Below are 54,548 nucleotides of genomic sequence, written 5' to 3'. Positions count from 1 at the left end.
GGCTGAATTTATCCGAAGTCTCCGGAAAGACGAAGATCTCTGATTTAGCACTGTACTGAATTTGGGCCAGGGTCAGAAAGACGAAGATCTCTGATTTAGCACTGTACTGAATTTGGGCCAGGGTCAATCAGCATTAGCTTGGCCATTGGCTTTTGTATGGTTTGTTCAAAAATATGGTAATGATGTTAAAGAGCTAATTCTCCGGTTATCTAAAGTAAAATTTGGAAATGCTGAAGCTGAATTTACTTTAGGGTTAAAAGCCGCGGAAGATTTAGCTAATGAAGCTCCCTTGATTGAAGTCTCAAAAGATCTGCCTGAGGAAGGTATCGAGTTTTCTAAACGTATGTCGCAGTTAGAGCGCATTGCGGACGTATCGCCTAGGGCCGCAATTATGGAGTCATGGTTACTAATTGAAGAAGCGGCAGGAAAAGCAGGTTTTGTCCAGGGGGCATCAATTCCAAGAATTAATCCTTTATTATTTATTGAATGGTTAGTAAGAGAAGGGAAAATTGATAAATCAACCGCTATCTTGGTAGATAGGATGAGAAAGCTACGAAATGAAGCGAGTCATCTGAGAGATTTCGAACTCACAAAAGATGAAGCTGAACGATATCTAAAAATAGCCGTTCAAATCTCTCTTCTTATCATCGAACCGGAGTCATCTGTAGTGTTAGAAAATGAGTAACAGTATGTATTAGATGCCTATATTCAAAGTTATTAACCTATTAAGGTTGCTTTTGCTTACAACTTACACGACTGAATGGGGCGTGTGATGACATCACGCAAATTTAAAGGAACTCTAGAAAATGCATCAATTCAATGAGCTTGCATATAGATGTACATATTTTTCATTGAGGGTGATAAACGAGGCCTATGATGAAACGATGAATGAATTATCAGAAACTGGCTCAACTCCTCTTGTTAAAATTTTACAGGCTCTGAAACTACAAAAGATGATACATATAGTTGGATTGTTTTCAATTTTTGAAGCACACCTGCAACAAGGACTTGCATGTCGAAATGGTTTCAAAGAGGCAGCGTTGATTCTAGAACAAGCGGGTGAGTATGCTTTAAAAGAAGACTTTCATAATTTTTATCTTGCAATCAATGCACTAAAGCATGGAGACGGGACAAGTTACAAGAGTCTTATTAGTAAAATTAGTACTCTTAACTTCGTGGTGGAAAGCTCAAACACACCAACCTTTGAAGAAGGGGATGTTTCCGGTATTTTTGGACTAGTAAAAGTCGATGATGGTTTTATTGAAAACTGCCTAGAAATAATTGAAAAAGTTTCTAAGTGCATTAAAACACACCGACCTGACTTCATATCTTGATTGTGATTTTTAGGTAACCTTCCTCCCTATAGGGTGAGTATTATCACAAAATAAACCACTTAGGCTCTTCGCTCTTAGCCGACTATCTGGCGGAGTATTAATAACAAGATTCACAAATTTATCGAAGGTAGAAAAAACCGTTATTTCTTATCTAATCGCTCATGTGGCGTTTTCCATTTCAGTAATCGCTCAACTGCCGTATCCTCTAACAAGAACTGGCGCGCTAATTGCAGACGTTCCATTACCTGAACCTTCTGCTGCTCATCAAGACTCGCCGCATCCAACTCTGCTTCACGGAAAAACTGCTCCATCCGTTTATCTTCCGCCCACTGACTCATAATGGATTTCAGCTCGGTACGGCTGGCGTTGTACGCCTCTTCTTCCTGACGTATCCGCTCCTTTTCCAGATAGATAGCGTGTTCTCGCTCCCGCTGAATCCGCCATTCCTCAGCTCTGATTCTGGCCTCTTCTAATTGCTTTGCAATCAGCGGAACTGCTTCCTGCAATACCGAAATCATCTTCGGGATCTGGCTAATCAAACCACATTGTTTTGTCTGTCGGAACTGCACTCGCCAGTCAGCGGACTCATAAGGCGAATAGAGTTGCAAAAGAAACCGTCCGGTAGGCAGCGTATGCTTAGAAACATGAAGAAAAGGCTCGCTATTTTTACCCCGTATCCACCGCACCATCTGTTCATCCCGAACATAGCGATTTTTGATTTTTTTCGCAGGAACATATTCCGTCATTTCGGCAAGATTGAACGCAAAATGCATATCGCCAATGCATATGATGCTTGGCGTATAAGGCCGCCATAAATTGTCCCAGCGATATCCACCCTCTTTTGGATCTTCCTTAATATCAATATCCGCACGGTGCATTCTTTCGCCAGGAACATCCAGCGTTACCCGATATCCCTGTTTCCCCAGCGCATCAAAGAATCGGCTCAGGAACTCTATTGCACTATCAAACCCCGTATCCGAAACATTGAGATCCAGGAGCTTCTTTTTCGCAGGCTTGTAGTAACCGTCTTCAGTCACACTGGATTTCGGGAGATACGTTTTGAGATCATTGATTAACGCATAGCCGTTCCCTGTAATCGTGGTTTGCTTTCTCGTCGCTCGAGGTAGTGGTAGCTGTGGTAATGCGACTGTAGGTGACGACACGGTTACGCCAGCTTCCTTCGAGATTTTTGCCGTTTTGCCTTTTTTCAAAGCAGGTAGAGGTGGCACCGCCGGTGCAGTCCCTTTCGCCAGCGCTTTCCAGTAACCCGCGAGCGGTCTCGGTATCCGTAATTCAACGCATCGTTTTGTCAGTTGCTCTTTGCTGATGTTATAGAGAGAGGCGATTCTCTCCGCGGGCTCGCGCCAGACCAAGTGGTACAGCGCTTCCCGATCTTGAGGTAAACCTTGGGTGATACTGGATTGCAGGTTCTCTAACATGACATTCTCCCTTTAGGAAAACATTATCAGAGAATCTGGGTGACAGGTGATTGAACGAAATCACTTTTTGGCAGTATGACATCGAAAGAAAAGTAAAAACAAAATAATCTATAAAATCAATTAACTAAATTCAAAAAGCTTACTAATTTCAACCTCTAGCCCTGCCGCAAGGACACTGATCACTTCAAGGGTAGGATTTCTGACCCCTCTTTCAATCCCACTCACATACGTACGATCGAGGCCACACTTGTCAGCAAATGCTTCCTGAGATAAGCCTGATTGTAACCTGAGCTTTTTAAGGTGTGCGCCAAAAAGAGCCTGAATACTGGATGAATTTTTCATCCAAGAAAGATGACGTGTTGACGTCTATCAGACCACGGACTATGAGTCACAAAGCGTGGTTTCTATTTCTTCTTTGGTATTTGTTTCGAACATAAACAAATGACTAAGATCTAAATCCAGACCACCAGATATTGCCCACAAAATTTCAAGTGTAGGGTTCCGTACTCCGCGCTCAATGCCACTCATGTATGAGCGATCAATACCGCATTTGTCGGCAAAGTCTTCCTGAGACAGCCCCGTCTCCCGACGAAGTTGCCTGATTCGGTTGCCTAGCAGCTTTTTGATTGATCCGGTCTTTTCCATAAGACCAGCATCAATCTTTGTTGCCTATTGTTCCACGGACTATAAGTCACATAAAAAGCGTGCTAGCATACTCTAATGTGACTTATAGTCCACAAATGAGGTAACAGGAATGACTAAACAAGACTGGCACCCAGCCGACATCATCGCCGCCCTGCACAAGCGCGGCACCAGTATGGCTGCGGTTTCGCGGGAAGCAGGGCTGGCCTCCTCCACGCTGGCGAATGCGCTTTCACGCCCCTGGCCGAAAGGCGAATGGCTGATTGCTCGCGCACTCAACCTTCACCCCGCAGAAATCTGGCCTAGCCGCTATGAGGAAGAAGGCGAACTACGGCAACCGAAAAATCCGCTCCCCGCCAGGTGTCGGTTATGATTATTTCAGACGTCAGCTTCCATAACACTCCCTCTGCTGTCCAAGTTCAGCAGGCTGCCATTCCACCGCCAGCGGAAATGCCGTTTCTCACCGCACCAACTCGCAATCACGCCACTTTCCACTACACCCACTTTTCCCGCCACACCCTGCTGCGCCCTATCACCCGTGAAGCAGGAAGCAAAATCTATCTACAGGAAGAACCCATCTGCGGTTTCTGGTACCTCAACCATGGCGTCGTCGGTTTACATCACACGCTGGAAAACGGCAAAGAGATGTTGGTCCGCGCCTGCCAACAGGGCGACTGGTTTGGCTATCTGGGGTTATTTGGTTCAGAATTCTATCACTGCCACGCCTGCGTTTTGCAGACTGCATCGCTGTGCCACGTCATCCCTCACTCCAACAGCGATTTCCTGCGTCATCACCCGCAGTTCGCCCAGTTTCTGTTAAATCAGGTAGTGGCAAGTCTGTCAGATGCAGAGCATCGCATGACCTGGATCGCTCGTTATCGCACCCGTCACCGGGTACTGAGCAGCCTCTGGTATCTGACGAGTTATTTTCCCGGGTATGACTGGACGTGGCGTGAAGTAGCTGAATTTGCAGGATGTGAGACAGAAACTGCTTTGCGATTCAGTAAGGAATTAAGACTGGCCGGGATACTGGACGATTCGCAGCGCCGTCTGCATATATGTCATCCAGAGCGACTGGCAACACTATTGGCTGGCTCTCATAATTAGTACGCCTGTTGAACCCATATACTGATCAAATATCCAGAACAAATCGTTTCATCTGGGTCAAATGAGTGATATATTTTCACCCATAAACCCCGAGGAGGCGTTATGTCTGAATTCGATTTATTTGCGCAGGAACTGCTCGAAAAAGCAGAAGCTGAAGAAAAACAACAACAAGAGCGCGACAGGAAGCTGATTGATCGGGTACTTGAAATTTACGACCAGAAGTATGTCGCAGAACTGCTAAGAAAAATAGGTAAAAATGAGTGGAGCCGCGAAACCCTTAACCGCTGGATAAATGGCAAGTGCGAGCCAAAATCGCTCACTATGGCTGAAGAAGCGCTGTTACGGAAAATGCTGCCGGAGCAACCCGCTCATCATCCTGACTATGATTTCCGCTTTATTGACCTGTTTGCCGGTATTGGTGGTATCCGTAAAGGATTCGAAGCCATCGGCGGGCAATGCGTTTTTACCAGCGAATGGAATAAAGAAGCGGTACGTACCTACAAAGCAAACTGGTACAACGATGAAGACGCACACACATTCAATCTGGATATCAGGGAAGTCACGCTAAGCGGAGAAGAAGGCATCTCTGAAGAGAAGGCCTACGCTCATATCGATCAACAAATCCCGGATCATGACGTCCTGCTGGCCGGTTTTCCCTGCCAGCCATTCAGTCTAGCTGGGGTGAGTAAGAAAAACTCGCTCGGACGCGCACATGGGTTCGAATGTGAAGCGCAAGGGACTCTATTTTTCGATGTTGCCCGCATAATCAAGGCTAAGCAGCCAGCCATTTTTGTGCTGGAAAACGTTAAGAACCTTAAGAGTCATGATAAGGGTAAAACGTTTAAAGTCATTATGGATACCCTTGATGAATTGGGCTATGAAGTTGCTGATGCCAGTATCACAGGGAAAGATGATCCTAAAATTATTGATGGTAAAAATTTCCTGCCACAACATCGTGAGCGTATTGTTCTGGTCGGATTCCGCCGTGACCTTAATATCCATCAGGGATTCACATTAAAGAATATTCATAAATTCTACCCTGAGAAAAGACCAACATTTGGTCAGCTTCTGGATCCTGCGGTTGACAGTAAATATATCCTGAGTCCTAAGTTATGGGAATATCTCTATAACTATGCTAAAAAGCATGCTGCCAAAGGTAATGGGTTCGGTTTTGGTCTGGTTGATCCGAATAATGAAAACAGCGTCGCGAGAACATTATCCGCTCGTTATCATAAAGATGGTTCTGAAATTCTCATCGACAGAGGATGGGATAAAGAACTCGGCGAAATCGATTTCTCTAATCCAGAGAATCAGGAACAAAGGCCAAGAAGACTGACGCCTCATGAATGCGCCAGACTGATGGGTTTTGAGCAACCAGGTGGCAAACCATTCCGGATCCCCGTTTCCGATACCCAGGCCTATCGCCAGTTCGGGAACTCAGTGGTCGTTCCCGTTTTTGAAGCCGTGGCGAAACTGCTTCAGCCTTATATTATGAAAGCCGCAGCAAACAAGGCAGCCAAAAAATAATATAAACAGATCCCCCGGAATTCATCCGGGGGATAACAGAATGAAATTATTTAATCGACATACAATGTTTTAGTTTCATCGATAAACGTTTCTAACGAAATAAGATATTCCCGGATAGTTTTCGGGTACTTATCATGAAGACTAGTGGGCACAACCAACCTGACCCTTTCCTGCTGCATCTCCTGAAATTGCGCAACGGAAACACCTTCCTGAAGAGTAAAGAGGTAAATGTCCTGAATTCTGTCGGCTTCATTTAATATCTGCCGCCAGCGATCTTTACAGGTCGTTTTTACTGCCAACATACGAAGCTTCTGCTCAGGAAACGTTTCATCGTGATAAGCTTGTGCAGAGGGGAATAAAAAATCTGGCTTCTTATTTCCTTCCGTGACGGCCTGAGTCTCAAAGGTTGTCAGTCCATGCTCATTAAAAAGCTGTTCAAGATGCAGCTCCAGTGATTTACCGGCCCGTGATTTTCGTCTGTTACTCACGGAGTTCGCCAGTGCAATAAATTCATTTACTGAACCAAACCCGGACTGAACCATACCCAGAACGTGCATTTCTTCCACCAGCAGGAAAATTTCATACTCAATACGACGCCGTTCAATCAGTTGCTTATCCGGGCCAACGACATTTGGGGAATAATGAGCTGCTGCATACTGGATAATCTCCTTACCAGAAGGGAAATTCGTTCTCCACTCTTCCGGAAGATGATACCCACTGGAGACCGGTTCTTTTAAAGCCAGGCCGCCCAGAATCTCATTTGCGGGGCCATAGACTAGCGAACCGGGAACAACCTCTCCGAGTGAAGACTCAACAATATCTTCTTCTTCAGCGTCATAACACACCCAGATATCGACAAAATGACTATCTGCCCCCTGCCGATGGTCAAACGCCAGTAACGCCAGTGCACCCGTGTTCTCAGGGTCTTGCAGAGGATTTTTTCCTCCGCCCCATCGAGTAATACGCTTTTCATTTCTGGTCTTACCAAAGAAACGACCATTGTAATAAACGGCCCTGGCCTCGGTGTCCGGGCAAATGTGCGAGGAGGTATGCGCATTCAACGTCACAGACGGGTTAAGATCCCTTGTATGATTAATGGAAGGGAAAAGATGCTCAACAATGCCAGAAGGTATGTAAATGCCAACCTGATGCCCACCCGTCGCACCGGTATCGTTGGCTGACAGGCGCTTGATGAACATATAGGTGTCACTGGTTGACTTATCTAAAAGCCATGAATGTAGCCCCGACATCATCACTTCCTCGCTGTAAAAATATCGCCGATTTATACAGGGTTATCCTGCCACAGCTCCGCCTCTCTGAATATGCAGTTTTATGTTAAAAAATAAGATATTACTGCTTCAGACTATCCACCACCGACATCACCTCTGCCGGAGATTGCTGCATACGAATCTGCTGCGCCATATAGGCCATGTATGGATCCATATGGCTGAAGATCATGCGATATCCGGCACAAAGATGATTCAGCCGCTCGTGTAGTCGATGCTTCGGACAGCCGCCCTGGCAGGCAAAGCGCCACGGACAACGCTGGCAATCATCCGGTAACTGCGCTTTCTGCTGGCCGAACCGTCGTTGTGCTTTACCCACAACCAGCTTTTCCAGCGGCTGCTGTAGCAGATTGCCTAACCGATGTTCCACATCCACATAGTGATCGCAACTGTAAACATCGCCGTTCTGCTCAACTACCATCCCACGCCCACAAGTGGGCTGCATCACGCACAGCGCCGGGCGTTCGCCCAGCCACGCCGCTAGTGCGTTATCAAAAAGCTGAACGAATACCCGCCCAACATCACGGCGCACCCACTCATCAAAGATGGCGATCATAAACCGCCCGTAATCCTCTCCCGTCACGGACCAGGGCAACAACCCGCTCTGCACATCATGCTCTACTACCGGAATGAACTGGAGAAATTCAGCCCCCACCTCACGCGTCAGAAAGCGGTAAATGTCCAGCGGGGCCTGCGCCGTCACGTTGTTCACTACGGTCAGGATATTGAAGTCCACACCCTGACGCGTCAGGGTGTTCAGCGCCGCCATCACCTGCTTAAACACGGGCTTACCACTGCCTGTCTTGCGGTAATGGTTATGCAGATGCGCCGGACCATCCAGCGATATCCCCACCAGAAAACGATGCTGAGCCAGAAATGCCGCCCATTCGTCGTTAATCAGTACGCCGTTGGTCTGGAGGCTGTTGGTAATACGTTTATCCCCGGCATAGCGCTGCTGAAGCGCCACGGCCCGGCGATAAAAATCCAGTCCGGCCAGCGTCGGTTCGCCGCCCTGCCAGGTAAAGTTCACCTCCGGGCCAGGTGATGCAGCGATGTACTGACGAACATACGCTTCCTGCACCTTATCGGACATATGTCGCTGCCCACAGGTATCACGCAGCACACCCTGCCCTTTTGCCAGGTAAAAACAGTAATCACAGGCCAGATTACAGCGCCAACCCGCAGGCTTCGCCATCAGATGAAAAGCGTGTTTCATAGCGTCACCAGTATCAACGTGGCAATCATCAGCAATACCCCGGAGAAAACGCGCTGTAGCCAGCATTCCGGCAGCAGAGTACGCAGCCTCATGCTGACAGGCTGGAACACCAGCGTGCAGAGAAAGATCACGGCCACAATAGCCATATTGACGTAACCAAACTGCATAGCCGGTGGCAATGCGCCGATATCCGGTGCAGTGCGATACAGATAGCAGACAACCGTTCCGGCGCTGCCGAACAGCATCATCCAGTTGCAGTACACAGCGATGTGCTGGCGCGGGATCCCGGAGAGCTGCGACATCAGCGGCGCGAGCACGGAACCGCCTCCCAGCCCGGTTAACCCGGCCACGGCACCACCAGCAGTACACAGCAGCATCCCAGTACTGCGCGTTCGGCTATCTGGCTGTACGTTTTCCTGAGTTGTCGGGCGCAAACCTCCACAGCGCAACGCCAGCCCCACGAGAACCAGCGCAAACAGCATCAGCAGCACCTTATCCGACAGCAAAAAGCTGGCGTACACGCCCGCCTGCATTCCCGTTGCCATCCCCAGCGACCAGAGCATCAGCAGCTTCGTATTCAACCGAATCCCCTGCCGCCAGAAAGCGAAGACGTTAATCAATGCGCTCAGCATCACTACCGTCAGGGACGTCGCGGCCAGCACCTGCACAGCGCATTGTGGAAATAACAGATGCAGCACCGGCACGAGCAGGATACTGCCCCCGACGCCAAACAGCGCCGAGAGCAGGCTGGTTGCCAGACCACAGCCGCAGAGTGCGGCAATCATCCATGCAGTCATCACTTACTCCACCGGAACAATAACGGGCAGGTCTTCACCAATTGCCGTCATTTTGCGGCCAATATCCTGACGTAATTTCTCGCGGATCCGTGCATGTTCCGGGCTGGCAATCAGATTCTGGCGTTCCCATGGATCATTCAGCAGATCGTAAAGCTGGCTCTCTACATAGATCTCTGCGGCTGCCTCATTCCACGGATCGCTGCCGGGTGCGACAATTTCATATTTCCAGCGCGGTGTGCGCAGCGCCCGCCCGACTTCCGACTCACTAATTTGGATCAGCACCTCTTCGTCCCAGTACTCAGCATCCAGTGCGGTTTGCAGATCACGCCCCATCATGGCATCCGGCACCGTAATACCTGCGGCGCTCAGCATCGTGGGCGGGAGATCCAGCAACGTCACCAGATGCTCTACCGTCCTGCCGCCGCTGAACGGCCCACCCCGCGCCACGCAGGGAATACGAATGCTGGACTCATGGCACGAGCGTTTGTATTCATCATTGCGGGTGCGGAAGTGGCAGCCGTGATCGCTGAAGAACAGGATGATGGTGTTGTCGTATTCGCCGCTGGCCTTCAGATAATCAACGATACGCCCAAGGTTTTCGTCCAGGTTCTGACACATGCCGTAATAATCAGGGAGGTTCTGCGGCCAGTCGCCGGGGCGGTTAATCAGATCCGGCGGCACCGATGCGGTCTGGAAGCGTTCGGCGTAGCCATGCGGGGCGACAAAACGCGCCATATCGTTCTGGAAGTGCGGTTCCAGGTAAGAGAGAAACAGCAGGAACGGATTATCCCGTGGGCGTTGTTTCAGGTAATCGAGCGCGAATGTGGTCTGGTCATCCACCCGGTAGCCATCGAAATGCACTGGCTGGTTATCATTATCAAAAAAGTGACCACCATAAGGGTGCGACGTATGTTCCAGCGCATCTGCCGCCAGCCAGTATCGCCAGCCGCCGCGCAGTTCTTCCGGCACCGGTTTTTCATCCAGATCTGCCAGGTGCCACTTTCCAATATAGGCAGTGTCATATCCCGCCTGATTGAACAGCTTCGCCAGCGTCACTTCATCCTGTCGCATAGCGATATTATTGCGATAACAGCCGTTCTGCGTCGGGTAACGCCCGGTTTGCAGGCAGGAACGCGCCGGGCCGCAGACCGGCTGGACGGTAAAGGCGTTTTCAAACTTCACGCCCTCGCGGGCAAGCTGGTCCAGCACCGGGGTGGTACTGACGGCAGGGTTGTAGCAGCCCACCGTGTCCCAGCGCTGTTGATCGGTGAAAAAGACCAGAATATTCGGTTGCATAAGGTTCTCTCCATTAGAGTGTGGCGGGTGTGCGGACGTCCGCCGTTTTCTGGCGTGGGGTTGAAGTCAACAGGAAAGCGGACAGCAGAGTGAACGCGGCAGTGATACTGCCGAGGATCAGATAGGCGCTATGGAATCCGATGGTGTCATAGAGATGACCCGCGACGGTCGATAAAATAATAGCGGCGGACTGCTTGATAAACATCACGCCCACCAGATAGATGGTCCCGGACAGACGTGTATCAAAAACGTCAGCAATATATTTGAAAATACCAATTAGCAGGAAAGGCACTTCAAAATTATGCAGCATACGTAAGAAGAGCACTTCAATCGGTCCGGTAGCAAAGGAGGAACCGACGATCCGAATAGTCATAATGGTGCCGGTAATTAATAACGCATTCTTACTGCCAATATATTTATTAATCAGCAGTGGAATAAAAAACATCACCGCAGCATCGCCAAGATTTCCTACTGTAGTGATATAACCGAATGCTCTAGCCGCCTGTTCCTGATGGTCAAAAAAACGGGTAAAGAAATTAATAAACTGCTGGTCGAAGACATCATAAATACAGGCAACACCTAATACATATAATGTGAAATACCAGAACTGGCGAAGTTTGAATAGCTCCAGCACGCTCACCTTTTGCTGGCGGACCTGCTCTGCCTCAATACCCGGCAGCGGCTCAGAGCGGGCAACCAGCAGGATCACCACCAGCAGCAAAGCCAGCGCCGAACCAATCCAGTAAATCCATGTCGGATCGAAACCATACAGAATACCGGAGATAGTCGCGCAGGCCGCCGACCCAAAGCAGCCAAACAGCCGTGGACGTCCGTACTCAAAGCCCCGATTACGGCTGACCTTCTCGACAAAGGCTTCCACCGCGCCATAGCCCGCGTGGAAGATAAATCCCAGATACAGCCCGCCCACCACCAGCCCAATCGCAAAATGGCTTTGCAGCAGAGGGGTATACACGTAAATAAAGAACGGCGCGAAGAGCACCATCAGGATAACGATCAGCCACAGCAGGTGTTTTTTCGGCCCCAGCTTATCCGTTACCCAGCCCAGCAGCGGTTGCAGGCAGATAGCAGCAACGGCGAAGGAAGAAAACACCATACCAATATGCGTTTTATCCAGCCCCACCATCCGGGTTAGCCACATGGGTAAAAACAAGAAGCAGGAAGACCAGTTGTAGTAATAGAACAGGAAAAAGAATCCCCAGAGGATCACATTCCATCGGGTGTCATGTGTTTTAATCATTGCCGCCACCTTAATAAGTATCATCAAACAGAGGCACTGTTTTCCGACGACAACGACGCAGAACAGTGTGCGGGAATGGTAAAAAACAAAGGGCCAGAATGCTTATAACAACTGTCATATCAAAATTAATAATTTCGTGACCCTTACCACATTCGTGAGCAGAAACGTCGTTTCATACCCGGTATTTACCGTCTGTATCAAACCGTAAGCAAATGGCACCGCGTGGCCTGGTTAGCAATATCCTTTTCTTAATTCTGTTAATGATTAACAGCCAGTTTTATTACCCCGATTCATTCAGAAATGAGGCTAATATCATGACAACTTATCTATCTAAGAATATCAGCCGGTATAAGGGGAGTAATCTGCGGTACAGGTTATTCTTTACGGCACTCACGCTGTTATTTTCTTTTTCCCTCCACGCACAGTCACTTTATATAGATTGCTCCGCTACCGTTGACGGTGACGGCACCGCCAGCAATCCTATTAATTCGATCAGTACGCTTAACAACCATGAGTTGCATCCGGGAGACAGCATACTGTTTCGCCGTGGAACCACCTGTAATGGCGAAGTGGTCGCCGCAACTTCTGGCTCAGAGAATGCCCCAGTTATCTATGATGCCTGGGGCGAAGGAACGGCGTTACCTCGCATAGAAGCAAACGGCAACGAAGCGGCTTTCCACATGACAGATGTCAGTTGGGTAACAGTACAGAATCTGGAACTTTCGGCCAGCGGTGATGGAAAATCCCCCCGCCGGGGATTATGGGTTAGCGCCACCGACAGTGGAGAACATCAGGGGATCCGCCTTCAGCACCTGAATATTCATGATGTCCGTGGAGAAATGCCAGCCACAAAAAATCCTTCGGACAGCAGCATAGGCAAATATGCCCATGCTTCCGGCGGCATTGTGGTGGAGGCGCTCGGTAACACCACTCCCACCTCGTTTAGCGGTCTGGATATCAGCGATAATATTATTCACGCCGTCGATCGCGAGGGTATCTACACCTGGTCCAACTGGTGTCAGCGCCCGGAACTGGTCGAGTTCTGGTACAGCTTATGTACTGCGAAGTGGCAGCCATTCAACAATACCCATATCAGCCACAATATGCTTTCTGATATTGGTGGCGATGGCATCGCGCCCATGACCAGTACGGATAGCACGGTGGAATACAACATACTGAACGGTTTTAATATGCGCTCCGGCTCGCCAAATGCCGGAATGTGGTCGGCCAACAGCGACAATATCGTTTACCAGTACAATTTCGCTTCAGGCGGCCATACCACACAGGATGGTATGTCTTACGATGTTGATCACTCAACGAATGGCATTATCTATCAGTACAATATTTCCGCGGGCAACGAAGGCGGCTTTTTCCTGCTTTGTCCGTATGGGGACGATGTACCCGGCAAATCGCGCAACTTCGTGATCCGCTATAACCTGTCCGTAGCGGACAAAACCCGCACCTTCCAGGTATGCAGCGGCGGCGTGATTAACGGACAAATCTATAACAACACCATTCTGCTGCCGCCAGACACAACCAGCGCCCATCTCATTCTGACAGAAGGAGCAACCAACGATGGCGCAGTTGAGCTTAAGCTGACTAACAACATCCTGATGGGCGATGGCTCTGGCGTTACTCCAGTCTGGGACTACAACGACTCCGCCATTACTGGCGACCACAATCTCTACAACAATGTTCCGGTAATGCCCTCTGACAGTTATGCGTTAATCGACGATCCGCTACTGGCTAAGCCCGGTCCGGAGAATGTGCTCTGGCGGGACTATTTACCGCAACCCGGTTCACCAGCCATTAATGCGGGGATCGCTGTTACTGGCGCTCCTGCACACGATGCTTTAAATCAGGCTATCGGAACACCACCAACAATCGGCGCACTGGAACCGGAAAGTAGCTCCCGGCGATAACCACAGCAGTATATCTTTCCAGGCAGTATTGAATTTCTTACTGCGCTAAATGCTTCCTCCGCGTACACCATTTTGTATTCATCGTGTCGCGGAGGAAGCATGTTCAGGCGTAAATTGTTTTTCATACCGCTACTGTGCCTGTCCAATCTCGCGCAGGCCATCACCACGCCAGAAATCGCCGCCTCCGCGCTGTCGCCGGAATGCGTGCATTACCAGATCGTGGGCGTCTGCTACTGGTTGTTCTGCTCACCCTTTGGCTGCTCGGTGCGTACATCGGTGAAGGTACGCCATTTCCGCCCGGACCTGGTGGTATCAGCCTACAGCGTGACCGGGCAAAACCCGTGGGCTGAGATGTCGCCGCTCAGCTCGCCGCTGCCCGGTATCGCAGAAGCCGGTGGCGATACCAACCCCCGCGCAGTCGGCCAGCACAGTAAAGTCCGCTTCAAGAACGCAGATGCAATAGGCTTTCCTGCCGGAGATGCGTTGGCAAAATTCTTCTCTCAGTTTGGCTACGTCTGCGCCCCGTCGTCACAGCCTTTCCTCCCCTATTTTCTCAGCACTCTGGATGCACTCGCCTGGCGCAGCGGCGTACCTGAGATGTTCTACCCGGAAGCATTAACGCCAGGACTGCGCGAAGTTAGCAAAGGTGGCGATATGTGGGGCAATATCTACCCACGAGCCGGGGCACTCAGCCAGACGCATGACTATAAGGCCGGGGCGGTCATCGCCCAACGCGCTGCCGATCTGGTAACACGCAGCGGTCAGTCACATGTTTATATTCCGCTAACTGCCACTTCACACGACGGTTACTGGCCTCCAGATCCGGTTAAGGAAGGCGACAGCAATAACCACCAGTGGCAGATGCTGGTTCCTAAAAAATCCACCTCCTGCACCATCTTCCCGGATGGCTCCGCCACCGACTCTTACGCCGAAAAACTGGCGGAGGATGGCGCATATGCCTGGACGCTGTGGCGACCCTATAAATGCTGCCCACGCCGTGGGCAGACCTTTCTTGGCAGTAGCGGAGGCTAATCATGCGCCCGGTATTCTGTCTTTTATTCGTCGCCTTTCTCGCCCCGGCGGCTGATAAATACCAGTATCAGCAACAGGGGGCGATCAGCGACTGGATGTATTATCGCATCGGCGGCGGTGCAGCCATTCCCCCCTCAGCAACCCGGCGTAACACCTTCCCGCTGACGGCAGGCGTAAGCTGGAACAGCGACATGATGTGCGGCAATTTCGATATCGATACCACAGTGCGCAATCAGCTCAACGGCGTGACGGACGGCTTCCAGCAGCTAATGGGCGAGGTTATCGAGAGCGCGACCAGCGCGGTCGCCAGCCTGCCCGCAATGGTGATCCAACGTGCCAATCCCCAGCTCTACGATCTGCTAACCAACGGCGTTCTTCAGGGACGGCTCGACTTCGATAAGTCGCTGCTAAGCTGTCAGAAAATGGCGGGCAAGATGACCGATTACGCGCTCGGCCCGGCCTGGACGCAGAGCGCACAGGCAGAGAACTATCAGGGTATTGCGGCCAGCGAGAAAGACGCCGTTCGCGCCGACCAGAGAGCTGCCGAAGAAGCGGCGGAGAAAGGCAAACGCTGGGTTGGTGGCGAACATCGCGGCGGCAAAGGCCAGCCGCCCATCAAACTGGTACGTGATACAACGGTCGCAGGCTACAACATCCTCAATAATCGCAGCGCGACCAGCACCAGTTCGGTATCCAGCAACGACTGTCAGGGTGAGCTGTGTCAGGTATGGAGCAAGCCCGATGATGCCGCACAATGGCTGACGCGGGTAGTGGGCGAACAGACCATTAACGTCGCCCCGGATAACGATCAGTCCGGCGACACTGACCAGCAAAGTGGCGCACAATCCGGCGTCGGGCTGACGCCGCTGATTCAGGAAGAGCAGGATAAGATCCAGCCGCTGATTATCGATATGGTGAATCGCAGCCAGCCCGTTAACGATGACACGCTGGCGCAGGCCAGCGGTGGCGAGCTGCATCTGACGCGTGGCGTTATCGAGGCACTGCGTGACGATCCCGATGCGGCTGTACTTATCCAGCGGCTCTCCGGCGAACTGGCGCTCTCCCGCGTGATGGAGCAGGCGCTGATGGCCCGGCGCACGCTGCTTGCAGGGATGCGCGAACCTAATATTTCCGGTGAAAAAGAGGCGCAAACCGCGCTGACCCAGACCACCGCCCAGCTCGACCAGGAACTGTCACAGCTAAAACTGGAACTGGATATGCGTCAGGCACTGGCGGATAACGCGGCGCTTACCATCCTTGAACGTCAGACGATGCGAGCGAAGACCAAAGGCCAGGCTGTCGGCGTGGAAGATGACACCGACAAACGGGTGGACGATCTCAGCAAGCCCACAGGCGGGGATACGCAATGAAACGGCTGATGCTCTCCAGCATCATGCTGCTGGTTTATTCAGCGGTGGTGTTTTATCTGGCATCGGGTAACACGCCACAGATTAACCGCAGCGATCTGCTGCTCTGCCGCGTGATGCTATACGGCGTGATTAGCGCTGTGGGCTGGCGTCTGTATGACCGTTTTCCACCTTATCGCCCGTCCATCCGCCGCATTGCGCTGTGGTTTATCGCACTGATTGTGCTCAACGAAATCGTGCCGGAGGTGTTCCGGTGACGACCAACAGCTATCTGGAATACTTTCTGACGCTGCTCGGCTGGGTGGTCAATAATGGGCTGTGGAATGCGATTAGCACCACCGGATTATTCGCCCTGCCGCTGCTGATTAAGTTGCTGGCGCTGTGGCTACAGGCCAGAAGTCAGGGGGCCGATGAAGGCAACAAAGCCGCGCTGTCCCTGGTATGGACCGAGCACCTGATGTACACCTCGCTGCTGGTGATTATGTTCACCTGCGTGCCAATGTTGAACATCGACCTCGATACCATCAAATATGACACCACGCGCTCGAAGCAGTGCGGGATGTCGGTACCGCAACCCGCCGATACCGGCTATCAGCCAATTATTAACTCGCTGGGCGGCAAAACCGCCGCCGTCCCGGTCTGGTGGTACTTCATTCATGTGATCAGCAAAGGCATTACCAGCGCAACGGTTGCCACCCTGCCCTGCCAGCCAGACCTGCGTCAGATCCGCTTTGAGGTGCAGCACACCCGAATCAAGGATCCAGCGCTGGCTCAGGAACTGCGGGATTTTGTCGAGGAGTGTTATGCCCCTTCCCGCGCCCGTCTGAAATTTCGCGCCGGAGAGCTGGACGATGACACCAGTGATGATACGGCCTGGGTGGGGTCGTCGTACTTCCTCAACACGGCTGGTTACTACGATACCGACCATGCGCATTCACCACACAGCGCCTGGCCGTACAGTGCATCACGAGACGCCGGGCTGGCCGATACGGGCGCGGGCGGCTACCCCACCTGTAAACAGTGGTGGACCGACGATACGGTTGGGCTAAAAGCCCGGCTACTACAACTCCCAGCCCCGGATATCTGGACAGAGTTTAAAAAGATCGGTCAGTCACAGGCAGTATATGAAGAGGCTGTGCTGCGCTCGCTAGTTAGTGAACGCAATATGCAGGTATCACAGAACGGACGCGTTTACCCCGGCTATGGCGGCAATGTCGATGGCACCGTCGCCAATGCCGCCACCAGGCTGGCATCCAGCGCCGGAAATATCCTCGGCAGCATAGCGGCGTTCCCGGCGTTCGACAGCGTGCGTCAGGCGCTGCCCATGGTGCAGGCGCTGCTGCAAATGGCGCTGGTGATTTGTATTCCGCTGGTAACACTCTGTTCGGCGTGGGATGTGAAAGTAGTGATGACGCTGACGTTTGTGCAGTTTGCGCTGTTCTTCCTTACTTTCTGGTGGGAACTGGCGCGGTGGCTCGATAGCTGGCTGCTGGATGTGCTCTACAACAGCGATACCCACAGTAGCTGGAATCTGGCCGGGATACAGAATACGCAGGATGATGTGATTATTAATCTAGTGATGGGATCGATGTTTCTGGTGCTGCCGACATTCTGGCTGGGTGCGATGACGTGGGCTGGAGTGAGAGTTGGCGTGGCGGTGAATGGGGCGCTGGCGGGCGGGGTTAAGGTGGCGCAGGATAGTGGGGGGAAGGCTGGGGGGATGATTGGGAAGTGATCAGCTGGTTCTATTGAAGCAACGCGATTAAAAAGTGCAATAGTTTGTCGCCTTACCGAGCATAATACATACAGCGCCATTAGATCCCCCCTCAAAATGCCCGTCATACATGTTTATCTAAGGATTTTTTCTTTATAGCCAATCACAATGGTGACCTGCGTTCAGATGATTAACTAAGTTTGTGATCTATATGGATTAACATCGTTGAACATCTACTGAGTGTTGTTCATAATCCCTTAAAATGGTCTGAGGATGGCCGTAAACCTCAGGGCGGTAGCGTGGGAAATTTTCATGGCAGAGAGGAAGTATGCTTTTACTGCACTTATCTGATATACACTTCAAAAAGTCGGACTACAACAGTCCAATGGATGTCAACCAGCAACTGAGACAGCAACTAGTATCAGATGCCTCAGCAATGTGTCGAAAGCTTGGGAAAAAACCGGACGTAATAATAATATCTGGCGATATTGCATATGCAGCAGATCCTGCGGAATATGATTTTGCAAAAAGTTGGTTAAACCAACTATGTTCAGCCTGTGGTGTCCCTTTATCATTATTGTTCATAATCCCAGGGAATCACGATGTCAATAGAGATATAACTAGCAGTCCAATTGTTCAGGCTCTCCATAAAGATATTAAAAACACACCTCTTTCTGAGATAGACATAAAGATAAAAGGACTTTTAGAAGATCAAAATTGTGCTACCGTTTTATATTCAGGCCTAAGTGCATATAATAACTTTGCCGGTGATTTCTCATGTAAATTAGTCCCACCTAACAATACCACAACAAAAAGGGATGTGGTATTAAGCGATAATAGAACAGTGACACTTTGGGGGCTAAATTCAGCATTTATTTCTAGTAAACATGACAAGAAAAACGAAATTTTTGTTGATCCATCATATAATCAAATAATATCCAACTCAAGCGCGATAAATATTGTAGTATGTCATCATCCATATAGTTGGATTAAAAATAGTGAAAATCTAAGACGTCATTTAAATGATACAGCTATCATTCACATTTTTGGACATGAACATACTAACAGGATTTTCTTGGGTACTGATTATGTTGAAATTAGTGCGAGTGCTGTAATGCCCGATAAACAGGAAGGAGATTATGAACCAGGATATAATCTCATTGAATTAGATGTTTCTAGTGATGAGAATGGGGAAAAGTTATTTGCACAATTCCACATTAGAGAATGGCAAAAAAATCCAGGGCGATTTAGAGCAAAACAGGATCGACAAGGAAACGATACTTTTAAACATTCCTTTGATCTACCTTGTCAAGAAAACCTTACCTGGATAGCCCCCTACAGCACTGTAGCTACTTCATCGCCGCACCAAAGAAACTTAATTACCGAGACTATACTAGATACGTGTGACAATGAGAAGCAAGAAACAAATTACGCTATCAAGGATTTTTTTGAGTTACCAACATCTCAAAGACACAGAATTGCAGGACTTCTATCACTCGTTGAAGAGAATGACAATCATATATCTGATTTAGAACGAGCAAATCTTATTATTAATAGGGTTGCAAGTAATAACTTATTAAATGAATTTAACGTTTTAGTTTCTAAATTTAAATTAGAGAATGGTGAATAAATTGAACTACTCGCTTCCAGATTTATATAAATTGTCTAAAATTAGCATTACACCTAAGGAGATTGAGGTAAAATTATCAGCAATTAAACATATAATCGATAATAATACTGGGGCCGAATTATTTGATCTTATTCAATTATACTATAATATCGACAATGACAACGAGTATATATGGTTCAAAGAAGCATTCACAGAATACGACTCCTCATTTTCTATGGTTGACAGCACCCGTGAGTTAGCTATTCTATCAACTTATTTAATTAATAACATTATGCAAACGGATAGCGATATTGCATTATCCGTACTAACAAGCTCATTTGCTGGCACACGAAGCCCACTATTATTCCCTGAACTTATAGAGATATCGAAGAGTACACTATTAAATCATATATATAAGAATAAAGCTCAAGACTTAACTATATGTGAACCCAATAAATATCCTATTGAAAATAGTGTTTCAGAGAAACTTAGCGAAGATGATCTTACTGATGCGGAAAACATTCCTAATATTTTAGTAAGCATTAGCAGCGAAAAAGATTCATTTATTACTGAGTTGAGCAAAAATTTTCACTCAAATATAGTAAGGATGAATCAAAAAATAGAATTTTTACAAGAAGAATCTAATATTTTGTGGTGGTTAGTTGGCGAGTATTCAAACTTAATGAATGAACATTATAGTTCTGTAGAAAAACCTATAGCGGCAATAACAACTGCGCTAGAGTTATCTGAACTAACAATATCATCTCTTGGACCTGCATCTTCCTCACAATTATTATATAAAGTTTTGAATGTTTCAAAAAAATCAAGAAAAGCAAAATTCAAATTTAATGAGTATATTGAAAATATACCAACCTTATTATTTGAAAGATTTGCTATAGATCCGGTGATTGAACAGTACAATTTCATGTTCCCTGTATACACAGCATTAAAAAAATACTACGAGATCGGTAATGAACTTGCATGGTGTAAAGCATTCAGAACAGCAACAGGTTTATCTGATGACATTGAGTTATCGCCTATTGACTTGTCGACCCAATTATATAGAGAAAGCCTTTTGCTAAAATGTTTCAAATAATGGATAAATAAATGAGCGACTCAAATTGCTTTAATCCTGATTGCCAGATAAGTACTACTGGTAGTTGTGCCGAAAATCATCCATCAAAAGAAGCATGTCCAAATTATAATAATGAAAATAATACAAATATAGATATTGACATAGATTATGACGATGACCGAGAAGAAGGTTCTGATGAGTCTAATACACATGATGGAATAGCTAACACAAGTATTGATATTAATATAAAAGTTTATAGTGGAGACCCGTTAACAGAAACTGAAGCAAGCGATATTTTAAGAGAACGACCTGCAAAAATAATTGCGTTAATGGGTGATAGTGGAAGTGGGAAGTCAACATTCATACAAGCTTTATATGAATTATTCCAACGAGGAACATTGGGCGATTTTCTATTTTCTTCTAGTAAAACATTACTTGGCTTTGACAAAAGATCTTTTTACTCTAGATTATCTTCAGGACAAAACACACCATCAACGCCTAGAACATCTATATCAGATGGGTTAAGATATTTCCATCTTGTTTTAAAACATAGAAATGATTTGTCAAACAGTATAGATATACTTCTATCAGACAGAGCTGGCGAAAAATATAAGCAATCTAGAAATTTGCCTTCTCTTGCCAGCGATCTCCACGAATTATATATAGCAGATAAAATATTTATACTTATGGATGGCGAAAAAATAACCAACAAAGAAAATAGAACATCTGCGTCCAATGTAGTACGACAGAATATCAGACTAATATCTGACAACATCCCTGTTAATACATCTAATAACATTAAGATATTGATAACTAAATTTGATATAATTAATACCCATCCTAACAAGGATGATATTCTCGATTACCTATCTAAATATAAAGAAAGACTTAGTACTGAGTTTACTGCAAAGAACATAACTCTAGAATTTTATTATATATCATCAAGAGATCCTTCAGGCCAAATGCCGTTGGCTTATGGTTTAGATAAGCTAATTACAGAATGGCCTGAAGATAACATATACACAAAGTATAATACTATTCTCGATAACTCAATACAGACATCAAGGGAAATAGATAATTTTATATATAAACTACAAATTGAGGGGGTGTGATGAACGATATTAATATATCTGTTTTAGGATTTCCAGCATCCGGTAAAACAACATTTCTTGCAGCTTTATGGCATTTTATTGAATCGAATGAAATACCATGTACATTAAAATTAGGTAAATTTAACCTCGATCACACTCATTTAAATAATATTGTAGAGTGTTGGAGCCAAGGCAAAGAAGTTGTAAGAACAACTATTACATCCGGTAAAGAGGTAGTTTTAAATCTTGAGAACTCTGTAACAGGGGAAGAGATAAGAATAAAATTAGCTGATTTATCTGGCGAAATGTTTGAAGAGCAAATAAAGACAAGATTAATTACGGATGATTATATTGAGAGTTATAAAAGTTCAGATGGAATTCTTCTTTTCATTAACGCAAATAAGATATGTGACGATGTTTCATTTCATGATGTATCTGATGAGTTAAGAGATACATTACAAAATAAAGAATCCAAAATATCTACATGGACGCACAGAAATATCCCTTTGCAAGTTAAAATCATTGAACTTTTACAAATACTAACGTCTCGTCCATTCAATAATAATAGAAGAAAAATTGCTATAATCATATCTGCTTGGGACATAGTTCAACCACGTGAGATACAACCAGAGTATTGGTTACAAAATGAAATGCCAATGCTATATCAACATCTTTTCACTAATCCTTCTCTTTACTACCCAAAATATTATGGCATTTCGGCACAAGGCTGCGATCTCTCATTACAAGAAGAACGAGAAAACATCCTCGACTTACCCTTTGCCAGCGAAAGAATAATATGTGCTTGTGATAATGTCTCCCATCATGATATTACTGCTCCTTTAGTATGGTTAGGGTCTAATGATTAATTCAGCAGAAAATAAAGAGCTATTAATAGATCAATGTATTTTTGGTTACAGTGATGGACATAGGTTATTATCATGTTCATTTAACATTCCCGAAAAAATTATTTCACTTCTATTACCAATATCTGACATGGCCCCTGGAATTATGAACCTAGATAATGATGGTTATATTTCTGGATTACCAATTCCTACAATAAAAAAATATGCACTAATACGGACTTGGCCTGCATACGAAATGAAAAGGCCAGGTTGTGTTTGGAGTCATGTTTTGTTTATACCTTTTGAATTATTTTCCAGTATTAATAACTTAGCCACACTCAATAAATATTTTAACAAACCTGCAGGTAACCTATCGAAATATAGTGAAAAAATCACTCCATTTTATCATGATATTCAAGATAATTATAAAATATCTCAGGGTAAAGTCTCTGATATAATTGAATGCGTATATGATAAAAACACTCGAAATAATATAATTGATACTCCAACACTAGCTAATATTGAGAATGAAATATTTGCTTTTTGGTCTCATCAGTGGCCTAAATTACGTCGTTCATTTTCATTCACATTCACTGGAGTTGTAGACCGACAGACTTTAAAAATTACCGACAAAAATGACATAATTTTCCACTTAACTGAGGGGCAACTTAATGAGGGGAAATTAAACAGCCAAAAAAATAAGTCCAAATGGATTTCAACCCTTTCACAAGACATGATGAAAGAACAGCCATCTGAATTAAGAAATTATCTTTGGAATTACGGAAAATATATAAACGGAGGAAGGAGAAAACTAAAATACCTGATAGATATTTATAATACTTGTACTAAAGATTATTTTTCTAAAAATGGTTCCATATACAATATATTACATTTAATAACAGATAATTTTAGTACACCAAATGAATCAATACCTTTAATAAATGATTATATTTTAAAATCATTAATTCATAAAGAAAACCCGAATCAATTATTCGAACTGGTTACATTTTACATTAAAAACAATAACAAAATCGATCTGCTACCAATAATTTCAGAAAAATATTTGGAAAAAATAAAAAATAGTCTTGTAGTTGCTAATGTTGATTCATCGATTCTATTATCGATCCTTTTGTTATGCAGTGTGAACAATATTTATGAGAAATTAATTTTTGACATATCCGCTAAAAAATTAGATGCTAAGGATATCATTTATCTATTACATAAAAATGAAGGCGCAGCACTTCATTTATTGAGTCGTAATCCTGACATTATATGCGACCCTCTGATAAAACACTTATCAGCAAGACATATCATTCAGATATGTTCAGTTGAGAGCATTCGTAACAACATTGATATAATTTCACGCTTAGTTAAATATTTACTGCCCACTAATGATCTTGATATAGCAGAATTCTTTTATCAAAAATATCCTAAACAACTTGTTGCTGCATATATAGATTATCTTACCTCAAGATTTACATTTGATATATCAAGTTGGGAATCCCTTGCACTTTCAGTTATAGAGCAAGACTTTGTAACTTACACATCATTATCAGTAAATAATATAGAAACAATAGCATATATATTTGACAAGATAGATTATGAGCAACCTTCTATTAACAATATAGCAATTAGCCATTGGCTAAATTTTTTCAGACATAATCACCATATGCCTCTTACAAATAACACTATTGTTCTTTTATCTTATATTTATAGTAAGCTAATATCGCAAAATGATAGAAATAGTTCAAAGGAAATAGTATTAATTTTCATATCATTACACTCATACTTTATGAAAGATAGTGATTACAACCATAAAGCATGGGCGATACTAAATAAATCACTCCCCCGATTCCATGAGTGGAAATCATGGGATAAGTGTTTTAGACTCCGGCTCTCAATATTGAAACTATGTCTTAATAACAATTATGAAAACGTAATGTTTGACAATCTAAAGTCAGAAAAAGAAATAATGAAATTAATTAATCAAGATATTAAATCAATAAAAGAAAATCCTGATTTTCGAGATTTATTATGGGAGTTAAAAATATTTTAAAATATCCCCGCACAAATTTTTCATAGAGCCTAATATATATCCTTTTGCACCATGCTAACTTCATTCATCATGGAAGAAAAATTTTTTTCGTTGTCTGTCTCATAGTTTTTCATCTCGCCAATGTGATCACTCGCAATTGAATTTCACCGCTTTTGCGAGCATGATCGCAATAACATCAGCCTGTTACCCGGTTCATTCCCATGATATCTCTCGAAGCACTGCAATCGGCCATCTCCAACGTCTCTGTGTGGCGTCAGGGTGATGTATGCGCGCCGCATAAGCCGTTGCTGCTGTTGTATGTGTTGTCGCAGTACAAAGCAGGCCACCCACGCCTGTTCAACTACGGTCTGGAGATCCATGAACCGCTCACTCGCCTGCTGAAAGAGTTTGGCCCTAAACGACGCACTGACTATCCCAATATGCCTTTCTGGCGGCTCAGAACTGACGGCTTCTGGGAAATCACTAACGCGGAAGGCTGTAAACCCCGTAAAGGCAACACCCAACCGACCAAGAAAGAGTTGATTGATAACCAGGTAGCGGGCGGCTTTGATGAAGCAGCTTACCACCACTTACTTGCGCACCCTGAAGTAATCGACCAACTGGCCCAGCAGATCCTGATGGATCGCTTCCCCGAGAGTATTCAGCGGATTCTCGCCAACCAACTGGGTTTGGATTTTATCGACCGTTCGAAGAACCGCGACCCGCGCTTCAGGGATATCGTGCTCCGGGCTTACCATTCCCGATGCGCTTTCTGCGGTTACGATCTACGGCTAGATGGTGCGCTGGTTGGTATTGAAGCAGCCCATATCCACTGGAAAACCTATGGTGGGCCATGTGTAGTGAACAATGGTCTGGCACTATGTTCGCTGCACCATGATGCTTTTGATATGGGCGCATTCGGGCTGGATGAAAACCTAACTATCCGCATCTCCGGCGGCGTCAGCCGTAGCCCTGTGGTGGACAACCTGTTCTGGCAACGGAACGGTCAGCAGTTGCATCTTCCTCATGACACATCGCTGTGGCCCACTGAACAATACGTAGGCTGGCACCGTAAGCAGATCTTCAAAGCCTGAGACCGTGAGCTTCGCAGGTATCATCGATTGCCCAATATGCTTTATCCCCTCCAGAGGATAAATCTCGTTTAACCCCTCTAGCGGATAAATCCTGGGCATCAGACCGGCTTCCAGGATAACGAGTCCAAACTCTCGCCCATAGAAACCAAGCTCTTGATTATTATTTATACCGTATTAATCTGTACGAAGTTCAACCCGCAACCAGAGCCTTCAGGTTGCCACCTTACCCGGTGAGGCTCGCCTTTTCGTCCGCTCCGTATCATTCTCGCGGACAGCGCTCAGCGCCTGATACATCCTCTACCCCACCATGCAGGGAATCCCTCCCTGCCGGGCGGTGTTTCTCTGCTTTCATCACTGGAGAAACACGATGCCTACTTCATCTTGCCCTGAAGCAAAATCCTTATCGCTGTCTGTCTCATCTGAGGCCTGGGAAAAGGTAGTCAGTTTTCCACCCGATCCCTCTCAGGAAGACGACCGTCTCGAAAACCTGATTGTCGCCACCATGCTGACATTCAAAAGCGCAGGCCCGGACCGTAAGAGCATTAATTTCGGTCTGTACTGTTTGCCCTCTGACGGCAGCAGCAATGTACCGCTGATGACGCCGCTGCGCTTAACGCTTGAAGATAACCACCTGTTGGTTACTGCCCTTCATACCTGCTGATTGCCTCAGCATCCTTTACTCCCCGTGCCGGGCGACTCCCGACCGGGAGCGCTGTACCCGGCTTCTTAATCATGAGGTTACGCTTATGAACAGAAGCAACGATCTTTACCAGAAAGTCACCGATGAAATTATCGCCGCGCTGGAGAAAAGCGTGATCCCCTGGGTTCGCCCGTGGCGGGAAGGGGAACCGGTGGTGCCGATGAATGCCTTATCCGGGCGGTTGTATCACGGCATCAATATTCCTCTGCTCTGGAACAGCGCAGAACGACAGGGATATGAAAGCGATCGCTGGCTGACCTTCACACAAATTCGCAATGCGGGCGGTAACGTTCGTAAAGGCGAAAAATCCACACTGGCCGTGTTCTATCTGCCCCAGCAGCGCGAGGTTGTGGACGGCAACGGAAATACGGTTCTTGATGCTGACGGTAACCCTAAAGTGACGTCTTACGCTGTAGTACGCGAGTTCCGGCTGTTCAACATCCAACAATGTGAAGGACTACCGGAGGCGTTTTCACAGCCTGTCGTGATGGTCGATGATCCTATCGCCGCCGCTGAGCAGGTTGCCCGGCAAAGTGCGGTGACGATCATTCACCGACGCCAGAACCGGGCGTATTACTCGCCGGGGCGCGACTGCATCATCATGCCGCATCCTGAGCAGTTCACTTCGCGTGAGGATTATTACGGCACGCTGCTGCATGAACTGACACACGCGACCGGACACGCTTCACGGCTGAGTCGGGACGGCATCACTGCCGGAAACCATACCTTCGGCGATCCGACGTATAGTTTTGAGGAACTCGTCGCCGAAATGGGATCTGCATTTCTCTGCGCCCATGTCGGCATTCAGGCGAAGCTACAGCATGACAGTTACATCGCATCGTGGCTGAAGGTGTTGCAGCAGGACAAAAAAGCGATTTTCCGCGCCAGCGGGTTAGCGCGTAATGCCTGCGAGTATCTACTTGAACGGGCGCAGCAGCCGTTAGCGCTGAGCGCATAACTAAATCTTGCCGACAGTATGTTTATTCTATCTGTCGGCATTCTACTGGCTGCTAAATGCTAACATCTCAATCCCGTTTGATTGATAACAATAGCGAGACCTTCAGTGAGAACACGCCCTTCATCACGATTACTGATTATTGATCCTTTAAACCGGATCCTGCTTTTCCGATTCACTCACAATTCTGACGCACTGGCTGGCAGATCTTACTGGGCCACACCCGGAGGTGGCGTCGAAGATGATGAATCCTTTGAACAAGCAGCGATAAGAGAACTTCGTGAGGAAACAGGAATTATACGCCAGGATATCGGCACCTCTGTCGCAGAGCGTACATTTCAGATGCTGTTACCCAGCGGCGAAACAGTTCTGGCTCAGGAACGCTTTTTTATTGTGTATATTAACGATGAAGAGATCAGCACCGAAGCCTGGAGCGATCATGAACGGCTCGTTATCAATGACTATCACTGGTGGACGCCTGACGAGCTGGAAAAAACAACTGACGTTATTTTTCCTGAACATATATCCGCGATCCTCTCCGAGTCTGAAAAGACCCGCCGCTAACTGATATCCACCAATCAGGTACACCTGTACTACACACAAAATAAATTTGCGCAGCCCAATAAACAATTTCGCCCCAAATCTGACGGCACCAAAAGGCAAAATCCAAAGGGTGAAGGGGAAGAGAGTGAAGGGGTAACGGGCTTACCCGAAAAAGGGGAAAGGGCCATTATGCGGATATGGCTGACGCGCAAAAAACCAGAAACCACACCATCCGACGGCAGGCCGAACGCCACGGAGGGATGGCTGCATCCTGAATCCGCGCAGATACTACTGGCTGTTTCATCACGCCAGCAACTTATCCAGTTTATTCGCCAGAGCACCGCACTCCCTGCCTCACTGTTTGAACGCTTCTGGCTGGCACCACTTCACCGCTTCGCAGAACTGGCGCAGTTGTTCCCGGCCTCGGAAAACCACCACCACGCCCATGCAGGCGGTCTGCTCGATCACAGCCTTGAAGCCGCCTGTTATGCCGCACGGTTGCGGCAGAGTTATCTTTTTCCGCCTGATGCAGCGCCGGAAGATCAGGCAGCTCAGTCCGAACGCTGGACAACGGTCATCATCTACGCCGCGCTGTTGCACGATCTGGGCAAACTCATCACCGACATCGAAGTGGAAGATATTAGCGGTCAACGCTGGTTTCCATGGCATCGCCCGCTGACCCAGCCTTATCGGTTTCGCTATCTGCCGCAACGTGATTATCTGCGCCATCCGGCTGCGGCAGCTCTTCTACTCACCCAGCTACTCCCACCGGAAAGCCTCGACTGGCTCGCCGCCGATGCCGCTGCGTTATCCACTCTGCTGCACTGCCTGAACGGCCAGTATCAGTATGCCGGGCTGGCGGGTAAACTGGTGCAGAAAGCCGACCGGGCGTCGGTGGCGTTTAATCTCGGTGGCGATCCGATCAAGGCTATCCATCGCCCACAAACCTCGCTGCCTCAGCAAATCATCGCCGCCCTGCGCGACCTGCTGGCGCATGAGTTCCGACTCAACAACCCGAATGGCGGTTCTGACGGCTGGCTGACGGAAGAGGCGCTGTGGCTGGTCAGCAAGAACGCTGCCGATGCCGTGCGTGGTTGGCTGCTGCGCCAGGGAATTGACGCGGTACCGCAACATAACGTGCGGCTGTTCGACGAGATGCAAGCACACCAGTTACTCATCCCCTGTGAGGACAAAGCCATCTGGCATTGCCGGATTGAAGCCAGCAGCGGCTGGAGCAGTGAGCTTACGTTGCTGCGCTTTTCCCCTTCATTAATTTGGGAGGATCCGCAACAGCGGCCCGCAGCCTTCATTGGAACCGTCGCGCCAATAGTGGGAGTCCAGAATGAGACAGAAGCAGTGATTGCAACGGACGCGGTAGTAGAACAACTATCCCCTCAACCCGAACAGAACGATACCGCACTTTCAGGCGAAGCCTTCTGGCAGTGGCTGGTTCGTAACGTTCAGGCTCAACATCTGGAAGTCAACGAACCTAACGCCCGGATCCATACCGTCGCCGGGTCGGTGTTTCTGGTTACGCCCGGTATTTTCAAACTCTGGCTTAGCGCCTGCGGTCAGAATGTCCCAGAAGAATACTGGCGGGAAGTACAGAAAGGATTTCAGAATCTGCACCTTCACCGAAAAAGAAAAAACGGCCTCAACATCTGGCACTGCGCCGTTGTCGGTCCGCGCCGTAGCTCACGCCTGAAGGGATATCTTCTTGACGATCCCACGCCGCTTTTTGGAGATGACATTCCCTTCAATAACCCTCATCTCTTGCTCAGTGAAGGAGAAGACACTCATGACCTTTGAACAGCTCCTGGAAGAGTATTTTTTTGCCCGTCTGCTGCGCCCTGATACCCAGAGCTGCTACTGCACGGCGGTAAATCAGTTTACCCACTGGCGCAACGTCCTGCCCGCCGAAGTCACGCCGCATATGGTGCTGGAGTGGCGTCATTACCTGTTAAATGTGCGCGGTATCAAGCCGGTGAGCTGGAACCACTATATGCGCCATATGAGAGCCTTGTATAACTTCGCGATTGAACAGGGGCTACTGGAGCAGTTCATCAATCCATTCCAGAAAACATCGCTGTGGGAATCCCGTAAGAAAAAGAAAACCCTGACCCGCGAGTAAATCCTCGCTTCCCGAAAAGTGCTGAACCAATTTATCGAACGGGAGAAAATGCAGCGCGGCTATCGTTCGCCTTTATATCCGGCATGGTTTTGGCTGACCGTGGTCGAAACCTTCAACTACACCGCTATCCGGCTGAATCAGCTTATTCACCTGCGGGTCAGGGATATCGATCTGGTCCATGACACGTTGTTTATTCAGAGCGAAGGCAGCAAAAGTCATGATGAACATATCGTTCCCATTGCCTCCCGGCTGCGGCCCTATCTGGAGCATCTGCTTGAAGAAGTCAAAACAAAGGGAATACGGGCTGACGATCAGTTGTTCAACATCAATCGTTTCAGTCGGAGGACGCTACGCTAGGGTAAACCGATGACAGAAAATCAGGTCAGTTATTTCTTTGCCAAACTCAGCGATGCCTGCCACAGCCGTTTTTCCTCACACCGCTACCGCCATACCGTGGCGACCGAACTGATGAAGAAACCGGAGCAAAATTTATACGTCACGCAGAAGCTGCTGGGGGACAGGGATATTAAAGTTACGCTCAGCTATATCGAACATAATGTCGAGATGCTCAGAAGTTACGTGGAGAGAGATTGACAAAACAGGGAGTGAGTGAAAAGATCTGGCCCGAGGCTTTATAAACAAAAAAAGCCGGAGATGCGGCCATTTTGTAGTTGCCGTCAACGTCCAGCTTCATTGTACAACGTATTGATTGTTGTAGATTTTCCGATTATCACAATCGTTTTTGGTGCCGAAGGCCGGACTCGAACCGGCACGTATTTCTACGGTTGATTTTGAATCAACTGCGTCTACCGATTTCGCCACTTCGGCACTGAAGAGGTATGCGGAAAACGTTGTGGATTATACCTGTCATACGCCGTCATGCAAGCACGAGCATACACCTGTCTCGCTAAGTGCTGAAAATTTCAGCATCACTGAGTATTAAATAGAATTATCATGCTACTTCCCGCCTTCTCCAGCAAATTAACGCCAAGTGCCCCCGCCTCCATGCTCTACACTTTTCAGTTCAACACTACGTTAAGGGAAACACAATGACGATAATAAAAAGCTATGCCGCGAAAGAGGCGGGCGGCGAGCTCGAACTCTATGAATATGACGCGGGGGAACTCCAACCGGAAGATGTCGAGGTACGGGTCGACTACTGCGGGATCTGCCATTCCGATCTGTCGATGATCGACAATGAATGGGGGTTCTCTCAATACCCTCTGGTAGCCGGACATGAGGTCATCGGTCGGGTAACCGCACTCGGCAGCGCGGCACAGAACAAGGGATTCAAAGTCGGTCAGCACGTCGGAATTGGCTGGACGGCTCGCAGTTGCGGACACTGCGATGCCTGTATCCGCGGCAACCAGATTAACTGTCTGGAAGGCTCTGTTCCCACTATTCTCAATCGTGGCGGTTTTGCCGAGAAGCTTCGCGCTGGCTGGCAGTGGGTAATCCCATTACCGGAGGATATTGATATGGCGTCCGCAGGCCCGCTTTTATGCGGCGGCATTACGGTCTTTAAGCCGCTATTGATGCACCATATTACCGCCACCAGCCGCGTTGGCGTAATCGGTATTGGCGGGCTCGGACACATCGCAATCAAACTGCTACATGCGATGGGCTGCGAGGTCACTGCGTTCAGTTCAAATCGATCGAAAGAGCAGGAAGTGCTGGCGATGGGGGCGGATAAAGTGGTCAACAGCCGCGATCCGGAAGCGTTAAAAGCGCTGGCGGGCCAGTTCGATCTCATCATTAACACGGTCAACGTCGATCTCGACTGGCAACCCTACTTCGAAGCGCTGGCTTATGGCGGCAATTTTCATACCGTTGGAGCCGTATTGAAGCCGCTACCCGTACCGGCGTTTACATTAATTGCTGGCGATCGCAGTATCTCAGGTTCGGCAACCGGAACGCCATATGAACTTCGCAAGCTGATGAAATTCGCCGGACGCAGCAACGTCGCGCCAACCACGGAATTGTTCGCTATGTCACAAATCAACGAGGCTATCCAGCACGTTCGCGACGGCAAAGCCCGCTATCGGGTGGTGCTAAAAGCTGATTTCTGACCGCTTGACTCGGCGCTTTGACAATCATCAGGAAGCGCTGAGTGCCAGGCGAAAAGCCTGTACAGCCTGTAGGCACTGCTCCGTCACGTTCTCAATGTCATGATTAACATCAATGCGCGCAATATCATGTTCATCAGCACACGGTCGCTCCAACGCGTCAAACTGACTTTGCTGCAGGTCTGGCGGCATAAAATGCCCGGCACGACAATGCATTCGCTCCAGTATGGTGTCGTAATCGCCGTCCAGCCACAGGAAATGTACGTTAGGGCTGCTCTTACGTAAAATATCGCGGTACTGTTTTTTTAATGACGAGCAGACAATAAATCCTGTCTCATTTTTTTTATAAAGACTGTATGAAGCGTCATTTAATCGTTCTAGCCAGGGTAAGCGGTCTTCATCTGTTAACGGTATTCCCTGAGACATTTTATCAATGTTTTTTGCCGAATGGAGATCATCGCCGTCAATAAACTTCGCGGAAAATAATGCTGCAATTTTGCAGCCTATTAAAGACTTACCACTTCCTGAAACGCCCATTAAAATATAGCTTCCCCAGCCATTTAAATACCTCTGAGTCATATTTCACAACATGATATTACGCCTCAATGTTCGACAATTTTACCTTTTTTAATGTCCATAGATAATAATTCTAAGGCACATCACGTTATGCGTAACATTGTAGTGTAACAATTTTCCCGCGTGATGTGAGTCACAAATAGTGACAAATAAAATCGCTTACATGCGTTCAGGGTAACTACCAGACCAGTGAGGAATTTATGGAAGTAAAAACTCAATCCTGCGTTGTTGCGGGTAAGCGTGCTGTTGCCGTTACAGAACAAAATATTGAATGGAATAATAGTAGTTCATAGCGATTCAGATTTATTACATGAAGGACAACCAGTAGCGATTAATCCATCGAAACCTTGCGGCCATTGCAAATACTGGCTGCAGCATGAAGAAAACCAGTGCTCCGAAATACGATTTTTTGGCAACACCATGTATTTCCCCCATGTTGACGGCGGCTTTACTCAGTTTAAAACCGTCGATACCGCACAGTACATCCCTTCCCCCCAGCAAGCCGATGAAAAAGTGATGGCCTTTGCCGAGCCGCTGGCGGTTGCCATTCATGCGGCTCATGAGGCGGACGATCTCCAGGGCAAACGCGTATTTATCTCCGGCGTTGGCCCTATCGGCTGCCTGATTGTCAGCGCGGTAAAAACGCTGGGCGCGGCGGAAGTGGCGTGTGCCGATATCAGCGCCCGCGCGCTCTCTGGCCCGGCAGATGGGCGCTGATCTTTGCCGGAGACAAAACCCTGGCGGCAAAAGTCCAGCTCGTTTTCCGAGAAAGTAAAATAAGGACCACTATAATGAACGATTTTTTCACTGGCAGGTAAAAATATCCTTATCACCGGAGCCGCGCAGGGAATTGGTTATTTGCTGGCAAACGGCCTGGGTCGCTATGGCGCGTGCATTATCGTTAACGATATTACCCCGGAACGCGCCGAAACAGCCGTGATGAAACTTCAACAAAAAGGGATAAAGGCTATTGCCGCCCCCTTTAATGTCACTCATAAACAGGATATTGAGACTGCGGTTGAACATATCGAAAAAGATATCGGCGCCATTGACGTCCTGATAAATAACGCCGGGATCCGGCGCCGTCATCCGTTTACCGAATTTCCAGAGCAGGAATGGAGACGTCATCGCCGTAAATCAAACTGCGGTTTTTCTCGTCTCTCAAGCCGTCACGCGCCATATGGTGGAGCGTCAGGCAGGAAAAGTAATCAACATCTGCTCAGTGAAGAAGAGATGCCGCCATTCTGGAACAGTATTTTTGCCGCCGTGATCCCGGTCATTTTGATGGCCATCGCAGCGGTGTGTGAAATCACGCTGCCAAAAACGAATGCTATTCGGGTTTTCTTCGAATTTATCGGTAATCCAGCAGTGGCGTTGTTTATTGCCATTATCATCGCCATTTTTACGCTGGGCCGACGCAATGGGCGCACGGTTGAGCAGGTGATGGATATCGTCGGCGAGTCCATTGGCGCCATCGCGATGATTCTTTTTATCATCCCAGGCGGCGGCGCGTTTAAACAAGTGCTGGTGGATAGCGGCGTGGGTCAATATATCTCGCAATTAATGACCGGCACATCGCATCTCCTTTATTAATGTGCTGGACAGTAGCCGCTGTGCTTCGTATTGCGTTAGGTTCCGCGACCGTGGCTGCGGTTACAACAGCGGGCGTGGTACTGCCGATTATTAACGTAACCCATGCCGATCCTGCATTAGTGGTGCTGGCGACAGGCGCGGGAAGCGTAATTGCGTCACATGTTAACGATCCCGGTTTTTGGCTGTTTAATCTGGGTTCAAAAGACGATATTCGTGATGAGCAGCGTTATCATAGCTATTGTGATGCGATGACGCGCCGGGGACTGGCGCCGTTGCGCATCAATCCGCGCGCTATCTCCTCTATCCATCTGGGGATACAGCTCATGCGTGATGCGCTTGCTGCACACCCGGACGTAGATGGCGTCTTTTGTACTAACGACGATATCGCGATGGGCGCTCTACTGTGGTGCCGGGAGCGCCAACTGGCCGTACCGGAGCAGATCTCCATCGCCGGATTCCACGGTCTGGAGATGGGCAGACAAATGATACCGAGCCTCGCCAGCGTCATTCCTCCCGCTTTTAGATCGGGCACAGCGCAGATGTTGCTTAACAAAATTAAAAATAACGATCTCAACCATAATACAATTGATTTGGGTTATCAGATTTATCACGGCAACACATTATAAATTTTTTGCCCTACCGCGCTTATTCACTTTCCCGCAGATTGCCTATACTCCAGGCAGAATACGTGGAGAACATCTCAATGAGCGCACCTCTGTTAATTGCCCGCACGCCGGAAACGGAACTGTTTTTGCTACCGGGTATGGCTAATCGTCATGGGCTAATCACCGGCGCTACCGGCACTGGGAAAACCGTCACACTCCAGAAAATGGCAGAATCGCTGTCAGGCATCGGCGTACCGGTGTTTATGGCGGATGTAAAAGGCGACTTAACCGGCGTGGCGCAAGAAGGGCTGGCGTCGGAGAAACTGCTCGCGCGGCTGAAAAGTATCGGCGTGTCTGACTGGCAGCCGCACGCCAGCCCGGTCACGCTATGGGACATCTTTGGCGAGAAAGGTCATCCGCTGCGAGCGACGGTTTCCGATCTCGGCCCGTTGTTGCTTGCCCGCTTACTAAACCTGAACGAGGTACAATCCGGCGTCCTGAATATCATTTTCCGCATCGCCGACGACCAGGGATTATTACTGCTGGATTTCAAAGATCTGCGAGCGATTACCCAGTATATTGGCGATAACGCCAAATCTTTCCAGAATCAGTACGGCAATATTAGCAGCGCCTCGGTCGGAGCAATTCAGCGCGGATTGCTTACGCTGGAGCAACAGGGCGCAGGGCACTTCTTTGGCGAGCCGATGCTGGATATCCACGACTGGATGCGCACCGATGCCAGCGGCAACGGGATCATCAACATCCTTAGCGCGGAAAAACTCTACCAGATGCCGAAGCTGTACGCCGCCAGCCTGCTGTGGATGCTCTCCGAACTCTATGAACAACTGCCGGAAGCGGGCGATCTGGAAAAACCGAAGTTGGTTTTTTTCTTCGACGAAGCGCATCTGCTGTTCAATGACGCTCCACAGATACTACTGGATAAAATTGAACAGGTTATCCGTCTGATCCGCTCGAAAGGCGTCGGCGTCTGGTTCGTCTCCCAAAACCCGTCGGACATTCCGGACAACGTGCTCGGCCAGTTGGGCAATCGCGTTCAGCACGCGCTGCGCGCCTTCACACCGAAGGATCAGAAAGCGGTGAAAACCGCGGCGCAGACCATGCGCGCCAATCCGGCGTTTGATACGGAAAAAGCGATTCAGGAACTGGGCACCGGTGAGGCGCTGATCTCGTTTCTCGATGCTAAAGGCAGCCCGTCGATGGTGGAGCGGGCAATGGTTATCGCCCCCTGTTCACGCATGGGGCCAGTAACCGAGGATGAGCGCAACGGGCTTATCAACCACTCCGCACTGTACGGCAAGTATGAAGACGACGTCGACCGTGAATCGGCGTATGAAATGCTGCAAAAAAGCGTGCAGGCCACTACCGAGAAGCAAAACGCCCCCGCAGCGAAAGGCAAAGAGGCGACAGTTGACAGCGGTATCCTCGGCGGGTTGAAGGATATCCTGTTTGGCAGTACCGGGCCGCGCGGCGGCAAACACGATGGTGTGGTACAAAGCGTAGCCAAAAGCGCGGCGCGTCAGGTTACTCACCAAATCATTCGAGGAATGTTAGGCAGTCTACTGGGGGGCAGAAGACGCTAACGGCAATGTGCCGGATGGCGGCGTAAACGCCTTATCCGGCCTACAAAAATGTACTACATAGGCCGGGCAAGCGCAGCGCCCCCGGCAATATGTCGGATGCTATGACTTACGCAGCATTAGCCAGAGGCTAATCAGGAAGAATGATGCGCTCGGCAACAACGCGCCGACAATAGGCGGAATGCCGTATACCAGCGTCAGCGGGCCGAAAATCTGGTCGAGGACATAGAATACGAAGCCGAAGCTAATCCCCGTCACCACGCGCACCCCCATCGGTACGCTGCGCAGCGGCCCAAAAATAAATGACAGCGCCATCAGCATCATCACTGCCACGGAGAGCGGCTGGAAGATTTTACTCCACATATTAAGCTGATAACGTCCGGCGTCCTGTCCGCTCGACTTCAGATATTTAACGTAGTTATGCAGACCGCTGATGGAAAGCGCATCCGGGTCCAGCGCCACCACGCCTAGCTTATCCGGCGTCAGGTCTGTTTTCCAGGTACCGCTCACCGTCTGCAAACCGGTGATCTGTTTCGGGTTTTGCAGATCGGACTCATCCACCTGCGACAAACGCCAGACCTTATGCTCCGGGTCGAATTTTGCCGAAGCGGCGTAGCGTACCGACTGCAAACGACGCTGATCGTTGAAAGCGTAAATACTAATGCCGGCCAGCTCTTCGTCGCCCTTCACCCGTTCAATGTAGACAAAGTTATTGCCGTCTTTCGCCCACAGACCTTGCTGGGTGGAAAGCAGCGAACCGCCATACATTGCCTGCGCACGGTAGTTACGCGCCATCTGCTCGCCCTGCGGGGCGACCCATTCGCCGATCGCCATGGTTAACAGTACCAAGGGAATAGCCGTTTTCATCACCGAGAGCGCCACCTGCATACGGGTGAAACCCGACGCCTGCATCACCACCAGTTCGCTACGCTGGGCCAGCATCCCCAGCCCCAGCAACGCGCCAAGCAGCGCCGCCATAGGAAAGAAGATCTGGATATCCTTAGGTACGCTAAGCAGGGTGTACATACCCGCGCCCAGCGCGTCGTAGTTACCCTGCCCCGCTTTTTTCAGCTGATCAACAAACTTGATGATCCCGGAGAGTGACACCAGCATGAACAACGTCATCATGATGGTGGTAAAAATGGTTTTACCGATATAGCGGTCAAGTACACCAAATGGCTGCATTATACCGCTCCTTTACGCAGAAAACGGGCACGCAGGCGGCGGACCGGCACCGTATCCCACAGGTTCAAACCAATCGCCAACGCCAGATAGATCAAATTAACCGTCCACATCCAGATAACCGGGTCCAGTTTACCTTTACCGCCATTCGATTTAATGGACGTCTGAATCAGGAAGAACAGCAGATAAAGCAGCATGGCCGGCAGCATAGACAAGACGCGCCCCTGACGTGGATTCACCACGCTGAGCGGCACAACCATCAGCGCCATCATAAATACGGTAAATACTAACGTGATACGCCAGTGCAACTCGGCGCGGGCGCGATCGCTGTCAGTATTCCACAGCGTGCGCATGTCCATCTGGTCGGTATCGTTCGGGTCCAGCGCCACGGCTTGATGACCAATGATCGCCTGATAGTTCTGAAAGTCGGTAATGCGAAAATCGCGTAGCAACGCCGTCCCTTCAAAGCGCGTCCCTTTGTTTAAGGTGACGACCTGGGAACCATCACGTAACTGTGTCAAATGTCCGGAATCGGCCACCACCACAGAAGGGCGAGCGTTGCCCTTAGGACGAATTTGCGCCAGGAAAACATCGTGGAAGTCGCTGCCGTCAACGCTTTCGATAAACAGCACCGAACTGCCGTTGGTAGCCTGCTGGAATTGTCCCTGCGCCAGCGCCGCCATGCCAGGGTTCGCTTTCGCCTCCGCCAGCACTTCATCCTGATGTTTTGACGACCAGGGGCCAGCCCACATCACGTTAACCGCCGCAAGGATACCGGTAAATAACGCCAGTACCATGGCGGCCTTTACCAGTACGGCTTTGCTCAACCCGCAGGCATGCATGACCGTAATTTCACTTTCGGTATACAGTTTGCCCAGCGTCATCAGAAGCCCCAGGAACAGGCTTAATGGCAGGATGAGCTGCGCCATTTCTGGTACGCCCAGCCCCAGAAGCGAGAGCACCAGATTGGCGGGAATATCGCCGTCTACCGCCGCGCCGAGAATCCTCACTAGCTTTTGACAAAAGAAGATCAAAAGCAAGATGAAGAGTATCGCCAGCTGGCTTTTGAGCGTCTCCCGCACCAGATATCTTATGATTATCACTTTAAATACGCCCGTAAAAACCCGTTTTTTGCCGGAATTTAGCTTGTTTCATGGCTTAAACGTCATTTATTCTTTTGAGTCATCGAAATCATCGCTAAGATCATTATACTCAGCGGATTCGCCTCTCAGAACTTGTTCTGACGTGCCAATGCCGTAATAACGTTAAGATTAACACGAAGTCACCGCAACAGCGGACATGAGTTACGAAAGCTTTCAATTTCTATACTCTATGGATTTCGAGTTGCAGGCAGGCGGCAAGACTGTGAAGCCCCGGAGCTTACATCAGGTAAGTGACAGGGGTGAGCAGGCGCAGCCAACGCATCTGCAACTTGAAAGACGACGAGTATAGCTGTAGCCACCACTGTTGTCTTTAAGATTCAGGAGCATAGTGCATGGAGTTCAGTGTAAAAAGCGGTAGCCCGGAGAAACAGCGGAGTGCCTGCATTGTCGTGGGCGTCTTTGAACCGCGTCGCCTTTCTCCGATTGCAGAACAGCTCGACAAAATTAGCGACGGATACATCAGCGCCTTGCTGCGTCGCGGCGAACTGGAAGGAAAACCGGGGCAGACTCTGTTGCTGCACCATGTTCCTAATGTTCTTTCCGAGCGAATCCTCCTCATTGGTTGCGGCAAAGAGCGCGAGCTTGATGAACGTCAGTATAAGCAGGTTATTCAGAAAACGATAAATACTCTGAATGATACCGGCTCAATGGAAGCGGTCTGCTTCCTGACCGAACTGCACGTCAAAGGCCGCAACAACTACTGGAAAGTGCGTCAGGCTGTCGAGACGGCTAAAGAGACGCTATATAGCTTTGATCAACTCAAGACCAACAAGAGCGAGCCGCGCCGCCCGCTACGTAAGATGGTCTTTAATGTGCCGACCCGCCGTGAGCTCACCAGCGGCGAACGCGCCATTCAGCACGGTCTTGCCATCGCCGCCGGTATTAAAGCTGCAAAAGATCTCGGCAACATGCCGCCCAATATCTGTAACGCCGCCTACCTGGCGTCACAGGCGCGCCAGTTGGCCGACAGCTACAGCAAAAAGGTCATCACCCGCGTGATCGGCGAACAGCAGATGCGCGAACTGGGAATGAACGCTTATCTGGCAGTCGGCCACGGTTCGCAGAACGAATCGCTGATGTCGGTTATCGAGTACAAGGGCAATCCGTCCGAAGACGCGCGCCCGATCGTGCTCGTCGGTAAGGGCCTGACCTTTGACTCCGGCGGCATCTCCATCAAGCCATCCGAAGGGATGGACGAGATGAAGTACGATATGTGCGGCGCGGCGGCGGTGTACGGCGTGATGCGCATGGTCGCCGAACTCCAGCTACCGATTAACGTTATCGGCGTGCTGGCTGGCTGTGAAAACATGCCGGGCGGACGCGCGTATCGTCCGGGCGACGTACTGACCACCATGTCCGGTCAAACTGTTGAAGTGCTGAATACCGATGCCGAAGGCCGTCTGGTTTTGTGCGATGTGTTAACCTACGTCGAACGTTTTGAGCCGGAAGCCGTCATTGACGTCGCGACTCTGACCGGCGCCTGCGTGATTGCTCTGGGCCATCACATTACCGGCCTGATGTCGAACCATAATCCACTGGCGCATGAGCTGCTCGGCGCTTCCGAGCAGGCGGGCGACCGCGCGTGGCGGCTACCGCTGGGCGATGAGTATCAGGAACAACTGGAGTCAAACTTTGCGGATATGGCAAACATCGGCGGGCGTCCCGGCGGCGCGATTACCGCCGGTTGTTTCCTGTCGCGCTTTACCCGTAAGTATAATTGGGCGCACCTGGACATCGCCGGCACCGCCTGGCGCTCCGGCAAGGCCAAAGGCGCGACCGGTCGTCCGGTAGCGCTGCTGTCGCAGTTCCTGCTCAATCGCGCAGGTTTTAACGGCGAAGAGTAAGGTTGAAATGCCGGGTGGCGGCTTCGCCTTACCCGGCCTGGAAGCACGAGCAATAAGAATTCTATACCCTATGGATTTCGAGTTGCATCGCGGCGGCAACTGAACAAATCCCCAGGAGCATAGTTTACTATGTGACTGGGGTGCGTGAAGGCAGCCAACAATGAGGCAACTTGAAAGACGACGGGTATAGATATGAAGAACGCGACCTTTTATATTCTGGACAATGACACCGCCGTCGACGGTTTAAGCGCCGTTGAACAACTGGTGTGTGATATTGCCGCAGAACGTTGGCGCAGCGGCAAGCGCGTGCTGATCGCCTGTGAAGACGAGCAGCAGGCCATTCGGCTGGATGAAGCGCTGTGGGCGAGACCTGCGGAAAGTTTTGTCCCGCATAATCTGGCAGGCGAAGGCCCACGCGGCGGCGCGCCGGTCGAAATCGCCTGGCCGCAAAAACGCAACAGCAGCCCGCGCGATATTTTAATCAGCCTGCGTACAAACTTTGCAGATTTTGCCACCGCTTTCACAGAAGTGGTAGACTTCGTCCCTTACGAAGAAACTTTGAAACAACTGGCGCGCGAACGCTACAAAGCCTACCGCGTGGCTGGTTTTAACCTGAATACGGCAACCTGGAAATAATGGAAAAGACATATAACCCCCAAGATATCGAACAGCCGCTTTACGAGCACTGGGAAAAGCAGGGCTATTTCAAGCCTAACGGCGATGAAAGCAAAGAGTCCTTCTGCATCATGATCCCGCCGCCGAACGTCACCGGCAGTTTGCATATGGGACATGCTTTCCAGCAAACCATCATGGACACTATGATCCGTTACCAGCGTATGCAGGGCAAAAATACCCTGTGGCAGGTCGGCACCGACCACGCGGGCATCGCCACCCAGATGGTGGTTGAACGCAAGATTGCCGCTGAAGAGGGTAAAACCCGTCACGACTACGGTCGCGATGCCTTTATCGACAAAATCTGGCAGTGGAAAGCGGAATCCGGCGGCACCATTACCCATCAGATGCGCCGTCTCGGCAACTCCGTTGACTGGGAGCGTGAACGCTTCACCATGGACGAAGGCCTTTCCAATGCCGTGAAAGAAGTCTTTGTCCGCTTGTATAAAGAAGATCTGATTTACCGCGGCAAACGCCTGGTCAACTGGGACCCAAAACTGCGTACCGCCATCTCTGATCTGGAAGTGGAAAACCGCGAGTCGAAAGGCTCGATGTGGCATATCCGCTATAAGCTTGCCGACGGCGCGAAAACCGCAGACGGTAAAGATTATCTGGTGGTCGCCACCACCCGTCCGGAAACCCTGCTGGGCGATACCGGCGTGGCGGTCAACCCGGAAGATCCGCGTTATAAAGATCTGATTGGCAAATTTGTGATCCTGCCGCTGGTGAACCGCCGCATTCCGATTGTAGGCGATGAACACGCCGACATGGAAAAAGGCACCGGCTGCGTGAAGATCACCCCTGCGCACGACTTTAACGACTATGACGTTGGGAAACGTCACGCTCTGCCAATGATTAACATCCTGACCTTTGACGGCGACATTCGCGAAAGCGCGGAAGTGTTCGATACTAAAGGTGAAGAGTCCGACGTTTATTCCAGCGATATTCCGGCTGAGTTCCAAAAACTGGAACGTTTTGCCGCGCGTAAAGCGGTGGTTGCCGCCGTCGACGCGCTGGGCCTGCTGGAAGAGATTAAACCGCACGATCTGACCGTTCCTTACGGCGACCGTGGCGGCGTGGTTATCGAACCGATGCTGACCGACCAGTGGTACGTGCGTGCCGACGTGCTGGCGAAACCAGCAGTGGAAGCGGTTGAAAACGGCGACATTCAGTTTGTACCGAAACAGTACGAAAACATGTACTTCTCCTGGATGCGTGATATTCAGGACTGGTGCATCTCCCGGCAGCTATGGTGGGGTCACCGTATCCCGGCATGGTATGACGACGCGGGCAACGTTTACGTTGGTCGTAGTGAAGACGAAGTGCGTCAGGAAAATAACCTCGGCGCTGACGTTGCGCTGCGTCAGGACGAAGACGTTCTTGACACCTGGTTCTCCTCCGCGCTGTGGACGTTTTCTACTCTCGGCTGGCCTGAAAACACCGACGCCCTGCGTCAGTTCCACCCGACCAGCGTGATGGTGTCCGGCTTCGACATCATCTTCTTCTGGATTGCCCGCATGATCATGATGACCATGCACTTCATCAAAGATGAAAACGGCAAGCCGCAGGTTCCGTTCCATACCGTCTACATGACCGGTCTGATTCGCGACGACGAAGGCCAGAAGATGTCTAAATCCAAGGGTAACGTCATTGACCCGCTGGATATGGTTGACGGTATCTCCCTGCCGAAACTGCTGGAAAAACGTACCGGCAATATGATGCAGCCGCAACTGGCGGACAAAATCCGCAAGCGTACAGAGAAACAATTCCCGAATGGTATTGAGCCGCACGGTACCGACGCCCTGCGCTTCACCCTGGCGGCACTGGCCTCGACCGGTCGCGACATCAACTGGGATATGAAACGTCTGGAAGGCTATCGTAACTTCTGTAACAAGCTGTGGAACGCCAGCCGCTTTGTGCTGATGAACACCGAAGACCAGGACTGCGGCTTCAATGGCGGCGAAATGACCCTGTCGCTGGCGGACCGCTGGATCCTGGCGGAATTCAACCAGACTATCAAAGCGTACCGCGACGCGCTGGATAACTTCCGCTTCGATATCGCTGCGGGCATTCTGTACGAGTTCACCTGGAACCAGTTCTGCGACTGGTATCTGGAGCTGACCAAGCCAGTGATGAACGGCGGAACGGAAGAGGAGCTGCGCGGCACTCGCCATACGCTGGTGACGGTACTTGAAAGTCTGCTGCGCCTGGCGCACCCGATCATCCCGTTCATTACCGAAACCATCTGGCAGCGCGTGAAAGTGATTTCTGGTATCACCGCTGACACCATCATGCTACAGCCGTTCCCACAGTACGATGCGTCTCAGGTGGATGAAGCGGCGCTGGCCGATACCGAATGGCTGAAGCAGGCGATCGTTGCCGTGCGTAATATCCGCGCGGAAATGAACATCGCGCCAGCTAAACCGCTGGAACTGCTGCTACGCGGCTGTAGTCAAGAAGCCGTTCGTCGCGTCAATGACAACCATAGCTTCCTGCAGACTCTGGCGCGTCTGGAAAGCATCACCGTGCTGCCAGCCGATGACAAAGGTCCGGTCTCCGTGACCAAAATTATCGACGGCGCCGAACTGCTAATCCCGATGGCTGGCCTTATCAACAAAGACGATGAGCTGGCGCGTCTGGCGAAAGAAGTGGCGAAAATTGAAGGTGAGATTAGCCGTATCGAAGGTAAGCTCGCTAACGAAGGTTTCGTCGCCCGCGCGCCGGAAGCGGTGATCGCCAAAGAGCGTGAGAAGCTGGAAGGTTACGCCGAAGCAAAAGCGAAACTGATTGAGCAGCAGGCGGTGATTAGCGCGCTGTAATTATTCGCCATCCGGCAAATAAATTCAGGTTTGGGCCGGCGTTTACGCCGGCCTTTTTGCATCAGATAAACGGGAAGTAAGGCATGATGCCACGGGAAATCCACATCAGCGGACCATTTTCCAGAGGCTTCTCATCATTGGTTAGCTCAAGGGAATCCAGATCGCCCTGAACCTGCGTATTTTGCGCCAGCCAACCCACCAGCCAAATTTTCAACCACGGATAAGTCAGTCCCAACGTCACGCCGGATAGCATAAACACCACCAGTGACCGCCACAGCATACCGTGTGAAGTTACAGATGAACGAAAACAAATCGTATCGTTCGCCAGTGACAAATTGTTTAAAAACAGATTGCGTAACGTCACATATAAGTAACAGATTACCACTATAACCGCGAGGAGATAGAGGAAGTAACACGCCATTATCTGGCTGTAATATTGCAGAATAATCAACCCTCCTGCCTGCGTATTCCCCATCGTACTTAATAAAATTATATCAGTGAACACCGGGGTAATTAGATAACCAATCACCACCGCAAAAGGAAAGAAGGTAACATTGATCTTACCCACCAATAGTGGACACGCGACTAAGTGAGTAAACTCTCAGTCAGAGGTGACTCACATGACAAAACCAGCATCAACCACCAAAAAGCCACGTAAGCAGCCATTGGTAACAGGGGTGTACAAGAAAGGATGTTTAAAGAGGTCTTGAAGTAGTAACCTGACTGCGGCTACACTGAAAGAACAGTTTGGTAATTGCGGTCTTGTACACCCAGTTACCTCGGTTCAGAAGAGTTAGCGCCCAACTGCCCCCTCGAAAAAACCACCTTAGCGGGTGGTTTTTTCGTTTACAGATTCGGAGATTACGCCCGATAAAAAAGGATCTCAAGAAGATCCTTTTTTATTAGGTACACGTCCCCCCTATTTCATTGACAGCAACTTGTTATAATCAGGGATGATGCCGGGTATATCATCCCTACTGCCATCGGGATAGAGTGCGGTAATATCTCCAGGAGGAGGATTTGGGCTTTCAAGTATGACTGGCTTATCTATATGAACAAACGGATATAGATGAATGTTTTTTGTATTAGACAAGCGATAATGTCGGCTCCATTTATCATAATTAGTATCCCCGCCAAAAAGCCGTAGTGTAGCTTCTTTGAACATATGATTTATAAAGATCATCGGGAAAAAATCAGCTGTTATATTCAGATTGCCACTGACATTTTTGGCATCGCCAGTATCATACGTATTAACGATCCCCCAATCCCTAAAATCAAAAAGATAGCTAGTATCGAAGATATTTCTCCCCTTAGATAAAGGACTATCGTCAGATAACCTGAAATGCACGCGGATTCTACTTAACTTCCACCGACAACGCCCCCCGCCATCTTTCGCGATACTGACCGACATAATATTTCCCGATCCTTGGCTGACAAAGGGCAGGGAAACCCCCGTCGTCGCGTCAGCCTGATAAGTATTTCCCCCGGCGGTAAAGTTTGTATTCGTACATTCAGATGACTCGTATAGCCCTCCCAGTGGCAAAAGCGTGACGCCCTCCGGCACGCGGAAAGACACGGTGAGCCGCTCAGAGTCGGCGGGCGGCGAGAGTTTCCTGCTCAGAAACAGTTCGTACCCGATATACAGCAGAACCGGAACCAGAAAAATGAGAAGCATGACGCGCTTTTTAGTTAGGAAGTTCAACTTCTTCCTCCGTGACTGCCGCAAAGCGCAACAGGGCATTTTTTCCGGTTTCTTCTGTCTGCAGCCGGCTCAGCGTAAACCGCAGCATGTCCTGAAGCGCCAGAAACTCGCGGTTACGTTCAACTTCATCCGGGTTGCTGAAGTTTGCCTTTTGTTCTACAGCCTCCCGGAACAGGGTTCGCATGGCTTTCCGCTCCATATCCCGCGCCGGATCGGCCAGCTCCAGCACCTGATTGTGAATATAGGGAAGGTACTTACTCGCCATAAAATGATTCAGGGGTTTGGTGAATAACCCCGCTGAGGCCACATTTTCTCTCTGGGGAAAACGCTTCTCCAGCTCTCCCGGAGCCAGACATTGTATAAACGCCGCCTGATGCTCTCCCGTAGATTTCAGGCATTCTTCATTCAGGGAAGGGACAAGATACCGTTTGACCGCCGCTTTCTCCGTGTAGCTTACCGTTCCGCCCCCTATCCACAGCGTATTTCTCTCACCAGACTTCATGACGCTCTGTTCTGCGCGTAAAAACAAAACCGTTTTTCCGTGATGCCAGTACGGGTCTCTTTCCTGTGTAATCCCCATATCCACACCCGCATTTCCCCCGAAGGTTCGCGGTAAAAGACCTATTGCCGATGTTGCCAGCCAGTCAAAGCCCAGTTTGTCACCCAGCCACCCCAGCTTCTCGTAAAGCTCGCTGTCCATATCCACCTCCGGCGGTATCTGTGGCACCAGGTCGTTATCATTGACGTGACGGTAATGAGTGAGATAGCCGACAGCCTCCGCTTTCTCCTGCACGTCTGAGCGCCAGGTTTTGTACCGTGTCTCCCGGCGAAAGGCGTTTCCGCTCACCGGCTGGCTGTTCGGGTTGCGCCGCAGGCCCAGCGGACGCTGCTCCATGATGTCGGCCAGCTGCTGCCCGTCCGTTTTCACGTCTACCGCTATCCAGTACAGGTCGTCGAACCGCACCAGCCCCTGGATGTCAGTGACGCCGGCTGGCGGATTCGGGGGAGGCGTGGGGTCAAACCGGGTATGGCCGCCCCTGGCCCACAGCGCCAGCTCCGCCGCGGTCGCCAGCGGATGGTATTCCAGCTGCACCTTCAGCCCGGATACCGGCTGGTTGTTCTCGTCCACAAACTGCAGTTCCAGCCAGTAGGGCTTCTGCTTTCCGCATGCGACGGCCTTAAACGTCGGCCTGAGGCTGGTGACACACGTGTTATCGCCGGTCATTACCATACTAATTCCCTGTATTTTAAGTGGTTAAAATCAGCCCATCATACCCCTGATCGGACTTAATCCAAATTATCGCTACAGCTCCAGCGATGGCCCCGGATACTCCCGCTCTTTTGTCAGTTCTTTCTGGCGCTGCTCATGCACCACCCGCGCATGCGCTGCCGCCACCTCGTACTCGTGCCGCGTCACTGACGGCTCAAGCGCCTCACCTGCTCGCTTAAGCTCTGCCCCCGCTGACACACGTCCCGAGCCTGTCGAACTCTTGCTTCAGCAGTTGCCCGGTAGCGTTCGCCTGCTCGCTCGATTTCTGCCTGAAATCCGTCGCCATTTTCAAATGACTGCTCATAGATTGCTCCCCTGAGTCTGAGATTGCGGCCCCCTTCCGGGTCCGCGAGGCTGATGCTGGTCTTCGTGGTCCGCACCACGTCCAATTCTGACGCTGTGAGCGTCTGTATCACGTCCTGACGAGTTTTAATCTCTCCGGCCACAAAGCGCACCAGACCGTCCGTAATCGCCTCAGCAGCCTCCTGCTTCGTTCTGGGCAGGGTGTTCAGCGTGACCAGCGTCCGTCGGTTCTCCGGCGCGTTAGGGTCGTGCAGGCCCAGCTTCGCGTTCACGATGGTCTGCCACGCATTGATACGCGGCCGGTCGGCCCGGTCGTAATACGGCTGCAGACGCTTGCCCGTCAGCAGTTCCGTGTTCGGGATAAGGAAGTTCAGCTCAAGACGCCCTTTGTCCCGGGGTTCCACCCACAGGATGCTGTAGGCGGAATTTACTCCGGAAGGAAAAAATCTTAATGATGCAACTGTTTGAGTGTGCTATCAGCATTGATCATCAAGATATGAGACCCCGCTCAGAGAGCGGTTTTCTCACATCTCAGTGGTTAAAAAACGACCTTAACGTACAATAATTTTCGATATCCAAACTGACCCCTATTGGGTGATAGAACAAAACGGTAGCGTGGTGGGCGGCGGCGGTATTGCGCCGTTATCCTGTAGCGAACCCGACATTTGCGAACTGCAAAAAATGTATTTTTTGCCGGTGATCCGTGGTCAGGGGCTGGCAAAAAAGCTGGCGCTGATGGCTTTGGATCACGCCCGTGAACAGGGTTTTAAACGCTGCTATCTGGAAACAACGGCTTTTTTACGCGAAGCGATTGCGCTGTACGAGCGTTTAGGGTTTGAACATATTAGCGAGCCGCTCGGCTGCACCGGTCATATCGATTGCGAAGTGCGAATGTTAAAAATACTGTAATTTCGCATCAGCAATGCATACATGAAGTTTTACTACCTGCAATCCAAATATTGAATCGGATTGCAGGTTATTTCTTTATTCGTTCCTTCAGACCTCATCACGTTAAGACTGAATAACGGCAGATATTTTATTTAGCGATAACTATAAAAAATACCTCACCGGCTTTTATTTTACTATCAAGCTCAAGTATTTTTATAAAAAAATAACTATCATGTCTGCCTCGCGCAAAATGATGACCACTTCCACTTTCATCAATTCAAGGTATTGACCCCCTGGCCCAGGCGCCGTTTACCCGGCGGCTGGCACGCCGCTATGAAAACGAAACTCGCGGTCTGACGACAAGATAAGGTCGGCTTCCACATCGCCAAAATAGCGCACACGTGCAGAAATCTCCTCGTCGGAAATCTGCTGCGCCAGCGCCAGGTAATCCTGATAATGCCGCGCTTCGGAGCGCAGGAGCGAGAAATAAAACGTTTGCAAATCATCATCCAGCCAGGGCGCCAGAGCGGCAAAACGTTCGCAGGAGCGGGCTTCGATATATGCCCCGCAAATCAGTTTATCAATTAATCTGAGCGGTTCGTGCGTGCTTACCGCTTTTAACATTCCTTTCGCGTAGCGGCTGGCGGTAATTTTCACATAAGGAATGTTTCTGGCCTGCATAACCTCGCGTACCTGCCAAAAATGGTGCAACTCCTCTTTAATTAGTAACACCATTTGGTCGACAAGCTGACGTCCCCAGGGGTCATCAGTTTGCGGCATTACGCTTTTGCTAATCTGTCTATGCAGGGCAATAAAATCCGGCTCCGGTCCCTGACGAAAAGCGAACGCTTCATAAGGTTGCAGACAGGCGAGCAGCGCGTCGGCACCCGATTTATCGGCGACATATTTACGCACCAACAGCAGCGCGGTTTGCGCGGCCTTCAGTTCGCAGATCAAGTGATCGGTAAGCAGAAGCGGCAGATTTTGCGGTTCGCGGGCTTGTATAATCCACGCCTGCGGCGTCGGGCAATGCAGGAAATTAAGCACCGGAGAGAGTATTTGCGGGTAATTCATACGTAACCTGTTAAAAAAATACGACAGCAGACGCTGCCGTACCGTCATACTATACAGCTTTAGTGACGCACGCCGTCGTCATCTTCATCGACATAATCGCCGTCATCATCCTCTTCGCCGTTAGGGTCTTCGAAATAGGTTCCCCAGCCGTCGTATTCAACATCATATTTTTCCGCCAGGTTCATCAGTTGCTCAACCTGAGCGTCGATGAGTTCGGCGTTCAACGCGCATTCGCTGAGGATATCGCAGCAAATGACCATGTCCCCCTCTTCCACCTCAAGTTCTTCCGGCTCCGTCACTTCATAGCCGAGTTTAAAGGCTTCTACCGCTGCTTTTTCCAGCGTTTCAAAATCGTCGGCGGACAGGTGATGCTCAATAGTGTACAGCGCGTCCGGATCGCTGCCGTCCTCAAGTAGCTCTTCAATAATTAAACGCGTTTCTTCACGCTGCTCTTCCAGTAATTCTGGGTTTGCCATAGCTCTTTCCTCGTAGATGTCCTGCCGATACTTTTATTGTCACACACCGTCGACGTTGCCTCCACCCTATCGAGAAAAGTTTTATCAAACAGAGTTGCAAATGAATAATCATCCATATAAATTGAATTTAAATTCAATTAAAGGCCTAAGCCATGTGAGGGAAGTATGTCTACGTTTTACCAAAAGCCTTTTTTAAAGTTACTTGATTTCACCACCGACGAACTCACTGCTCTGTTGCAGCTTGCCGCCAAACTGAAAGCCGATAAGAAAAACGGTAAAGAGAAACAAAAGCTGGTAGGTAAAAATATTGCGCTCATCTTCGAAAAAGACTCGACCCGTACACGATGCTCTTTCGAAGTTGCCGCATACGATCAGGGCGCTCGCGTGACGTACCTTGGGTCCAGCGGTAGCCAGATCGGCCATAAGGAGTCCATCAAAGATACTGCTCGCGTCCTGGGCCGGATGTTTGACGGTATTCAGTATCGAGGATATGGCCAGGAGATCGTCGAAACGCTGGCTGAATATTCCGGCGTACCGGTATGGAACGGTTTAACCGATGAGTATCACCCAACGCAATTACTGGCGGATCTGCTCACCATGCAGGAACATCTGCCGGGTAAAGCCTTTAACGAGATGACGTTGGTCTATGCCGGAGACGCGCGTAATAACATGGGTAACTCCATGCTGGAAGCTGCCGCATTGACAGGGTTGGATCTCCGTCTGGTCGCGCCAAAAGCCTGCTGGCCGCAAGCCGCGTTAGTGACAGAATGCAGCGCAATGGCGAAAAAGAACGGCGGCGCCATCACGCTGACCGAAGATATCGCCTCAGGTGTAAAAGGCGCGGATTTTATCTATACCGATGTTTGGGTCTCTATGGGCGAACCCAAAGAGAAATGGGCGGAGCGTATTGCCCTGCTGCGTGATTATCAGGTCAACAGCCAGATGATGGCGTTAACCGGCAATCCGCAGGTTAAGTTCCTGCATTGTCTGCCTGCGTTCCACGATGACGAAACCACGCTCGGCAGAAAAATGGCCGAAGAGTATGGTTTACATGGCGGTATGGAAGTAACCGACGAGGTTTTTGAGTCTGCGGCCAGCATTGTCTTTGATGAAGCGGAAAACCGAATGCATACCATCAAAGCAGTAATGGTAGCGACGCTGTCTAAATAATGTCGTTATGATGCCGGATGGCGACGCTTATGCCCAGCCTACAAAATAGCACCGTGTAGGCCAACCGCCATCCGGCACAAAAAATATCAAGATAACGGGCGTGGTACTCTGCGCTACGCGATTCGCCCAGCTCCGTCATATTTTCAGAAATCATATAAAACAGCCTGTCGCTGTCAATGTCATACTTATCTGGCGCGGTCGTTGCTGCGACATGCGCTTTGATATGCTCAATCGCCTGACATAGCGCCGTCAGTATCCAGGCCTCCAGATGTTCAATATTGCCAACAATCATCGCTCTCCCTTAATTAAAATAGCGTTTTTTTCTAGCTATACACAAAATCATTCAAGTTACATCACAAAACGCTTTAGCCTTTTGAACAGCCCTTGCGCTGGCCCTGGAAGGGCGAGGCCCAGGGATGGGCCGAGTAACTCGCAGCCAACGCAGCGGCAGCTTGAAGGATTGATGTATAGACGAAAAAAGCGACTGCCACACTCCCCTTACTCTTATCGATTTTGCGCCAGCGCATGTTTATCGCCAGTGGTGTTTATATTTTGTTAATAATGCGCCAGCCTTTATGCAGCCTCTATGCATAAAACCCAGCGGTCCCCAACTGCCATCACTAACAACTATCTGATATTAAAGGTGTTAACATAAAAACGTTTTAGCGATCACAATTCGTGCTCTCTGCATAAGTCACCTTTACTTCCATAGTTATTTTTAAATTATTTAATCATCCCCGATAATAAAATCACTGTCACGCATAGCTATGCGACCGTTAAATGAAATTTATTATTTTTCAACTGGTTAAAAACAAAACATTATTCAATGCAATAAACAAATTATTAACAATAAAAAATAAGAAATCATATTACTGCGTAGTAATTCATTTAATGCTTTACTATTTTTTTTATTTCTCTGACCTGGCTCATATATTAAATAAGAAAAATAACACACCTTAATTGATGTGAGTTTCATCACATTAATAACCAAAATAAAATCCAATGATTGCTCCCGAATTTAACTGAAACGCCGCGACTGCAAACATACTAAATATTTGCAGCCACTCCCTCTTTATTCTTGAAATTATATAAAAGGTATAATGATGGAAAAGCATTTTGTCGGTTCTGAAATCGGTCAATTACGCAGCGTAATGTTGCATCGTCCTAATCTCAGCCTGAAAAGACTCACCCCTTCAAATTGTCAGGAATTGCTTTTTGACGATGTATTATCCGTAGAGCGCGCTGGCGAAGAGCATGATATTTTCGCCAACACGCTGCGCCAGCAAGGGGTAGAAGTGTTGCTGTTAACCGACCTGCTCACCCAAACGCTGGATGTGCCCGACGCCAAAACCTGGCTGCTGGATACGCAAATTTCCGATTACCGTCTTGGGCCCACATTTGCCGCAGATATTCGCGCCTGGTTAGCGGATATGTCGCATCGAGAACTGGCTCGTCATTTAAGCGGCGGTTTGACCTATGGCGAAATACCAGCTTCCATAAAAAATATGGTGGTCGATACTCACGATATTAATGACTTTATTATGAAGCCATTACCGAATCACCTATTTACCCGTGACACGTCCTGCTGGATATATAACGGTGTCTCAATTAACCCCATGGCGAAACCTGCACGCCAACGTGAAACGAATAATTTACGCGCTATTTATCGCTGGCATCCGCAATTCGCGGACGGTGATTTCATTAAATATTTCGGCGACGAAAACATTAATTACGACCACGCCACTTTAGAGGGCGGCGATGTGCTGGTGATTGGCCGCGGCGCGGTGTTGATCGGTATGTCTGAACGTACTACGCCGCAGGGTATTGAGTTCCTGGCGCAGGCATTGTTTAAACATCGTCAGGCGGAACGCGTGATTGCCGTTGAACTGCCAAAACATCGCTCCTGTATGCACCTCGACACCGTCATGACCCACATTGATATCGACGCCTTCTCCGTCTACCCGGAAGTTGTTCGCCCGGACGTTCAGTGCTGGACGCTGACGCCAGACGGACACGGCGGTCTGAAGCGAACTCAGGAAAACACGCTGGTTCACGCTCTTGAAAAAGCGCTTGGCATCGATCAGGTGCGCTTAATCACCACTGGCGGCGACGCATTCGAAGCAGAGCGCGAACAGTGGAATGACGCCAATAACGTGCTCACCCTGCGTCCCGGCGTGGTTGTGGGCTACGAGCGCAACATCTGGACCAACGAAAAATACGACAAAGCCGGTATTACCGTCCTTCCTATCCCCGGCGATGAACTGGGGCGCGGGCGCGGGGGCGCACGCTGCATGAGCTGCCCACTGGAACGTGATGGTATTTAAAGGAGACGTTATGGAAAACAAACGCACGCTGGTCGTCGCGCTGGGCGGCAATGCGCTGCTTAAACGCGGCGAGCCGCTGGAGGCTGATATCCAGCGTAAAAATATCGAACTGGCGGCCAGAACCATCGCCCAGCTTACTCAGCAATGGCGGGTAGTGTTAGTGCATGGCAACGGCCCACAGGTAGGACTGCTGGCGCTACAAAATAGCGCCTACGCCAGCGTTACCCCTTACCCGCTCGATATCCTCGGCGCGGAAAGCCAGGGAATGATTGGCTACATGCTGCAACAGGCGCTGAAGAATCAATTGCCGGAGCGTGAAATCAGCGTCCTGCTCACCCAAGTCGAAGTCGATGCCAACGACCCGGCATTCCTGAATCCAACCAAATATATCGGACCGATTTACGACGAAGCGCAGGCCCGCGCGTTACAGGCAGAAAAGGGCTGGGTATTCAAAGCCGACGGTAACGCCTTCCGCCGCGTTGTGCCCTCACCGCAGCCGAAACGCATTGTGGAAAACGATGCGATCCGCGCGCTGATTAGCCGCGATCACCTGGTGATCTGTAACGGCGGCGGCGGCGTGCCGATCGTGGAAAAAGCCGATGGCTACCACGGTATCGAAGCGGTAATCGACAAAGACCTGTCCGCCGCCCTGCTTGCCAGCCAGATCCACGCCGACGCGCTACTCATCCTGACCGATGCCGACGCAGTGTATCTCGACTGGGGCAAACCCACCCAGCGCCCGTTGGCGCAGGTTACGCCGGAGCTGCTTCGTGAAATGCAGTTCGACGCCGGTTCGATGGGCCCAAAAGTGACAGCGTGCGCTGAGTTTGTCAGCCGTTGCCGCGGCATTGCCGGAATCGGCTCGCTGGCGGATGGGCAAGCCATTCTCGCGGGTGAGAAAGGCACTCTGATTCGGTGCGAAACCGTCGAAGCATAAATCCATTTCATTTCATGACGCAAATTCGTTGCCGGACGGCGGCTTCGCCTTATCCGGCCTACATTGGCTTAAGGATAAATAAATGTCTATTTCATTGAAAAAACGTAACTTTATTAAACTACTTGATTTTACTTCAGCGGAAATCCAGCACCTTATCGACCTCGCGATTGCGCTGAAAGCGGCGAAAAAAAGCGGCCATGAGCAAAAAACGCTGATCGGCAAAAACATCGCGCTGATTTTTGAAAAAACCTCTACCCGTACCCGTTGCGCGTTT

General features: G+C 49.5%; 46 protein-coding genes, 1 tRNA gene and 8 pseudogenes (1 of these 55 cut by a window edge). 36 read left to right on the top strand and 19 right to left on the bottom strand.

Annotation, left to right across the window (positions count from 1 at the left end; translation table 11 throughout):
* The first annotated feature begins 112 nt into the window (after positions 1–112).
* Both F4V61_RS15415 and F4V61_RS15410 read left to right on the top strand, forming a co-directional pair.
* A complete protein-coding gene (locus F4V61_RS15415) occupies positions 113–685 on the top strand; it encodes a DUF4145 domain-containing protein (protein WP_249041809.1) in 573 nt (190 codons plus the stop codon).
* Positions 686–806: 121 nt separating this feature from the next.
* Positions 807–1,334, top strand: a complete 528-nt coding sequence (locus F4V61_RS15410) for a hypothetical protein (RefSeq protein WP_058819998.1) — start codon at positions 807–809, stop codon at positions 1,332–1,334.
* Positions 1,335–1,474: 140 nt separating this feature from the next.
* Here the strand turns inward: F4V61_RS15410 and F4V61_RS15405 are convergent, their stop codons facing one another.
* The 3 genes from F4V61_RS15405 to F4V61_RS15395 form a co-directional block, all read right to left on the bottom strand.
* On the bottom strand, positions 1,475–2,773 hold the full coding sequence (locus tag F4V61_RS15405) for a hypothetical protein (protein WP_058819999.1): 1,299 nt from the start codon (positions 2,771–2,773) through the stop codon (positions 1,475–1,477).
* Positions 2,774–2,893: 120 nt separating this feature from the next.
* Complete coding sequence (locus F4V61_RS15400) at positions 2,894–3,115, bottom strand: helix-turn-helix domain-containing protein (protein WP_072209872.1); 222 nt, start codon at positions 3,113–3,115, stop codon at positions 2,894–2,896.
* Positions 3,116–3,154: 39 nt separating this feature from the next.
* Positions 3,155–3,418 (bottom strand): helix-turn-helix domain-containing protein, encoded by a 264-nt coding sequence (locus tag F4V61_RS15395; protein WP_032170344.1) that lies wholly within the window; start codon positions 3,416–3,418, stop codon positions 3,155–3,157.
* A 109-nt stretch (positions 3,419–3,527) separates the two neighbouring features.
* Between F4V61_RS15395 and F4V61_RS15390 the strand changes: the two genes are divergently transcribed.
* The 3 genes from F4V61_RS15390 (at position 3,528) to F4V61_RS15380 (ending at position 6,049) form a co-directional block, all read left to right on the top strand.
* Positions 3,528–3,788 carry a helix-turn-helix domain-containing protein gene (locus F4V61_RS15390; protein WP_058820000.1) on the top strand — a complete coding sequence of 87 codons (261 nt, stop codon included), beginning with the start codon at positions 3,528–3,530 and terminating at the stop codon, positions 3,786–3,788.
* A complete protein-coding gene (locus F4V61_RS15385; protein WP_058820001.1) occupies positions 3,785–4,522 on the top strand; it encodes a Crp/Fnr family transcriptional regulator in 738 nt (245 codons plus the stop codon). Before F4V61_RS15390 ends, F4V61_RS15385 begins: the two co-directional genes overlap by 4 nt.
* A 102-nt stretch (positions 4,523–4,624) precedes the next feature.
* Positions 4,625–6,049 carry a DNA cytosine methyltransferase gene (locus F4V61_RS15380; RefSeq protein WP_058820002.1) on the top strand — a complete coding sequence of 475 codons (1,425 nt, stop codon included), beginning with the start codon at positions 4,625–4,627 and terminating at the stop codon, positions 6,047–6,049.
* A gap of 50 nt (positions 6,050–6,099) precedes the next feature.
* Here the strand turns inward: F4V61_RS15380 and F4V61_RS15375 are convergent, their stop codons facing one another.
* From F4V61_RS15375 to F4V61_RS15355, 5 genes are all read right to left on the bottom strand, one after another.
* Positions 6,100–7,299 (bottom strand): type II restriction endonuclease, encoded by a 1,200-nt coding sequence (locus F4V61_RS15375; RefSeq protein WP_058820003.1) that lies wholly within the window; start codon positions 7,297–7,299, stop codon positions 6,100–6,102.
* 100 nt (positions 7,300–7,399) lie between these two features.
* Positions 7,400–8,551, bottom strand: coding sequence for an anaerobic sulfatase maturase (locus tag F4V61_RS15370; protein ID WP_058820004.1), 1,152 nt, complete (start codon positions 8,549–8,551; stop codon positions 7,400–7,402).
* Complete coding sequence (locus tag F4V61_RS15365; RefSeq protein ID WP_058820005.1) at positions 8,548–9,348, bottom strand: sulfite exporter TauE/SafE family protein; 801 nt, start codon at positions 9,346–9,348, stop codon at positions 8,548–8,550. The genes F4V61_RS15370 and F4V61_RS15365 overlap by 4 nt, the downstream gene beginning before the upstream one ends.
* Before the next feature lie 3 nt (positions 9,349–9,351).
* Positions 9,352–10,644, bottom strand: a complete 1,293-nt coding sequence (locus F4V61_RS15360) for a sulfatase-like hydrolase/transferase (RefSeq protein WP_058820006.1) — start codon at positions 10,642–10,644, stop codon at positions 9,352–9,354.
* Positions 10,645–10,657: 13 nt separating this feature from the next.
* Positions 10,658–11,902: an oligosaccharide MFS transporter gene (locus F4V61_RS15355; protein ID WP_058820007.1), complete on the bottom strand. Its 1,245-nt coding sequence runs from the start codon at positions 11,900–11,902 to the stop codon at positions 10,658–10,660.
* 314 nt (positions 11,903–12,216) lie between these two features.
* Between F4V61_RS15355 and F4V61_RS15350 the strand changes: the two genes are divergently transcribed.
* The 16 genes and pseudogenes from F4V61_RS15350 to F4V61_RS22680 all read left to right on the top strand — a co-directional run bounded on the left by F4V61_RS15350 (position 12,217) and on the right by F4V61_RS22680 (position 30,606).
* The gene (locus tag F4V61_RS15350; RefSeq protein ID WP_058820012.1) at positions 12,217–13,824 is read left to right on the top strand and encodes a hypothetical protein; all 1,608 of its coding nucleotides are present in this window, start codon (positions 12,217–12,219) and stop codon (positions 13,822–13,824) included.
* 99 nt (positions 13,825–13,923) lie between these two features.
* Entirely contained in the window at positions 13,924–14,856 is a 933-nt protein-coding gene (locus F4V61_RS15345) for a TIGR03756 family integrating conjugative element protein (protein ID WP_072209871.1), read from the top strand.
* A 2-nt stretch (positions 14,857–14,858) separates the two neighbouring features.
* On the top strand, positions 14,859–16,226 hold the full coding sequence (locus tag F4V61_RS15340; protein ID WP_058820008.1) for an integrating conjugative element protein: 1,368 nt from the start codon (positions 14,859–14,861) through the stop codon (positions 16,224–16,226).
* On the top strand, positions 16,223–16,480 hold the full coding sequence (locus tag F4V61_RS15335) for a hypothetical protein (protein WP_058820009.1): 258 nt from the start codon (positions 16,223–16,225) through the stop codon (positions 16,478–16,480). Before F4V61_RS15340 ends, F4V61_RS15335 begins: the two co-directional genes overlap by 4 nt.
* Positions 16,477–17,958: a conjugal transfer protein TraG N-terminal domain-containing protein gene (locus F4V61_RS15330; protein WP_079828021.1), complete on the top strand. Its 1,482-nt coding sequence runs from the start codon at positions 16,477–16,479 to the stop codon at positions 17,956–17,958. The genes F4V61_RS15335 and F4V61_RS15330 overlap by 4 nt, the downstream gene beginning before the upstream one ends.
* 307 nt (positions 17,959–18,265) lie before the next feature.
* A complete protein-coding gene (locus F4V61_RS15325; RefSeq protein WP_058819798.1) occupies positions 18,266–19,567 on the top strand; it encodes a metallophosphoesterase in 1,302 nt (433 codons plus the stop codon).
* 1 nt (position 19,568) lies between these two features.
* Entirely contained in the window at positions 19,569–20,642 is a 1,074-nt protein-coding gene (locus F4V61_RS15320; protein WP_141029333.1) for a GTPase-associated system all-helical protein GASH, read from the top strand.
* Positions 20,643–20,653: 11 nt separating this feature from the next.
* The gene (locus tag F4V61_RS15315; RefSeq protein ID WP_058819800.1) at positions 20,654–21,733 is read left to right on the top strand and encodes a TRAFAC clade GTPase domain-containing protein; all 1,080 of its coding nucleotides are present in this window, start codon (positions 20,654–20,656) and stop codon (positions 21,731–21,733) included.
* Positions 21,733–22,578, top strand: coding sequence for a TRAFAC clade GTPase domain-containing protein (locus tag F4V61_RS15310; RefSeq protein ID WP_058819801.1), 846 nt, complete (start codon positions 21,733–21,735; stop codon positions 22,576–22,578). Before F4V61_RS15315 ends, F4V61_RS15310 begins: the two co-directional genes overlap by 1 nt.
* Positions 22,571–24,610, top strand: coding sequence for a hypothetical protein (locus F4V61_RS15305; RefSeq protein ID WP_141029334.1), 2,040 nt, complete (start codon positions 22,571–22,573; stop codon positions 24,608–24,610). The genes F4V61_RS15310 and F4V61_RS15305 overlap by 8 nt, the downstream gene beginning before the upstream one ends.
* Before the next feature lie 200 nt (positions 24,611–24,810).
* Positions 24,811–25,683 (top strand): phosphorothioated DNA-binding restriction endonuclease, encoded by an 873-nt coding sequence (locus F4V61_RS15300; protein ID WP_058819803.1) that lies wholly within the window; start codon positions 24,811–24,813, stop codon positions 25,681–25,683.
* A 367-nt stretch (positions 25,684–26,050) separates the two neighbouring features.
* Positions 26,051–26,344 carry a hypothetical protein gene (locus F4V61_RS15295; RefSeq protein ID WP_023247628.1) on the top strand — a complete coding sequence of 98 codons (294 nt, stop codon included), beginning with the start codon at positions 26,051–26,053 and terminating at the stop codon, positions 26,342–26,344.
* An 85-nt stretch (positions 26,345–26,429) separates the two neighbouring features.
* Positions 26,430–27,341, top strand: a complete 912-nt coding sequence (locus tag F4V61_RS15290) for an ArdC family protein (protein ID WP_058819804.1) — start codon at positions 26,430–26,432, stop codon at positions 27,339–27,341.
* Between the two features lie 105 nt (positions 27,342–27,446).
* Complete coding sequence (locus tag F4V61_RS15285) at positions 27,447–27,902, top strand: NUDIX hydrolase (RefSeq protein ID WP_079828019.1); 456 nt, start codon at positions 27,447–27,449, stop codon at positions 27,900–27,902.
* A 168-nt stretch (positions 27,903–28,070) separates the two neighbouring features.
* On the top strand, positions 28,071–29,690 hold the full coding sequence (gene mobH, locus F4V61_RS15280) for a MobH family relaxase (RefSeq protein WP_058819806.1): 1,620 nt from the start codon (positions 28,071–28,073) through the stop codon (positions 29,688–29,690).
* Positions 29,680–30,606, top strand: a pseudogene (locus tag F4V61_RS22680) (tyrosine-type recombinase/integrase). The gene mobH and the pseudogene F4V61_RS22680 overlap by 11 nt, the downstream one beginning before the upstream one ends.
* 149 nt (positions 30,607–30,755) lie before the next feature.
* Here the strand turns inward: F4V61_RS22680 and F4V61_RS15270 are convergent.
* Positions 30,756–30,840, bottom strand: a tRNA-Leu gene (locus F4V61_RS15270).
* A gap of 221 nt (positions 30,841–31,061) precedes the next feature.
* Between F4V61_RS15270 and ahr the strand changes: the two genes are divergently transcribed.
* Positions 31,062–32,081: an NADPH-dependent aldehyde reductase Ahr gene (gene ahr, locus F4V61_RS15265; RefSeq protein ID WP_000152570.1), complete on the top strand. Its 1,020-nt coding sequence runs from the start codon at positions 31,062–31,064 to the stop codon at positions 32,079–32,081.
* A gap of 27 nt (positions 32,082–32,108) precedes the next feature.
* On the opposite strand, the gene idnK is transcribed toward ahr, so the two are convergent.
* Positions 32,109–32,657 carry a gluconokinase gene (gene idnK, locus F4V61_RS15260; protein WP_012210613.1) on the bottom strand — a complete coding sequence of 183 codons (549 nt, stop codon included), beginning with the start codon at positions 32,655–32,657 and terminating at the stop codon, positions 32,109–32,111.
* Positions 32,658–32,854: 197 nt separating this feature from the next.
* Between idnK and F4V61_RS15255 the strand changes: the two are divergent.
* The 5 genes and pseudogenes from F4V61_RS15255 to F4V61_RS15235 form a co-directional block, all read left to right on the top strand.
* A pseudogene (locus tag F4V61_RS15255) lies at positions 32,855–33,372 on the top strand (alcohol dehydrogenase catalytic domain-containing protein); the annotation flags it as partial.
* 140 nt (positions 33,373–33,512) lie between these two features.
* A pseudogene (locus tag F4V61_RS22455) lies at positions 33,513–33,776 on the top strand (SDR family NAD(P)-dependent oxidoreductase); the annotation flags it as partial.
* A gap of 84 nt (positions 33,777–33,860) precedes the next feature.
* Positions 33,861–34,435, top strand: a pseudogene (locus F4V61_RS15245) (TRAP transporter large permease subunit); the annotation flags it as partial.
* Between the two features lie 3 nt (positions 34,436–34,438).
* Positions 34,439–34,873: pseudogene (locus F4V61_RS15240) on the top strand (substrate-binding domain-containing protein); the annotation flags it as partial.
* A 77-nt stretch (positions 34,874–34,950) separates the two neighbouring features.
* Entirely contained in the window at positions 34,951–36,453 is a 1,503-nt protein-coding gene (locus tag F4V61_RS15235) for a helicase HerA-like C-terminal domain-containing protein (protein WP_038397056.1), read from the top strand.
* A gap of 99 nt (positions 36,454–36,552) precedes the next feature.
* Here the strand turns inward: F4V61_RS15235 and lptG are convergent, their stop codons facing one another.
* Complete coding sequence (lptG, locus tag F4V61_RS15230) at positions 36,553–37,635, bottom strand: LPS export ABC transporter permease LptG (protein ID WP_038397057.1); 1,083 nt, start codon at positions 37,633–37,635, stop codon at positions 36,553–36,555.
* Complete coding sequence (gene lptF / locus F4V61_RS15225; protein WP_012210617.1) at positions 37,635–38,735, bottom strand: LPS export ABC transporter permease LptF; 1,101 nt, start codon at positions 38,733–38,735, stop codon at positions 37,635–37,637. Before lptF ends, lptG begins: the two co-directional genes overlap by 1 nt.
* Positions 38,736–39,127: 392 nt before the next feature.
* On the opposite strand from lptF, the gene pepA reads away from it, so the two are divergent.
* The 3 genes from pepA to valS all read left to right on the top strand — a co-directional run bounded on the left by pepA (position 39,128) and on the right by valS (position 44,130).
* A complete protein-coding gene (gene pepA / locus F4V61_RS15220) occupies positions 39,128–40,639 on the top strand; it encodes a leucyl aminopeptidase (RefSeq protein WP_000397141.1) in 1,512 nt (503 codons plus the stop codon).
* A gap of 192 nt (positions 40,640–40,831) precedes the next feature.
* Positions 40,832–41,275, top strand: a complete 444-nt coding sequence (holC, locus tag F4V61_RS15215; protein ID WP_000786389.1) for a DNA polymerase III subunit chi — start codon at positions 40,832–40,834, stop codon at positions 41,273–41,275.
* The gene (gene valS / locus F4V61_RS15210) at positions 41,275–44,130 is read left to right on the top strand and encodes a valine--tRNA ligase (protein ID WP_038397060.1); all 2,856 of its coding nucleotides are present in this window, start codon (positions 41,275–41,277) and stop codon (positions 44,128–44,130) included. Before holC ends, valS begins: the two co-directional genes overlap by 1 nt.
* Before the next feature lie 61 nt (positions 44,131–44,191).
* Here valS and F4V61_RS15205 read toward each other — a convergent pair.
* The 4 genes and pseudogenes from F4V61_RS15205 to F4V61_RS15185 form a co-directional block, all read right to left on the bottom strand.
* Positions 44,192–44,683: pseudogene (locus F4V61_RS15205) on the bottom strand (DUF898 family protein); the annotation flags it as partial.
* Positions 44,684–45,049: 366 nt separating this feature from the next.
* Positions 45,050–45,832 carry a hypothetical protein gene (locus tag F4V61_RS15195; RefSeq protein ID WP_232081989.1) on the bottom strand — a complete coding sequence of 261 codons (783 nt, stop codon included), beginning with the start codon at positions 45,830–45,832 and terminating at the stop codon, positions 45,050–45,052.
* Positions 45,816–47,063 carry a hypothetical protein gene (locus F4V61_RS15190; protein WP_079828015.1) on the bottom strand — a complete coding sequence of 416 codons (1,248 nt, stop codon included), beginning with the start codon at positions 47,061–47,063 and terminating at the stop codon, positions 45,816–45,818. The genes F4V61_RS15195 and F4V61_RS15190 overlap by 17 nt, the downstream gene beginning before the upstream one ends.
* Before the next feature lie 188 nt (positions 47,064–47,251).
* Positions 47,252–47,824: pseudogene (locus F4V61_RS15185) on the bottom strand (plasmid mobilization relaxase MbeA); the annotation flags it as partial.
* A 142-nt stretch (positions 47,825–47,966) separates the two neighbouring features.
* Between F4V61_RS15185 and F4V61_RS15180 the strand changes: the two are divergent.
* Positions 47,967–48,314, top strand: a complete 348-nt coding sequence (locus F4V61_RS15180) for a GNAT family N-acetyltransferase (RefSeq protein ID WP_416378322.1) — start codon at positions 47,967–47,969, stop codon at positions 48,312–48,314.
* Between the two features lie 288 nt (positions 48,315–48,602).
* On the opposite strand, the gene miaE is transcribed toward F4V61_RS15180, so the two are convergent.
* On the bottom strand, positions 48,603–49,415 hold the full coding sequence (gene miaE, locus F4V61_RS15175; protein WP_079828013.1) for a tRNA isopentenyl-2-thiomethyl-A-37 hydroxylase MiaE: 813 nt from the start codon (positions 49,413–49,415) through the stop codon (positions 48,603–48,605).
* 11 nt (positions 49,416–49,426) lie between these two features.
* Complete coding sequence (gene rraB / locus F4V61_RS15170; protein ID WP_000002938.1) at positions 49,427–49,843, bottom strand: ribonuclease E inhibitor RraB; 417 nt, start codon at positions 49,841–49,843, stop codon at positions 49,427–49,429.
* Between the two features lie 16 nt (positions 49,844–49,859).
* Here rraB and argL point away from each other — a divergent pair, with 16 nt between their 5' ends.
* A complete protein-coding gene (argL, locus tag F4V61_RS22860; protein ID WP_430624690.1) occupies positions 49,860–50,039 on the top strand; it encodes a putative translational regulatory protein ArgL in 180 nt (59 codons plus the stop codon).
* Positions 50,009–51,013 carry an ornithine carbamoyltransferase gene (gene argF, locus F4V61_RS15165; RefSeq protein ID WP_058344585.1) on the top strand — a complete coding sequence of 335 codons (1,005 nt, stop codon included), beginning with the start codon at positions 50,009–50,011 and terminating at the stop codon, positions 51,011–51,013. Before argL ends, argF (F4V61_RS15165) begins: the two co-directional genes overlap by 31 nt.
* A gap of 82 nt (positions 51,014–51,095) precedes the next feature.
* Here argF (F4V61_RS15165) and F4V61_RS15160 read toward each other — a convergent pair.
* Positions 51,096–51,305, bottom strand: a pseudogene (locus tag F4V61_RS15160) (YhcH/YjgK/YiaL family protein); the annotation flags it as partial.
* Positions 51,306–52,116: 811 nt separating this feature from the next.
* On the opposite strand from F4V61_RS15160, the gene arcA reads away from it, so the two are divergent.
* From arcA to argF (F4V61_RS15145), 3 genes are all read left to right on the top strand, one after another.
* A complete protein-coding gene (gene arcA, locus F4V61_RS15155) occupies positions 52,117–53,337 on the top strand; it encodes an arginine deiminase (RefSeq protein WP_000410853.1) in 1,221 nt (406 codons plus the stop codon).
* Between the two features lie 10 nt (positions 53,338–53,347).
* Positions 53,348–54,274 carry a carbamate kinase gene (arcC, locus tag F4V61_RS15150; RefSeq protein WP_038397862.1) on the top strand — a complete coding sequence of 309 codons (927 nt, stop codon included), beginning with the start codon at positions 53,348–53,350 and terminating at the stop codon, positions 54,272–54,274.
* Between the two features lie 82 nt (positions 54,275–54,356).
* Positions 54,357–54,548: the 5' end (the start) of an ornithine carbamoyltransferase gene (argF, locus tag F4V61_RS15145; RefSeq protein WP_058344583.1), read on the top strand. It continues 813 nt past the right edge of the window; only the first 192 of its 1,005 coding nucleotides appear in the window; its start codon is at positions 54,357–54,359; the stop codon falls past the right edge of the window.

The organism is Salmonella enterica subsp. arizonae, from assembly GCF_008692845.1.
Classification (GTDB): domain Bacteria; phylum Pseudomonadota; class Gammaproteobacteria; order Enterobacterales; family Enterobacteriaceae; genus Salmonella; species Salmonella arizonae.
This window is presented reverse-complemented; position numbering and strand designations above follow the sequence as displayed.

What these genes read in the sequence shown, in the direction of transcription:
- valS (WP_038397060.1), top strand. Translation starts at nt 41,275, where the DNA reads ATGGAAAAGACATATAACCCCCAAGATATCGAACAGCCGCTTTACGAG.
- F4V61_RS15385 (WP_058820001.1), top strand. Translation starts at nt 3,785, where the DNA reads ATGATTATTTCAGACGTCAGCTTCCATAACACTCCCTCTGCTGTCCAA.
- arcC (WP_038397862.1), top strand. Translation starts at nt 53,348, where the DNA reads ATGGAAAACAAACGCACGCTGGTCGTCGCGCTGGGCGGCAATGCGCTG.
- idnK (WP_012210613.1), bottom strand. Translation starts at nt 32,657, where the DNA reads ATGACTCAGAGGTATTTAAATGGCTGGGGAAGCTATATTTTAATGGGC.
- lptG (WP_038397057.1), bottom strand. Translation starts at nt 37,635, where the DNA reads ATGCAGCCATTTGGTGTACTTGACCGCTATATCGGTAAAACCATTTTT.
- pepA (WP_000397141.1), top strand. Translation starts at nt 39,128, where the DNA reads ATGGAGTTCAGTGTAAAAAGCGGTAGCCCGGAGAAACAGCGGAGTGCC.
- F4V61_RS15360 (WP_058820006.1), bottom strand. Translation starts at nt 10,644, where the DNA reads ATGCAACCGAATATTCTGGTCTTTTTCACCGATCAACAGCGCTGGGAC.
- F4V61_RS15305 (WP_141029334.1), top strand. Translation starts at nt 22,571, where the DNA reads ATGATTAATTCAGCAGAAAATAAAGAGCTATTAATAGATCAATGTATT.
- miaE (WP_079828013.1), bottom strand. Translation starts at nt 49,415, where the DNA reads ATGACGGTACGGCAGCGTCTGCTGTCGTATTTTTTTAACAGGTTACGT.
- F4V61_RS15315 (WP_058819800.1), top strand. Translation starts at nt 20,654, where the DNA reads ATGAGCGACTCAAATTGCTTTAATCCTGATTGCCAGATAAGTACTACT.
- F4V61_RS15405 (WP_058819999.1), bottom strand. Translation starts at nt 2,773, where the DNA reads ATGTTAGAGAACCTGCAATCCAGTATCACCCAAGGTTTACCTCAAGAT.
- argL (WP_430624690.1), top strand. Translation starts at nt 49,860, where the DNA reads ATGTCCTGCCGATACTTTTATTGTCACACACCGTCGACGTTGCCTCCA.
- F4V61_RS15370 (WP_058820004.1), bottom strand. Translation starts at nt 8,551, where the DNA reads ATGAAACACGCTTTTCATCTGATGGCGAAGCCTGCGGGTTGGCGCTGT.
- F4V61_RS15375 (WP_058820003.1), bottom strand. Translation starts at nt 7,299, where the DNA reads ATGTCGGGGCTACATTCATGGCTTTTAGATAAGTCAACCAGTGACACC.
- F4V61_RS15310 (WP_058819801.1), top strand. Translation starts at nt 21,733, where the DNA reads ATGAACGATATTAATATATCTGTTTTAGGATTTCCAGCATCCGGTAAA.
- F4V61_RS15355 (WP_058820007.1), bottom strand. Translation starts at nt 11,902, where the DNA reads ATGATTAAAACACATGACACCCGATGGAATGTGATCCTCTGGGGATTC.
- F4V61_RS15345 (WP_072209871.1), top strand. Translation starts at nt 13,924, where the DNA reads ATGTTCAGGCGTAAATTGTTTTTCATACCGCTACTGTGCCTGTCCAAT.
- holC (WP_000786389.1), top strand. Translation starts at nt 40,832, where the DNA reads ATGAAGAACGCGACCTTTTATATTCTGGACAATGACACCGCCGTCGAC.
- F4V61_RS15350 (WP_058820012.1), top strand. Translation starts at nt 12,217, where the DNA reads ATGACAACTTATCTATCTAAGAATATCAGCCGGTATAAGGGGAGTAAT.
- F4V61_RS15395 (WP_032170344.1), bottom strand. Translation starts at nt 3,418, where the DNA reads ATGGAAAAGACCGGATCAATCAAAAAGCTGCTAGGCAACCGAATCAGG.
- mobH (WP_058819806.1), top strand. Translation starts at nt 28,071, where the DNA reads ATGCGGATATGGCTGACGCGCAAAAAACCAGAAACCACACCATCCGAC.
- F4V61_RS15340 (WP_058820008.1), top strand. Translation starts at nt 14,859, where the DNA reads ATGCGCCCGGTATTCTGTCTTTTATTCGTCGCCTTTCTCGCCCCGGCG.
- F4V61_RS15400 (WP_072209872.1), bottom strand. Translation starts at nt 3,115, where the DNA reads ATGAAAAATTCATCCAGTATTCAGGCTCTTTTTGGCGCACACCTTAAA.
- F4V61_RS15365 (WP_058820005.1), bottom strand. Translation starts at nt 9,348, where the DNA reads ATGACTGCATGGATGATTGCCGCACTCTGCGGCTGTGGTCTGGCAACC.
- F4V61_RS15190 (WP_079828015.1), bottom strand. Translation starts at nt 47,063, where the DNA reads ATGGTAATGACCGGCGATAACACGTGTGTCACCAGCCTCAGGCCGACG.
- argF (WP_058344585.1), top strand. Translation starts at nt 50,009, where the DNA reads ATGTCTACGTTTTACCAAAAGCCTTTTTTAAAGTTACTTGATTTCACC.
- ahr (WP_000152570.1), top strand. Translation starts at nt 31,062, where the DNA reads ATGACGATAATAAAAAGCTATGCCGCGAAAGAGGCGGGCGGCGAGCTC.
- F4V61_RS15235 (WP_038397056.1), top strand. Translation starts at nt 34,951, where the DNA reads ATGAGCGCACCTCTGTTAATTGCCCGCACGCCGGAAACGGAACTGTTT.
- F4V61_RS15290 (WP_058819804.1), top strand. Translation starts at nt 26,430, where the DNA reads ATGAACAGAAGCAACGATCTTTACCAGAAAGTCACCGATGAAATTATC.
- F4V61_RS15325 (WP_058819798.1), top strand. Translation starts at nt 18,266, where the DNA reads ATGCTTTTACTGCACTTATCTGATATACACTTCAAAAAGTCGGACTAC.
- F4V61_RS15295 (WP_023247628.1), top strand. Translation starts at nt 26,051, where the DNA reads ATGCCTACTTCATCTTGCCCTGAAGCAAAATCCTTATCGCTGTCTGTC.
- F4V61_RS15390 (WP_058820000.1), top strand. Translation starts at nt 3,528, where the DNA reads ATGACTAAACAAGACTGGCACCCAGCCGACATCATCGCCGCCCTGCAC.
- F4V61_RS15380 (WP_058820002.1), top strand. Translation starts at nt 4,625, where the DNA reads ATGTCTGAATTCGATTTATTTGCGCAGGAACTGCTCGAAAAAGCAGAA.
- arcA (WP_000410853.1), top strand. Translation starts at nt 52,117, where the DNA reads ATGGAAAAGCATTTTGTCGGTTCTGAAATCGGTCAATTACGCAGCGTA.
- rraB (WP_000002938.1), bottom strand. Translation starts at nt 49,843, where the DNA reads ATGGCAAACCCAGAATTACTGGAAGAGCAGCGTGAAGAAACGCGTTTA.
- F4V61_RS15300 (WP_058819803.1), top strand. Translation starts at nt 24,811, where the DNA reads ATGATATCTCTCGAAGCACTGCAATCGGCCATCTCCAACGTCTCTGTG.
- F4V61_RS15335 (WP_058820009.1), top strand. Translation starts at nt 16,223, where the DNA reads ATGAAACGGCTGATGCTCTCCAGCATCATGCTGCTGGTTTATTCAGCG.
- F4V61_RS15410 (WP_058819998.1), top strand. Translation starts at nt 807, where the DNA reads ATGCATCAATTCAATGAGCTTGCATATAGATGTACATATTTTTCATTG.